Genomic DNA, 57,671 nt, shown 5'->3' with positions numbered 1-57,671 from the left:
CGGTCGTGGCGCACAGTCCCTGCCTATGCCGGTAGTAGGCGAAGGAATCCAGGAAGGCGTTCGCCGCCGAGTAGCCCGCCAGGTGCTGGGAGCCCCACACCGAGGCGATCGAGGAGAAGGAGACGAACAGGTCCAGGTCCTGGTCGATCGTGGCGTTGTGCAGTGCCCAGGTGCCGTCGACCTTCGCGTGCAGGCAGCGGTCGTACGTCGCCGGGTCGCTCTCCCGCAGGAACTGCGGCTCGGACAGGCCCGCGGCGTGCACGACTCCACGCAACGGCCTTCCCGAAAGGCCCAGTTGGTCGGTCAGGGAACGAAGCGCCGTCTCGTCGGCGGCGTCCAGGGCCACCACCCGGACATCGGCCCCCTGGGCCTCGATCCGGCGGACGCCGGCGATCCTGGCGGCGGTGGTGTCGTCGTGGTGCGGGTCGTCCCACGTCGAGCGGTGCGGCAGTCCCGACCGGCCGGCCAGGACGACGGTGCCCGCGCCGTGGTCGGCGAGCCACTCGCCGAGCAGCAGGCCGAGACTGCCCAGACCGCCGGTGACGAGATAGCTGCCGAGGTCGCTCAGCCGCGGTGCCGTCCGCCCGGTGTGCTCGTCGCCCGTGGCGGCCGCCACCAGCCGGGGCACCAGGACGGTGCCGCCGCGCCGGGCCGTGAGGTCCTCGGCGCCCCGGGTCGCGAGGAGAGCGGCGATCAGTTCCGCCTCGTCCGCCTCACCCGCCGGATCGAGATCGAGAAGGCCGCCCCACAACTCCGGCTGCTCCAGCGCGGCCACCTTGCCGAGGCCCCACAGCGGGGCCGCGGGCAGGCAGATCTCCCGCTGCTCGGGGCCGGTCCACTGGGCCCCGCGGGTCACCACCCAGAGCTGGGTGGCGGCCTCCTCGACGGCCAGCCGGCGGGCGGCGGCCAGGAACACGTGCTCCGCCTCGGCCCTCGCCTGCCCGACGGACTCGGCGTCATAGCCGGCCACCGGCAGGTCCAGAGCGCTGAGCAGCACCAGATGCCCGTACGGGCGCCCCTCTTCGAGGGCTTCGAGGACGGCCTCCGGCGACGGCTCGGCCACGCTCACCAACGCCCCGCGCAACGTCAGCCGCTCGGTGACCGACCCCAGCAGACCCGTGTCCGTACCGGTCGTCGCGCCGCCCGAGCCGACCAGCAGCACCCGCTCGCCGGTCAGGCTCCGCTCTTCGAACGCCTCCGGGCCGGCGGGCCGCCAGACCTGCTCCCACACGGTCTCCTCCCGCGCGCTGCGCGGAACCTCCTGCGCGACGGGCGTCGAGGACCGCAGGTGGACGTCACGCATCATGATCAGGACACTGCCGTCGGAGCCCAGGATCTCCAGGCCGCCGCGCAGCTCGCCGTCCTCCTCGGCCGGGTCCAGCCAGCCGTGGACATAACGGCGGCTCCCCTCGGGCACCGCCCTGGGCACCGGGGTCCCGGCGGCTTCCGGAGCCTTCTCGGACTGCCGGAGCAGCCCGAGCGTCAGGTCGAGCAGAGCGCCCCGGGGCAGGTCCTCGGCGGCGCGGTTGACCTCGGCGAGCACCTCGCCGGGCCCCTGGTAGACCTTGTCGAGAACCGGCTCGGCCCAGCCGGGCACCGTGAGGTCGGCGGGATCGACGGGCAGGCACCGGGCACGTACGGCCTCCAGGTCGCCGCCCGCGTGCCGGGTCTCCGCGGGACGCCGCACCAGGACACCACGGGCGTGCAGCCGCCAGCTGCCGCTCTCGACGGAGTCCACGCCCTGCCGGGAGAAGCACAGGAACAGGGAGCGGCCCTCGTCCTCCTGCGGGAGGACGTAGACCCGTATTCGGGCCGGCCGGTGTTCGGGATCGAGGAGCAGCGGCTCGCCCACCACGAAACGGTCCACGAGCCGCGGCTGTGCGCCGGGCAGCTTCGCGGCACCCGCGAGCGCCCAGTGGCAGAAGCCGCCCGCCGACACGGACCGGCGGCCGTCCGGGCCGGTGTGCACGAACACCTCGGACAGGTCCTCCAGCCGGGGCGAGAACGTCGGTGCCCCGGACAGCAGATGGCCCTCGAAAAGCGTTCCTGGGGCGTCGTCCGCGGTGAACTCCGGGGTGCCGCCCCGGGCGTCGTCGTTGAACCAGTACCGCTCCCGCTGCCACGGGTAGCTGGGCAGGGAGGTGCGGCGCGGCCTCTCGTCGCGGTGCACGGCGTTCCAGTCGACGGGCACGCCGCGGTGGTGCAGCGCGCCCAGGGCCTGGCCCACGATGTGCGCGTCCTCGCGGTCGCGGCGCAGCGAAGGGATCCAGCCGACCCCGTCCTCGGGCAGGCAGCGGGCGCCGAGACCGAGGAGCACGGGCGCCGGGCCGATCTCCAGGAACGTCCGGCAGCCCGTCTCGTACAGCGCGGTGACGCCCGCGTGGAAGCGCACCGGTGCGAGCACGTGCTCGCACCAGTAGGCGGGTCGCAGCTGTTCGGGTCCCCACGCGCGCCCGGTGACGTTGGAGATGATCGGGTACTTCGGATGATGGAACGTCAAGGTCTCGGTGACCTTGCGGAATTCGTCGGTCATCGGGGCCATCAGCGGCGAGTGGAAGGCGTGCGAGACGACGAGCCTGCGGTGTTTGACACCGCGCCCGGCGAGGACGTCGACGACCCGGGAGATCTCGTCCTCGGGGCCCGAAAGGACCACGTCCGTCGGCCCGTTGACCGCCGCCACGGCGACCCGCGGCACCGGGCCGGCGTCGGCGATGGCCTCGCGCACGGTCTCCTCGTCGCAGACCGCGGTCTCCATCACCCCGCCCTCGGGCAGGGCCTCCATGAGCCGCGCGCGGGCCGTGACCAGTCGAGCGGCGTCGTCGAGCGAGTGCACCCCCGCGACGCACGCCGCGGTGATCTCGCCCAGGCTGTGTCCGATCAGCGCGGTGGGACGGATGCCCCAGGACTCCCACATCCTCGCCAGCGCGTACTCCACGGCGAACAGGGCGGGCTGTGTGAAGCCCGTGCGGTTGATCCGTTCGCCGTCGGACAGGACGGGGCCCAGCGGCTCGTCCAGGTGCCGGTCGAGCGCCTCCACCACCTGTGCGAGGGCGTTCGCGAAGACCGGCTCGGTGTCGGCGAGGGAGGCGGCCATCCCGGCGTACTGCGAACCCTGGCCGGTGAACAGCCAGCCCAGTCTGCGTGCCTTCGCGCCCGCCGGACCCTGCGCGGTGACCTGGTCGGCCCGCTCGCCGGCGGCGAACGCGGCCAGACCGGCCGCGAGTTGCTCAGCGTCGCCGGTCACGCTGAGCCCGTGCTTCATCCGGGCCCGGCCGATGTGCGACGAGTAGCAGACGTCCGACAGGGTGCGCGGGTCCGCCTCCCGCACCCGCCGCTCGTACGCGCTCGCCATCGCGCGCAGCGCCTCGGGGCTGTTGGCGCTGAGGGTGAGCAGTCCGACCCGGCGCGGAGCGCCCTCGCGGGGAGCGGGCTGCGGTGCCTCGGCGAGCACCGTGTGGGCGTTGGTGCCGCTGGCGCCGAAACTGCTCACCCCGGCGATGCGCGGGCCGTCCGGCCACGCGGTCTCGTCGCGGGTGACCTTCAGGTTGATGGCGTCCCAGGGAACCTGGGGGTTGGGGTTGTCCAGGTGCAGATGGCGGGGGAGCGTGTCGTGCTGGAGGGCGAGGACGACCTTCAGCAGGCCCGCCGCACCGGCGGCCGGCTCCAGGTGGCCGATGTTGGTCTTCACCGAGCCGACCAGCAGCGGCCGTTCGGCCGGACGCCCGGCGCTCGTGACCGCGTCGAGCGCCTTGAGTTCGATCGGGTCGCCCAGCTGTGTGCCGGTGCCGTGCGCCTCGACGTAGGTGAGGTCGGCGGGGGAGACCCCGGCGTCCTTGAGCGCGGAGGTGATGACGTTCTGCTGCGCCGCGGGGTTCGGCACGGTCAGACCGCTGCTGCGTCCGTCGTGCTCGGTCGCCACACCGCGCACCACCGCGAGAACCCGGTCCCCTGCGGCCTCGGCCTCGCTCAGCCGCTTCAGCACGAACAGGGCGCCGCCCTCGCCGCGGGCGTAGCCGTCCGCGGAGGCGTCGAACGTCTTGCAGCGCCCGTCGGGTGACAGTGCCCGCAACTTGCTGACCAGCACGAAACCGTACGGCGACAGCATCAGGTTCACACCGCCGACCAGGGCCGTGTCGCAGGCGCCGGACCGCAGCGACAGGACAGCCTGCTCCAGTGCCACCAGCGACGAGGAGCACGCCGTGTCGATGACCATGCTGGGGCCCTGGAACCCGAAGGTGTACGAGATGCGGCCGGCCAGGAAGCTGGGCTCCCCGATCAGCTGATAGGCGTCGACGTCGGCCATCGCCCCCTTCTGCTGCCGCATCCGGACGTAGTCACTCGTACTGGCACCGAGGAAGACACCGACGCGGCTGCCCTCCAGTTCGCTCGGCGGCAGGCAGGCGTTCTCCATGGCCTCCCAGGCCAGTTCGAGGACGAGGCGCTGTTGCGGGTCCATACCCGCCGCCTCACGCGGCGAGATACCGAAGACGGTCGGGTCGAAGGCGTCCACCGGCCCGTCGAGGAAGTTCCCCGACAGGGTGTACGCGGTGCCCGGGTGGTCAGGATCGGGGTTGTAGAAACCCGCGACGGAGTGGCGTTCCTCGGGGAACCGCGACGTGGAGTCGCGGCCGTCGGCCAGGGACTGCCAGAACTCCTCGGGCGTGCCGCCGCCCGGCAGCCGGCAGGAGAGACCGATCACCGCCAGTGGCTGTGGCCGGGAGAGCTCCTGGACCCGCGCGCGCAGGCTGCGGATGGTGCCGAGGGAGTCCTTGAGCCGGCCGCGGAGGACGTCCTGGCTCGGCTGCTCGGCGTGGCTCTTCGTCATGAGTTCTCCTCAAATCCCAGCGTCTGTGAGCCGGAGATCTCCGCCTCCAACTGGCGTAGCAGTTCGTCGTCGTCGAGGTCGTCCAGGCCGTCGGAGGGCTCGCTCCCGGCCTCGTCGGGTTCGGCCCGGCCCGCGGTGGCGCCCTCGGCACCGGCGGCCGGATGGCCGAGCCGCTCCAGCAGATGGGTGCCGAGTGCCAGCGCGGTCGGGTACTCGAAGGCGACCGTCGAGGACAGTTCGGTCTCCAGCTCCCGGGACAGCCGCAGCCGCAGCGTCAGCGACATCACCGAGTCCATCCCGAGCTCGAAGAAGCCCTGGTCGGACCGGAGTTCGTCCTCCGGCAGCCCGAGCACCGCGGCTACCTGCCCGCACACCCAGTCGAGCATCCGGTCCCGGCGCTGCACGGGGTCCAGACCGCGCAGCCCGGCCACGAACTCGGTCCCGCCGGTCTGCTTCGCAGCCCCGAGCACGGTGCGGAACAGCGACCGGTGCGGCGCTTCGGCGAGCGCACTGCCGAACAGCTCCCAGTCCACGTCGGCCACACACGTGTGCACCGTGTGGTCCCGGGCGAGCAGGTCGAGCGCGGTGACCAGGTCCCGCTCCCGCAGCGGAGTGACCCCGCTCGACTTCAGCAGTAAAGTCGTTCGTTCGTCGAGGAGTTGACTGCCCTTGAGCGGCATCAGCTCCACGTGCGTGACCGGCAGACCGCTCGCCTTGCGCCGTGCGGCCAGCGCCCGCAGCGACCAGTCGGACGGCGCCGCGGCGCCCGTGACCGCGCCGCCCCAGGTGCCCGGCACCGAACCCAGCAGGACGAAGAGGCGCACCGGGTCCTTGGCGGTCAGCCGGTGCAGCAACTCGGCCGTCCCGGCACGGTTCCACTCGGCACGCAGCGCGCTCTCGGTGGTCTCCTCCAGCGGCGTGGCCAGCTCCGGAGCCGCCGCGCACACCACCCCGGCGATCCCGGTGTCCGCACGCAACCGCTCGACCAGGGTGGTCAGTTCTTCCCGGGAACCCTCGGTGCGTACGATCCTGATCTCGGCGCCCGCGGCACGCCACCGGGCGATCCTGTCCTCGACGGGCAGTCGTTCGGCCCGAGCCGCTTCCGTGTCGGCGAGGACGATCCGCCGGGCACCCGCGCCGACGAGCCAGTCCACCACGGGCGGCGCCAGGGCTCCGCCCGCGCCGGTCACCAGGTGCCAGCGTTCGGCGGACATCGGCTGTCGAGCGGACCGTTCCGGCACCTCGGCCCGCACCAGCGAACCGACCTGGACCGAGGAGTGCTCCACACGAATGTGCTCGTCGCCCGGCGGGCACAGCAGCCGGGTCACCAGGGCGCGCAGCTCCTCCGCGCTGCCCCGGCCGAGGTCGACGTGGCCGCCCCAGGCCTCGGGACGGGTCATGGCCAGGGTGCGGCCGAGCCCGGCGTGGGCCCCCTGGTTGCCGTCGGGGAACCCCTCGTGGCCGGCGGGCAGCAGCGCGTACCGGGTGACCAGCCACAACCGGGGCGGGGTACCGCCCGCATCGGCCAGCGCGGCGGTCAGCGCTGTGGTGACCCGCCACCCCGCGGGCCGCGAGTCCAGATCCTCCAGGGGCCACAGGTCGCAGATCCCGGTGGTCGCCTCGTTGGCGTGCACCGCCAGCAGCGTCTCCCACGCGGCCCGGTCGGCCGGGTCGAGGACAAGTCCTTCCGCGCCCGGTACGTCCGTCGAGCGCACCCGGCGCACCTCGCAGCCCGCCGCACGCAGCCCCGCGGCCACGGTGCCCGCCAGATGCTCGGTGTCACCGCACACCAGCCAGCGCGTCGCGGGCGCTGCCTGCGCGCCGTCCCGGCCGGCCGGCGGCCGGGACGCGGGATGCCAGACCATCCGGTAGAGCAGACCCGCGAGCCGGTCCCGGTCCTCGTCGGCCGCGGCCGGACCGGGGTCCGCGGCGAGCCGCAGCCCGGTCAGCTCCAGCACGGGCCGCCCGGCCGCGTCGAGTACGGTCACGTCCGCCTCCGGCCGGCCGTCCGCCGCCGTGCGCACCGGACCGCGCAGCACCCGCACGGTGCCTTCCAGCGCGGCCCTGACCCGGATCGAAGCGATGACCGAGGGGAGCGGTTCGGTGTCCGCCGTCCTGTCCCCGGCGCCCGCGCCGTCCGCTACCAAGCGCAGTGCGAGGCGCAGCAGTTCGGCGGGCATCCGGTTGCGCGAGGTCCCGTCGGGCAGCTCCACGGTGACGTCGGCGGCGCCTGGGCCGCTGCCGGCCGAGCGCACCCCGAGTCCTGGGAGGCGGTCGGCCAGTGTGGCCCGGAGGGGCTCGTCGTCTGCCAGGGGGACGGGGCAGGCCGCGTCACAGGCGGGCCGCGGCGCGGCGTCGGTCGACGCGCTCAGCGCGGCCTGGGCGCCGTCCCCGGCGAGCGGGCGCAGCACGATCGTGCCCTGCCGGGTGTCCACCACGGCCTGGAGTTCCGCCCGCCCCTCGCCGTCGGCGTGGGGCGCGATGCCGAACCGCACGTCGTCGAGGGAGGGTGTGGGCGAGCCGGTCGCCGCCGCCCCGGCGAGGGCGGCCTCCAGGAGCGCGGACGCCGACACCGTCGTACGGGAACCGGAGCCGCTGACCTGCCAGGGGCTGCGGGTGCCGTCGACCGTCACCGGGAACAGCGCCGTCCACGCGGCCGTCGTCGGCCGCACCGGGGCACCGACGAGGACGCCCGAATCGGCGGCCCGGTCCACAGGAGTGTCCGGCAGCCAGTGCTCCTTGCGCTGCCACGGATAGCCGGGCAGGTCCACCACGCGTCGGCCCCGGCCGGCGAACGCCGCCCAGTCGACCGGGACACCCTGCGCGTGCAGGGTGCCGAGCCCGGTGAGCAGGCTGCTCACCTCGTCCTCGTCACGGATCAGTGAGGGCAGCACCAGCGGACGCCGCACCCCGGCGGCCCGCAGGGACTCCTCGATCCCCGAGACCAGCACCGGGTGCGGGGACACCTCGACGAACACCCGGTCCTGCGGGTCCTCGACCGCGCTCACCGCGTCCTGGAAGAGCACCGTGTCGCGCAGGTTGCGGCCCCAGTACTCGGCGGTCAGCGCGGAGCCCGCGATCTCGCCGCCCTCCACGGAGGAGTAGAGCGGGATCCGCGCCTCGACGGGCACCAGGTGCCCGAGGCCGGACACCAACCGCTCGCGCAGCGGTTCCATCAGCGGAGAGTGCGGTGCGACCGGCACCTTGACCCGGCGGACAAAGACGTTCGCCTCGGTCAGCTCCTGGGTCAGCTCCTCCAGGGCGGCCACGTCACCGGCGACGACCGTGCTGCGCGGCCCGTTGATCGTCGCGATGCCCAGCGTGTCCTCGTACAGCACCAGATACGGCGCGAGTTCCTCGCGCGGCAGCCCGACGACGATCGAACCGCCGGTACCGACCAGGGTGTCCAGCAGCCGCGAACGCAGGCACAGGATCTCCGCGGCCTGCGCGAGGGTCAGCGCCCCGGCGGCCCAGGCGGCGGTGACCTCGCCCATGCTGTGCCCGACCACGGCCTGCGGCACCACACCCCAGCTGCGCCACAGTTCGACCAGCCCGACCTGCACGGTGAAGATCAGCTCCTGCGGGATGCCGTCGTCGAACGGCCGGCTGTCCGGATCACCGCGCAGCGAGGCCAGCGGGGACCAGCCGATCCATTTGCGCATCTCCTTCTCGCAGGCCAGTACGGCGTCCCGGAACACCGTTTCGCTCTGCAGGAGTTCACGCCCCATCCCCGCCCACTGGGAGCCGAAGCCGGAGAAGACGAACACGCAGGAGCGGTCCTGTTCGGCGGTCCCGGTGACGACGTGCGGGCTCTCCTCGCCTCTGGCCAGGGCACGCAGGGCGGAGCGGACGCCGACGACGTCCCGGCCCACGACGACGGCCCGGTGATCGAGGTGGCTGCGGCGCGCGGACGCCGTGTACGCCAGGTCGGCGAGGCTGTTCGCGTCGCCCTGCTCCAGCAGTGCCAGGTACTGCCGGGCGGCGGCGGGCAGTGCCGGTTCCTGGGCGGCGGACAGGGGGAGCGCGAACCGCGCCGGGGGTTCCCCGCCCGTCCCTCCGGGGGCAGGGGCCTCGGCCACCAGGATGTGCGCGTTGGTGCCGGTGAAGCCGAAGGAGCTGACGCCCGCGATCCGCCGCCGCCCGTCCTCGGGCCACCGCTCGGCGCCCACGGCGAGCGCCAGCCCCAGCCCTTCCCAGTCGACGTGGCGGGTGGGTGCGGTGGTCACCCCGATGTGCGGGGCGATCCGGCCGTGGTGCACCGACAGAACCGCCTTGATGAGGCCGGCCATCCCGGACGAGGCCTCCAGATGCCCGATGTTGGGCTTGGCGGAGCCGACCAGGAGCGGCGCCCCTTCGGCGCCCCGGGGGCGCAGCGCCTGGGCCAGGGCGCGCAGCTCGATGGGGTCACCGAGCGGGGTGCCGGTGCCGTGCGCCTCGGCGTACCCGACCTCACGGCCGCTCAATCCGGCGCGTTCCAGGGCCTGTTCGATCAGGGCGCGCTGCGCGGTGCCGTTGGGCACGGTCAGCCCGCTGCTCGCGCCGTCCTGGTTCACGGCGCTGCCCGGCAGCACCGCGTAGATCCGGTCGCCGTCGGCGAGCGCGGTCGAGAGCCGCTTGAGGACGACGGCACCGGAGCCCTCGCCCCGCAGATAGCCGTCGGCCGTGTCGTCGAACGTACGGCAGTGGCCGCTGGGGGAGAGGGCACCGCCGGCCGAGACCGCCACCGGGATCACCGGACTGAGGATCACGTTGACGCCGCCGGCCACCGCGAGGTCGCTCTCGCCCTGGCGCAGGCTCTGCATGGCCAGGTGCACGGCGGTCAGCGAGGACGAGCAGGCGGTGTCCACGGCCATGCTGGGCCCGGAGAGGCCGAGGAAGTAGGAGAGCCGTCCGGCGGCTCCGGCGAAGGAGTTTCCGGTGCCGTAGTAGAGGTCCACGTCCTGGAGGCGGCTGCCGACGTGCTGGGCGTGGTCCGAGCTGTTCATGCCGACGAACACGCCGGTCGCCGAGCCGCGCAGCCGGTCCCTGGTCGCGCCGGCGTCCTCCAGCGCCTCGTAGGCCACTTCGAGGAAGAGCCGGTGCTGCGGGTCGAGACTGCGTGCTTCGCGCGGCGAGACGCGGAAGAAGGCGGCGTCGAAGCCGCGGACGTCGTCGAGATAGCCGCCGCGCAGCGAGGTGATGGTGCCGGGCGTCCACGGGCCGTCGGACAGGAAGGCCTGGCCGTCCCAGCGGTCGGAGGGCACGTCGCGGATGACCTCGCGGCCGTCGAGGAGCAGCCGCCAGTAGTCGGGCACCGTGGGACTGCCGGGGAATCGGCAGCTCATGCCGACCACGACGATCGGGTCGTCGGCGGGGGCGGGGCCGCTCCTGGCCTCCGGCGCCGGCGGGGCGGCGGAATCCGCGGCCGGTGCCGGCGGTGCCTTCTTCGCGAGCGTCCGCGGCAGCAGGTGGTCGACCAGCTCGTCCAGGCAGGGGCGCTCGAAGGGAGTGGACAGGGGGATGTCGAGGCCGAGCCGCAGACCGAGCCGGTCCACGAACTCCACGATGCTCAGCGAGTCGAGGCCGAGGTCGGCGAAGCCGCGCCGGGGCGGGATGCGCCGGCCCGGATCCTGGCCGAGGATCTCCGCCAGCACTTCCGAGGTCAGCCGTATCAGGGACCTGCGCTCGCGATCGGCGCCCGTGGCCGTGTCGCCTCCGGTGGCGGACGGGCCCGGTGCGCTCCCGGGCTCCGGGCGTGCCGCGGGGGCTCCGGTCTCGTCCGCCACCGCACCCGCCGGGGGATGGAGCGGTGCGGTGACGGACGAGGCGGCTTCCCGGCCGGCTCCCAGGGGGGTGGGGAGCGCGCCGGGGGCTGGACCGCCGGAGCCGAGCGGCTGCGGCGGAGTCGTGGGGGCGGTGCCCGTGGGAGTGCCGGTCAGTTCGAGCTGCCGGGCCGGACCGAGCGGGTTGCCCGACGGGTCGAGCAACTGCACTGCGAGCCGGGCCGGCGCCTCCGGCGCACCGGGCACCGCCCCGGCGGTGTACTGGGTGCCGGGCGTCACCTCGGGCAGCCAGAACGACTCGTGCTGCCAGGGGTGCCGGGGCAGCGGCGTGAGCCGGCCCGGCACCAGGGCCTCCCAGCGGACGTCGGCGCCCGCGCAGTGCAGTGCGGCGAGCGAGGTCAGCAGTGTCGCGGGCCCGTCGGTGTCCCGGCGCAGTGAGCCGACCGCCACGCCCTGACGGCGCAGTGTCGTGAGGGCGTCGGTCATCGGACGCACGAGGGTGGGGTGCGGACCGATCTCGATGAAGTCGGCGCCCCGGTCCTGGAGCAGATTGCGCACGGCGGGCCAGAAGCGAACCGGCCGCAGTACGTTGGCCGCCCAGTACTCCGCGTCCAGAGTGACCGGAGGATCGTCGGGCCAGACAGTGGAGACGAACGCCTCGGGCCGCTCCACGGCCTCCAGGTCGCGCAATTCCGACCGGAGTTCATCGGCGAAGGGCGCCATCGCGGGACTGTGGAAGGCGTAGTCACCCGGCACGAAGCGGGCGGTGACCGATCGCTCGCGCAGCAGGGAGGCGATCGCGGTCAGATCGTCCTCGGAGCCGGCGAGGACCGTGGCGTTGGGTCCGTTGACGGTGGCGACGGTGACGGCCCGGCCGGTCCCGGCGGTGACCTGGACGGCCTCCTCCTCGGGAAGCGCCACCGCGAGCATCCGCCCGGTGCCCGCGGCGCCGGCCATGACGCGCCCGCGCCGCACTGCCAGATCGAGCGCCGTGGGCAGGTCGAGGGCGCCGGTGAAGCAGGCGGCCGAGATCTCGCCGAGGCTGTGCCCGATCACCCGGGAGGGCTCCACGCCTCGCGACCGCCACATTTCGGCGACCGCCAACTGCAGTGCCACCAAGGCTGGTTGGGCCAGTTCGGTGGCGGCGAGATCACAGTCGCCGAGCAGCTCCCGCAGGCCGGGCAGGCCGGCCGTGCGCAGCACCTCGTCACTGCGCTCCAGGCTCGCGGCCGCGATCGGCTCGCGGTCCCACAGGTCCAGGCCCATGCCGCGCCACTGGGAACCCTGCCCGGAGAAGACGAAGACGGTGTGGTGGCGCCGCCGGGGCTCGGCAACGCCGGTGACGGTGCGCTCGTCGGGGCTGCCCGCGGCCAGTTCGAGCAGTGAGGCGCGTAACTCCCGCGCGTCGGTGCCGATCACCGTGGCCCGGGCCTCGTGGTGGGTGCGCCGTACCGCGGCCGTGTACAGCACGTCGGCCAACGGCCGCTCCCCGTCCAGGGTTTCGGTCAGATCCCGGGCCCGTTCCTGGAGGGCCCTCTCCGTGGACCCGGACAGCAGCAGCACCCGGGGGGTGGCGCCCTGTCCGGACGAGTCCGGCCCGGCCGCGGACAGGTCGGGCACGGACGGGGCGGGCGCGCTGAGCAGCAGATGCGCGTTCGTGCCGCTGAGCCCGAACGCGCTCACGCCGAAGAGGGTGTCCTCGGTGGCGTCCAGCGGCCTGGCCCCGGCCGAGATGCTCAGCGGACCGTCGGCCCAGGGGATGGCGGGGTTGGGCGTGCGCAGATGCAACTGCGGCGGCACCAGCCGGTGCCGGGCCGTCAGTACGGTCTTGATGAGCGCGGCGACACCGGCCGCCGCGTCGGTGTGCCCGAAGTTGGCCTTGTGCGAGCCGATGTGGAGCTTGCGGCCCGGATCGCGGCCGGGTCCGAAGACCTCGGACAGCGCGAAGGCCTCGATGGGGTCGCCCAGCGGCGTACCCGTGCCGTGCGTCTCGACGAACGCGACCTCGTTCGCCGTGGCGTCGGCGCGGCGCAGCGCCTCGCGCAGCAGGGCCTCCTGGGCGGAGGCGTTGGGAACGGTCAGGCCGGCGCTGCGGCCGTCGTGGTTGAAGGCGCTGCCGCGGATGACCGCGAGCACCTGGTCGCCGTCGGCGAGCGCGTCGTCGAGCCGCTTCAGGACGACGACACCGCAGCCTTCGCCGCGCACGATGCCGTCCGCCTCGGCGGCGAAGGGCTTGCACCTCCCGGTGGGCGACAGGGCCTGCACCTTGCTCATGAAGATGGACAGTTCGGGGGAGGCGAGGACGTTGACGCCACCCGCGAGCGCCGCGTCCGCCTCGCCGCTCGCCAGCGCCCGGCACGCCAGGTGCACGGCGACCAGGGAGGAGGAGCACGCCGTGTTCACGGCGAGCGCCGGACCGTGCAGCCCCAGGGTGTACGCCACCCGGCCGGGCGCGAAGCTGAACTCCTTGCCGCTCGCGTAGTACGGGTCGATGCCCTTCACGCCCCGCGTCTTGGAGTGCAGCAGCGTGTAGTCCGCGCCGAGCATTCCGAAGAACACCCCGGTGCGGGAGCCCGCGAGCTGGGGCTTGGTGAGCCCGGCGTGCTCCAGGGCCTCCCAGGAGACCTCCAGCAGGAGCCGCTGCTGCGGGTCCATCTCGCGTGCCTCGCGGAACGAGATGCCGAAGAAGTCGGCGTCGAACCGGTCGAGGCCCGGCAGTACGCCCGCGTAGCGGCAGTAACCGGTGCCGGGTGCGGCTCCGTCCGCGCTGATGTACTCGGGGCCCCACCGCTCCGGGGGGATCTCCCCGATCACGTCGACGCCGTCCCGCAGCACGCGCCAGAAGGATTCGGGGCCGGTCACTCCGCCCGGATAACGGCACCCGATGCCGACAAGGGCTATGGCCGGATCGGTGGTGATTCCGTTGCGGGCGGGCATGGATCCCCCTCCAGGAGTGCGACAGACGGATGGTGCGGACGGACGTCCGGATTTCGGGTCGGAGCCGAGCCGGAGCCGGGTCCGGGTGGCGGGAAGGGCGTCCACGCCACCCGGCGGTCGTGCCCGGCAGCGGTCGGCTGTCTCGCGGCGCCTAGAACTTGGCTGCCGCGGAGGGTGCCTTGAGCGTCCCCAGATACTTGTGCCAGAGGTGGTCCGGGTCGGCCTCGACGGCCTCGACGATCTCCCGCATGGCGGAGAGGGCCTTGGGCTCACCGTCGTACACGTCGCCCTGGAGCATCTTCAGCACGTCCAGGCGGTAGCGCGGGTCCTGGACGAACGCCGTGAAGAGGATGTTGAGGCGGTAGTAGATCGAGATGAACTCGTACCAGTTGTTGACCGCCCCGCGGAGGGTGTTGACGTAGCCGTCGAACCGATCCTTGCGGAAGTCGCCGGCCTTGTGCGCGGCGATGATGTCGGCGGCGGCCAGGCGGGCGCTGTTCAGCGCGACGCTCACACCACTGGAGAAGATCGGGTCCACGAACCGGGCCGCGTCACCGATCATGACCAGCGAGTCGTCGGCGACCTTGGTGAGCGCGTAGCTGTAGTCGCCCTCGGCCTTGAACTCCTTGACCCGCTTGGCGTTCTTCAGGGCGTCCTGGAGGGCCGGACGGCTGCCGATGGTGTCCCAGAAGAAGGTCTCCAGGTCGTTCTTGGCCTCCTTGAAGCGGGCCTTCTGCGTCACGACACCTATGGAGGTGATGGTGTCGGTGATCGGGATCTGCCAGACCCAGGTGTCCTCCAGCGGGAGGAAGTGGATGAAGATGTAGTCCGCCTGGTCCTTGTTGACCGCGAGGGCCTTGCGGTCGAAGTCGTCGAACCAGGTGTGCACCGCGTACTGGTTGAAGACCGGGTCCGGTTCCTTGACCTTGAGCTGGCTGCCCATCATGGTGCGGCGGCCGCTCGCGTCGATGACCATGCGGACGGGGACGCCGACCGACTGGCTGCCGACCTTCGCCTGGATGACCGGGCGGTCGCGGTCGGTGAAGTCGACGCGGTTGACGCGGACTCCGTGGTAGACCTTCGCACCCAGGCTCTCGGCGTGCTGGAGCAGGATCTGGTCGAACTTGCCGCGGTCCACGTGGAAGGTGTGGTCCCGGTCGACGCCGGCCTGGTCGCGCTCGCTGAAGAGGACCTCGGCGGCGCGGAAGTCGTGGTCCAGACCCTGGAAGCCCATGTGGTCGATGTCGCGGTCCTCCGCGGAGGTCCAGGCGGCCCCGTACTTCTTCGGGAAGCCCGCTGCCTCGACCTTCTCCATGGCGCCGGTCTCGATGAGCACGGGCGTCGTGGCCGGGACCAGTGACTCGCCGACGTGCTCGCGCGGAAAGGTCTCCGATTCGAAGACCACCACGGACAGCCCCTCCTTGGCGAGGTAGGAGGCGGCGGTGGCGCCGGCCGGACCGCCGCCGATGATGCCGATGTCGTAGTCGTAGTTCGCCGATGTCTCGGACAACGTGATCTCCTGTCGCGAATTCGGGTGGGTGACGCGGTGCCGTGGACGGCTTGGCCGGTCCGGCGGGCGGGCCCCGGTCAGTGAGCGGGCGCGCGCAGGGACAGCAGCAGGTCGGTGATGCTGTCCAGGTTCTGGAAGTTGGTGCCGGTCAGCTCGGTCGGCGGGATGCTCGTTCCCAGCTCGTCGCGGATGAAGGTCAGCAGCTGAGCGGTGTTGATCGAGGTGAGGATGCCCCACTCCAGCAACGGGGTGTCCGGTTTGATGCCCTGGGCGTCGGGTTCCGCGAGCAGCCGTTCCTGGATGAACTCGGTGAGCTGGTCGATCAGTTCGTCGCGGTTACTGGCCACGTCGTACCTCCTGGGATTGCGTCGGGGGGCGGGTGGTCCCGCCGTGGTCCAGCGGGGCCAACGGGAGGTCCAACGGAGTTCAACGTCCGTTGATTTCAACATCTGATGATGTCATTTGCTGATGAACTCTACTAGTGTTGAGTTCATCGTCAAGAGGCCAACCGACAGTGATGACCGAGTGGTTGGAGAGAGCGATGAACCGAGTGACCCAGGCATCGGTGGGCGCCTCCCGGCCCGGCCCGCCGACCGGGGAAGTCCATGTGTGGGCCGTGCGGGAGCCGGGCCCCGGGCAGGAAGCGGCGCTGGGGGACTGCCTGGCCCTCCTCTCACCGGAAGAGCTGCGGCGCTGGCGGCACATGGTGCCCTCGCAGCGCGCGCTGTACGCCTCGGCGCACGCCGCGCTGCGGACCGTGACCGCCGCGTACACGGAACTGGCGCCCCATCAGGTCCGCTTCCTGAAAGGCAGGTTCGGCAAGCCTTACGTGTCCGGCTGCCCCGGCCTGCGGATCAGCCTCGCCCATACCGAGGGGATGTCCCTGGTGGCGGTCGGCAGGGACGGCCCCACCGGCGTCGACGTCGAACGGATCAGGCCGCTCAGGGACCCGGCGGGCCTGCGCCGCCAGGTGCTCCGCGACGACGAGGCGGCCCGGTGGCCCGCCGACCGCGAAGGCCCGCTGAACAGCGGCCTGTTCACCCACTGGGTCTGCAAGGAAGCCGTCCTCAAGGCCCTCGGCAGCGGCCTCGCCGGGGACCTCGCCGCGGTGCGGGTCCATCCCGGAGCGCGCCGCTCAGGGCCGGTCAGGGTACTGGCTGCACCCGGCTCGGCCGCCCGCTCCTGGGACCTTCGACTCATCGACCTGGGAAGCGAGTTCAGGGCGGCCGTCGCGGTCGCCGGGGGCGCTGCCGCCGTCCGCGTCTTCCCCCTCGCCCCGGGCGAACGGCCCCGACTCCCCGGCGCCGAGGAACCGTCGGCACGGGTGCTGCCCTCCAGGGGCCGGAGGCCGGATCGGGCCCCGGCCGCCCCGGGCCCTTCGGCGCCCGCACGTGTCCCGGCGCGTGCGGGGGCCCGGACGGCGGGGGCCGAATCCAGGGGTCCGGGGTCGGCGGCTCCCTTCGGGCCGGTTGACGCTTCCCGGAACGCGGGCGCGGCGGCTCCCTCCATACCGGGGGACGACCGCGGGGACGCGGCGGCGGCGTCCTCCTTGCCGGGGGCTGCCGGCGTGCCCCCGGCACCCGTGGCCCCCGCTTCGGAGCCCCTCACGCCGCCGCCGCGCACGTCCGCGCCCCCGCATCCGCCCGTACGCCCGATCCCGCCCGCCGCTCCGGGCCGCGCCACGTCTTCGTCCGGACGTTCCCGTGCACGCCTCATCAAGGAGAGCCCGCCATGCAGCAGTTGAGCACTTCCGGACCGGCCGCCTCGAACGGCGCCGCACCCTCCGCAGCCACCCGCCAGGACCGCCCCACGCTGCTGTGTCTGCCGCATGCGGGCGGCGCGGCGCGGGCCTTCGCGAGTCTGGAGGCGGCGTTGCCGACAGCCGCGCGAACTGCGCTCCTGGAACTGCCGGGACACGGCACCAGGATGGCCGAGCCGCCGCGCGACGACTTCCGCACCGTCCTGGAGGACCTGATCGGCGGTTCCGCCCCGCACACGACGGGTCAGTACGTCCTGCTCGGCCACAGCATGGGCGCCGCTTTCGCGTACGAGCTGGGCCGCCACTGGAGCGCCCTCGGACGACCCCCGGCCGGTGTGGTCGTCGTCGGCCGGAACGGCCCCACCGCCCGTCGCACGCTGCCCGATCTGCACACGTTGTCGGCCACGGCGTTCCTGGAGTCCGTCCGGCGTTTGGGCGGCACCCCGCCACAGCTCTTCGAGCACCCCGAGCTGGTCAAGCTGTTCACCCCGCTGCTCCGTGCCGACTTCACCATCTCGGAGACGTACACGCCGCTGTCCGGGCCGCCGTTGGCCTGTCCGCTGTGGGTGTGCGCGGGCGTGGACGACCCGATGGTGGACGACGCCGGACTGCGCGACTGGGAGAACCACGGAACCGCCGAGGTCGCCGTCGAATGGCTCCCCGGCGGCCACTTCCTCCTCGACGATCCCGCCTTCCACGCGTACGTGGCGGGTGTGCTGCGCGCGCTGCCCGACACCGGGGCGCGGATCTGAACCCCGACGGCGGCCCGACCGCTCGCACGCCGCCGGCCCTCGCCCTGACGAGCAGGGGGAGGGCCGGCGGCACGCGCGGACGTCTCAGCCGGCGGGGTGGGCCCGCACCTCGGAGAACTGGGCCCGCCAGTAGGCGAGCGGAGTGTGAGCGGTCGAGACGTCGCCGTGCACCAGGCGACCGATCAATACCTGGTGGTCGCCCGCCAGATGACTGCTCGTCAGGATGCACTCCGCGTAGGCGACGGTGGTGTCCAGCAGGGGCGCGCCGGTGCGCTTCCCCGCGGTCCAGGGGACGTCCGCGAACCGCTCGGGCACCGGCGACGCGAACGTGCGGGCGGTCTCGGTCATTCCGGCCGAGAGGAAGTTCACCGCGAAGACCGAGCTCTGGTGAATCGCTTCGAGGGTGGCGCTCGGCTGCTTGACGCAGACCAGCAGCAGTGGTGGGGAGGCCGACACACTGCACACCGCGCTGCAGGTGAGACCGCGTGGCTCACCATCGCCGGTGATGCTGGTGACGACACTCACCCCGGTCGGCAGGGAACCCATCACGGAACGGAAGGTGTGCAGGTCCACCTGGTCCAACAGGCTCTCGGGGGTGGTGAATCGTTCGGACATGGGCAGGTCCTCGTCTCTGATGCCGAGGCGGGTCAGGGCCGCGGAGTTCATCGGGGTTCACCGGATGTATGTCATCGGATACATGGGCCGTCCGTCGCCCCGGCTCACGGACCGTCGACGGAGGCGATCTGCTTCAGCAGCGCCTGACGGTCCGTCTTGCCATTGTCGGTCAGGGGCAGTTCGGGTACCGAGTGGACCACGTCGACCACCATGTAGAGCGGCAGCCGGTCGGCGCAGTCCCGCTTGAGTTCGAGCAGCCCCGGGCCCTGGGGTCCATCCGGAACGACGACGGCGTGGATCTTCGCGTCGAGACCCTCGCCCACCACGACACAGGCCGCCGAGGTCACCTTGGGGTTGGCCGCGACCACCGCCTCGATGTCACCCAGCTCGATGCGATGCCCGCGCACCTTGACCATGTGGTCGCGCCGGCCCACGTACTCCACCATGCCGTCGGGCCCCATCCGGCCGATGTCACCGGTGAAGTACGCGCCCTTCTGCGGCTCCTGGCCCCAGTAGCCGAGCATCACCGTCGGACCGCTCACCACGATCTCGCCCTCCCGCTCGCGCGGCGGGTGGATCCGGATCCGGTCGCCGCTGACGGCGGTGCCGATCGGCAGTGGACGGGTGCTGCCCAGATCGCGGTCGGTGACCTCGTAACTGGTGCACACATTGGTCTCGGTCGGCCCGTACCAGTTGAGCAGCCGTACGTCCGGCCATGCCTTGCGCAGCTCGTGGACCTGCTGGATCGGGAACGGCTCACCGGCGAAGACGCACACCCGTAGATCGGCCGGCGGCTCCCCGGCCAGCAGCTCGCCGCGCTGCATCATGAGCACCAGCGCCGACGGCACGGAGTACCAGACGGTGATCCGCTCCCGGCGCATCAACGTGCCCAGCTGGGAGGGGTCGTAGGCGAGCCCCTCGGGAATCAGGACGACCGAGGCGCCGGCCAGGAAGGTGGCGTACAGGTCGAAGACGGAGAGGTCGAAGTTGAACGGCGCGTGGTTGGACAGCCGGTCCTTCGCGGTGACGGCCAACTCGTCGGCGGCCCATCGGATGAAGGACAGGGCGTTGCGGTGGCTGATGCAGACGCCCTTCGGCTCCCCGGTCGACCCCGAGGTGTAGAGGATGTACGCCGGCTCGTCGGGCTCGTTGGCGTACGGTGCCGGGGCGTCCGCGGCCGGTGCCTCCTCGCGCACCTCGGCGAAGGAGACCAGCGGAAAGCTGTCGTCCCAGCCTGCCTCCGTGGCGCGGCGGATCCCGTCGCTGTCCGCCACCACCAGGGCGGGTGTGCAGCCGGCGGCGATACGACGGACGCGGGCGGCCGGGTTGTTGGCGCTGACCGGTGCGTAGATCGCGCCGACGCGCAGGGCGCCCTGCATGAGGGCGACGGCGTCCACCGTCTTGTGCGTCCACATCACGACCCGGTCGCCGGGGCGGACCCCGCGGCGGTGCAGCGCGGCCGCGTACCGGTCGGCGAGGTCGTCCAGCTCCCGGTAGCTGACCACCCCCTGGGACGAGCGCACGGCTGGGGAGTCAGGGGCTCGCCGGGCGGAGTCGATGACGAGCTGGTGGAGCCTCACAGGCCCATCTCCTTCACTATCAACTGACGCTGGATGTCCGAGGTTCCCGAGAAGATCGTGCTCGGCACGGCGTCGCGGAGCGCGGCCTCGATGCCGTCCTCGCGCAGATAGCCGCGGCCCCCGAAGATCCGGACCGCGTCGGCGGCGGAGGCCAGCACACCCTCGGACACCGCCAGCTTCGACAGGGCGATCGCGAGCACGGAGGGGTCGCCCCGGTCCATCGACCAGCAGGCCCGGTACAGCAGCAGCCGGGCGCTCTCCAGGCGCAGCTTCATGTCGGCGATCCGGTTGGACACCGACTGGAACTCGCCGATCCTGTGGCCGAACTGGCGGCGCTCCCGGGCGTGCGTCACGCACTGCTCCAGGAGCCGGTCGAGGAGACCGGTGTAGAGGGCGAAGAGGCAGGCGCGCTCCCAGCCCATGGAGTGCTGGAAGATGGCCGCGCCCGCACCGGCGCCGCCGAGGACCCGCTCCTCGGGAACGAAGCAGTCCTCGAACGTGACCGGGCCCGCCGGACAGGAGTGCAGGCCCATCTTCTCGTAGGGCCTGCCCACGACGACCCCGGGCGTGTTCCGGTCGACGACCAGGCCGGTGACTCCGAGGAAGCCCGCCTTCGGATCGACGGTCGCGTACGTGACGTAGACGTCGGCCACCGGTCCGTTGGAGACGAAGCTCTTGGTGCCGTTGAGGACGTACCCTCCGTCGGTGGGTGTGGCGACGGTGCCGAGCCGGGAGGAGTCCGAGCCCGCCTCCGGCTCGGTCATCGCGTTGCCCGCGATCAGCCGCCCCGAGGCGAGTTCGGGCAGCAGCCGGCGGCGTACGGACGCGGTGCCGAAGCGGTCGATCGGCACGGCGCAGGCGAAGGTGTGCGCCGCCGCGCCGAACACCAGACCCGTGTCGGCGCAGCCACGACCCACTGCCTCCACCATCCGTGCGGTGTCGAGCGCGCCGAGGTCCTGGCCGCCGAATTCCGCGGGCAGGCAGGACCCGAGCATGCCGATCTCGCCGAGCCGCAGCCAGTCCTTGCGGGAGTAGAAGCCGTGCCCCGCCCCGGGCGGGGTGGGAAAAGCGGCCCTGGTCGCGTCGAACACCTTGTCGTAGCGGGCCTGTTGACCCTCGTTCCAGCCGAACTCCACATCTGCTCCTGGGGTACGGGGAAGGGGGCGCCCTCCCACAACGGATCGCTGGTCAGCTCTGCTCGGGGGAGTGGTGCAGGTTGCGCGGTCCGACGTAGCGCAGCCGGGGATGGATGCGTCCTTGCCGGGCGCGCTGCTCCTCGACGTGGGCCAGCCAGCCCGGCACCCGGGCCGCCGCGAACATGGGGACGAACAGGTCGGAGGGCATGCCGAGCAGGTGGTAGATCGCGGCCGCGTAGCAGTCCACGGTCAGGTAGGGGCGTGGGCCCTTCGACGGGTGGGCCGCGGCCCGCACGGCGTCCAGGACCTGGAAGATGCGGTCGCCTCCGGGGACCGCGTTGAACCGGCGGGCCGCCTCGCGCAGGGGTCGCACTCTGGGGTCCTCCTCGGCGTGCGGGACGGGGCGCGTCCGGGCGGCGGAGGCCTGGTCGGCGCGGCCGCGCAGATAGGCGGCCGTGGCGTCCGGGCTGCCGCCCTGGCGGGCCAGGTCGATGACCTGGTGGGCGGCGCCGCCGTGCAGCGGTCCGGTGAAGGTGGCGAGTGCGACGGTGATGGCGGCGAAGGTGTCGGCGCCGGTGCCCGCGGCGACCCGGGCGGCGAACGCCGAGGCGTTGCAGCCGTGTTCGGCCTGGAGGATCAGGCACAGGTCGACGAGGCGTACGCGCTCGGGATCGCGGGGCAGCCCCAGCATGTGGAGGATGTTCTCGGCGTGCGACAGCTCGGGCGCGGGGCCCGGCATGCGCCGTCCGGCGCGCGCCGCCTGCTGGGTCGCGAAGATCGTGGGGATCCGTGCGACCAGGCGCTCGCGCAGGTCGATGTGGGCGGCCGGGTCGGCGTTCGCCTCCGCGGCGACGCCGAGTGCGGGAACCGCGGTGCGCAGCACGGACGACGTGGTGGAGTTGGCGTTCAGGACGAGGTTCGTCGCGACCATGGGCGGCAGGTCACGGGCGACGGCGAGCCGGGCCTTGAAGGCGCTCAGCTCCTCCGTGTCCGGCAGCCAGCCGCGGATCAGCAGATGGACGACCTCCTCGAAGGTCACCCGGCCGATCAACTCCTCGATGGGGTAACCCCGGTAGGCGAGCCGGCCGCGGGCCGGATCCACCTCGGAGATCGCCGTGTCGCCCACGATCACGTCGGAGATGTCGGTCAGCCGCTGTTCGCCGGACGGCGACAGCGGGCCCGGCAGCGCGGGGGCGATGGCCGAGGCGTCCGCCGGAGCCTTGAAGCGGCCGAGTTCGGCGAGCCGTTCGTCGTAGAAGGCGCGCAACTGGCCTACGGAGTCGATGTGTTCGATCAGATGGTCGTCAAGGGTGGTGCCCAGCTCGTGCTCCAGGTGGACCTGGAGCTCCACGGCGGTGAGGTCGTCCCAGCTGGCCACGGCGCGTAATCGCATCTCGTTGCCGATGAACTCCGACGGCATGTCGAAGACGCGGGAAAGAGTGCTGATGACGGGGTGCACCAGGGCCATCTCCTTGTCTGGGCGTCGCTTCGACCGCGGTTGCCGAGCGACGAAGGGGGGTGTGGTGCCGCGGCGCGGGCGCGGCAGGCCGCGTGTGCGGCCTCTTCCCGGCTATCCGGCGAGGTCCGAGGACTGCTCGCCCGCGGGTTCGGGGATACGGAGGAGGGCGGAGGCCTTCGCCCGGCCCGCGACGAGATCCATCCGGGAGCGGGGGAAGAGAAGGGGGAGGAGGGGGCCGGTCATGGCCGTGGTGATCAGCGCCATCAGGACCATCTCGGTGAACAGGGTCTGGTCGAGCACCCCCAGACTGAGTCCGACGCCGAGGATGATCAGCTCGGTCAGGCCCCGGGTGTTCATCAGTACGCCGACCCCCGTCGACTCCTTCCAGCCGAGGCCGAAGGACTTGGCCGGCAGCCCGGCGCCGAGCAGCTTGCCGACGATGGCCGCGGCGAGGATCAGGCACAGCTCGCCCCAGGCGGCCGGCGACATGGCCGCGACGTCGACCGAGAGCCCGGTGACGATGAAGTAGACGGGCAGCATCAGTTCACCGGCGTGCTGCAGGGGGCGCAGCATCCTCTCCTCCAGCAGTGCCTCCGGCTTGCGGGGCATGACCAGACCGAAGGCGAAGGCGCCGAAGATGGGATGGATACCGATCTTCGAGGTGGTGTACGCGGAGAGCAGCAGGCCCGCCGTGACCAGCGTCGCCAGATGGGCACCCGTGCCGCGCCTCGATATCGAGGCGACACCCCGGGCGAGCAGCGGGCGGACGACCACGACCATCGTGGCCCCGTAACCGGCGGACATCCAGAGGGTGTCGGTGAACCCGGAGGGCCCGGACGCGGTGACGACGGCGACCACTCCGGCCAGCAGGCACCAGGCCAGTACGTCACCGAAGGCCGCGCTGGTGAGCGCGAGCGCGCCGATCTTCGTGCGGCTGAGGTTGTTGTCCTTGAGGATGCGGGCGAGCACCGGGAACGCGGTGATCGACATGCTGACGCCGAGATAGAGACCGAACGAACTGAAGGGCACCTTCTCGCTGTTGACGTGCGAGTGGTTGTGGTAGATGAGAGCGGCGACTCCGATGCCGAGCACCATCGGGGCCAGGATGCTCCCCGCCGTGACTCCGGCGACGGAACTCTTCTGGCGTTGCATGGTCGTCCAGTCGAGTTCCCATCCCACGGTGAACATGAAGAGCAGGAGCCCGAGTTGGGCGACCATCGAGAGTAAGGGGCGCACCTCGTCGGGAAACAGGCGCTGCGTCGGGTTCCCCGGCAGCAGCCCCAGCAGACTTGGGCCCAACAGGATTCCAGCCGTGATCTCGCCGATGACGGCGGGCTGGCGTACGCGTCGGGCGAGGTGGGCGAGGGCCGTACCCGCGATCAGGATTCCGGCGATCCCGGCGATCGCGGTGGCCTGCAGTGCTTCGGCTGCGTGCGGATGCGTCACGGCATCTCCTCCGGCATCGAAACTCGTCGGACATTGAACTTAATTCACTCACTGTTGAACTCAACCGATGATGAGTTTTGCATGCGGGGCGGCGCTCACACAAGGGGCGTCGACCGGATGTCCACCCCGAAGTCAAGGGGTGCGCGGGGGGTGTCCCGGAGGGGTCGGGGGTGACGCGCGAAGGTCTCCGCGTGGAGGGCGGAACGACCCGTCGGGTCCGCCTCGCTCTGGAGTGGAGTCCTTGTGTGGCTCGGGATTCGGCTGGAGCGGGCCCTTGTGGTGTTCGGGGCCCGGCCGAAGTGGAGCGCTTGTGGTGTTCGGGGTCTGGCCGAAGTGGAGCCCTTGTGGCGCTTGGGTCCGGCCGGCGCGGGGTCCTTGCGCTGCTCGGGGTTCGGGGCTTGTCCGGGTCGCCGCTTCATGCAAAACTCCCTCCTTGTTGAGTTCACTATGTGTTGAGTTTTTTTGTCGAGTGTGAACCGCGGAAGGTGGTGCCTGACCATGCGCGAACTGGTGGAGGTGATCGAGTCCCCGGACTCGACGCCGGCCGATGTGACGGCCCTGGGGGTTCCCGAGTCCTTCCGGGCCGCCGTCCTCCACAAGGAGGAGGTGGGCATGTTCGAGGGCGTCGAGCTGCGCGACCGGCGCCCCGCGGACTCCCTCCACGTCCAGGAGGTGCCGACGCCCGAACCGGGCCCGGGCGAGGTGCTGGTGGCCGTCATGGCCAGCGCCGTGAACTACAACACCGTCTGGAGCGCCCTGTTCTCGCCGGTGCCCACCTTCGCGGCACTGCGCCGCTACGCGCGCCTCGGCGGTCTCGCCGCCCGGCATGATCAGCCGTATCACGTCATCGGCTCCGACCTGTCCGGCGTGGTTCTCAAGTGCGGTGCCGGCGTGCGACGTTGGGGGGTCGGCGAACGCGTCGTGGCGCACTGCGTCTCGGTCGAACTGGAGCACGCCGAGGGCCATGGCGATCCGATGCTCGACCCCGAGCAGCGCATCTGGGGCTACGAGACCAACTACGGAGGACTCGCCCAGCTCGCCCTGGTCAAGTCGACGCAACTGCTCCCGAAGGCCGAACACCTCACCTGGGAGGAGGCCGCCTCGCCCGGACTGGTCAACTCCACCGCGTACCGCCAGCTCGTCACCCGCAACGGCGCGGGCATGAAGCAGGGCGACAACGTCCTCGTCTGGGGCGCTGTCGGCGGACTCGGCTCGTACGCCACACAGCTCGCCCTGGCCGGCGGCGCCAACCCCATCTGTGTCGTCTCCTCGCCCGAGAAGGCCGCGCTCGCCCGCGAACTGGGAGCGGAACTGATCATCGACCGCAAGGAGGAGGGCTACCGCTTCTGGCAGGACCCGCACACCCAGGACCCCAAGGAGTGGCGCCGATTCGGTTCCCGCATACGCGAGTTGACCGGCGGCGAGGACGTGGACATCGTCTTCGAGCACCCGGGCCGGGAGACCTTCGGCGCGTCCGTCTACGTCACCCGCAAGGGCGGCACCATCGTCACGTGTGCCTCCACGGCCGGCTACACCCACGAGTACGACAACCGCTACCTCTGGATGAGCCTGAAGCGGATCGTCGGCTCGCACTGCGCCAACTACCGCGAGGCCTGGGAGGCCAACCGTCTGATCGTCAAGGGCAGGATCCATCCGACCCTGTCACGGACGTACGCCCTCGACGAGGTGGCCAGGGCCGTCGAGTCGATCCACCGCAACGAACACCACGGCAAGGTCGGCGTCCGCTGCCTGGCGCCGGCCGAGGGACTCGGTGTCACGGCCCCCGAGTTCCGCGCCCGCCACGAGAGTGCCATCAACCGCTTCCGCACACCCCGGACCGAGAAGAGCGCGCCCTCACTGAACGGGATCGCCGCATGAGCGCCCCGCGCGACACGGTGGGCGTGGTCGGCCTCGGGGCCATCGGCGCCGCGTTCGCCATCCGGGCCGCGGCAGCCGGACACCCGGTTCTCGCCCTCGACCCCGGTGAGCGGGCCGAGGAGCGGCTGCGGCAGCTCCTCGACCTGACCCCCGAGGCGCGCGGGCGCGTCCGTCTCGTCACCGGCTGGGAGGAACTCGCCCCGGCCGCAACCGTGCTGGAGGCGGTGCCCGAGCGACGCGACACGAAGGCCGAGGTGCTGAGCGCCCTCGACGCGGCGTGCCCGGCCGGGACCGTTCTGGCCTGCAGCGCGGCAGCCCTCTCGCTCACCGGCCTCGCGGCCGCCTCTGGGCGGCCCGACCGGCTCGTCGGCCTCCATCTCGCCCTGCCCACCGCGGGCCTCGCGGAGATCGGCCGGACCGTGATGACCGACGACGCCGCCCTCCGCCAGGTCCGAGGGCTCGTCGAAGGCATCGGTCTGGCCCAGGTCACCGTAGGCGACCGGGCCGGACTGATCTCCGCCGCGCTGCTCTTCGGCTTCCTCAACCAGGCCGTCACGATGTACGACCAGCGGCTCGCCGGACGCGACGACATCGACGCCGCGATGCGCTACGGCTGCGGACTCCCGCTCGGGCCGCTCGAACTGCTCGACCTGATCGGCACGGACACCGCCTGCGACATCCTCGACGTCCTCGCCGCCCGCTCGGGCGAGTCCGCGTTCCAACCCGCCCGCAGGCTGAGGCACATGTCGCTCGCGGGACTCCTCGGCCGCAAGTCGGGACGCGGCTTCTACGACTACCGGGGAGCCGACGGAAGGACGCCCGCACCCGAGCCGGCCTCGCCCGCCGCGACGACGGACCGCGCCGTCCGCAGCGTCGGCATCGTCGGGACCGGCACCATGGCCACCGGCATCGCGGAGGTCTTCGCCAAGGGCGGCATCACCACCGTGCTGGTCGGCCGCACGGACGAACGCGCCAAGTCCGCCTGGGAGGCGGTCGCCACGTCGACGGCCCGCGCCGTACGACGAGGCAAGCTGACCGAGGCCGATCGTGAGGCCGCCCTGGAGCGGCTGGCCCCGACCGGAGATCTGGACCAGCTGGCCGACTGCGACCTGGTGATCGAGGCCATCGCCGAAGACCTGGACGTGAAGAAGCGGCTCTTTCGCACACTGGGCGGACTCTGCCGTCCCGGTGCCCTGCTCGCCACCACCACCTCCAGCCTGCCCGTGATCGAATGCGGTCTGGCCTCCGGGCGCCCCGAGGACGTGATCGGGCTGCACTTCTTCAACCCGGCACCCCTCATGCGGCTCGTCGAGGTGATCCCCTCGCTGGCGACGTCGCCCCAACACGCGGACACCGCCAAGGAGCTGTGCCGCTCGTTGGGCAAGCACCCGGTGCGGTGCATGGACCGCCCCGGCTTCATCGTCAACGCGCTGCTCTTCCCGTACCTCAACAGCGCGGTCCGTCTGACGGAGAGTCACTACGCGGACACCGACGAGATCGACGACGTGATGAAGCGGGGCTGCGGCTACCCGCTCGGCCCCTTCGAGCTGCTCGACATCATCGGCCTCGACATCTCGCTGAGCATCCAGCACGTCCTGCACGACGCGGACCGTCATCCCCGTACCGTCCCCGCGCCCCTGCTCGGGCACCTGGTCGCCGCCGGCCGCGCGGGACGCAAGTCCGGCGCCGGATTCCGGGTCTACGGCTGATGGCCCGCACCCGGGCGGCGGACGGCCGGCGGCCCGACCGAAGGAGGAAGCAGATGATGACAGACCCCGACCGGACCTCGGCCGCCGACAACCTCGGCTGGGCCATGCTGGCGGAACTGACCGGCTGCGCCGAGGTGTTCCGGGCCCTCAGCCCGGCGCCGTCCGAAGGACCGGAGTCCACCCCACCGGACGGAGCCGACCGATGACCGGGCCCGCACGGGCCACCCTGCCCGGCTCCCCGCCCGAAGCCCCGCCCGGCTCCCCACCTGCCGCCGATCCGTGCACCCGACCCGCCGCTACGCCCGGCGGCTCCCCGCCCGCCGGTACGGCCCACCCCACCGAGCCCCGAGCCGGCACGGCCGGTCCCGCGACTCCTGGCAGCCGAACGGCCGACGTCACCGCGGCACCGGTGAGCGCGGCCTGCCGAACGGCAGCCGCCGTGAGTGATTTCGCGTCCATCGCGGACGCGTCCACCGTCCGGGAGGCGGCGCTGGCGGCTCGTGCCGCCGCCACCCGGCTGTCCACGACGACCGGCGCCGAGCGGAACACCGCGCTCATGGCCGTCGCCCGCCATCTGGCGGCGAGTTCGTGGCGGATCCTCGCGGCGAACCGGCAGGACGTGGACGCCGCCAGCGCGGCCGGACGGTCCACGACCGTGCTGGACCGGCTCGCCGTCTCGGCGGATCAGCTCGCGGCGCTGGCGCGGACGGTAGGGTCCCTGGCCGACGAGCCCGATCCGGTCGGCGAGGTCGCGAACGGATCCGTCATGCCCAACGGCCTTGAGGTGCGCCGGATCCGGGTGCCCCTGGGCGTCGTCGGCATGATCTACGAGGGCCGTCCGAACGTCACCGTCGACGCCGCGGCGCTCTGTCTCAAGAGCGGCAACGCGGCCCTGCTTCGGGGCTCTTCGACCGCCCGGCACACCAACGGGGTCCTCGTCCAGGTGATCCGCGAGGCCCTCGCGGACACCGACGTGCCCGTCGACGCCGTCCAGCTCGTGCCCGGCGTCACCCATGCCTCCGTGCGCGAACTCATGTCCCTGCGGGGCCTGGTGGACGTTCTCGTCCCGCGCGGCGGCCACGACCTCATCCAGGCCACCGTGCGCGACTCGGCGGTCCCGGTCATCGAGACGGGCGTCGGCAACTGCCATGTCTACGTCGACCAACACGCCGACCTGGACAAGGCGTTGGCGATCCTGCTGAACGCCAAGACGCAGCGTCCGTCGGTCTGCAACGCAGCCGAGTCGCTGCTCGTCCACGAGGCCGTCGCGCACGCCTTCCTGCCCCGCGCCCTGTCCGCGCTGACCGCTCACGGGGTGACCGTGCACGGTGACGCGGGGGTGCGGTCCTTCCACCCCGCCGTGGTGCCCGCCACCGACGAGGACTGGGCATGCGAGTACCTCTCCCTGGATCTCGCGGCCGCCGTGGTCGACTCGCTGGACACAGCCGTCGACCACATCCGCGCGTACGGCACGGGACACACCGAGGCGATCGTCACCGACTCACAGAGCGCCGCCCGCCGCTTCGTCGCGGCCCTGGACACAGCGGTGGTCGCGGTGAACGCCTCCACCCGGTTCGCCGACGGCGGGGAGATCGGTCTCGGCACCGAACTCGGCATCTCCACCCAGAAACTGCACGCGCGCGGCCCGATGGGGCTCACCGCGCTGACCACCACCAAGTACGTCCTCGTGGGCGACGGGCACATCCGGGGCGGAGCCGCCGCCCCGCTCGCCTAGATCAGGAGGTCCGGTCATGTACGTACGCATCATCACGGCGACGGAGCCGTCCGGTCGGCTGCTGTACGAGGAGGAGCCGCCGCGGGAACGGTCGGCCGTGGCCGTGGGGCGCCCCTGGCTGGGACTGGCCGGGGTCGACGACGATCCGGCCGAGTTCCACATCGTCCGCGGCATCGACTAGGTCCCTGTAAGGGGTTAGGCCGCGCCCGGCCGGGTGCTCCCTCCCCGGCCGGGCGACCTCGCACCTCTCAGGGGCCGCACGGGGACGGCGTCCGGGGCACCGTGGTGCCCCGGACGCCGCCTGCCCGGGAGCGGTCCGCCAACCGGACCGGCACCCGAGCGATCCGGTCACCGCCCGCCAGGGATGGGTTCGGCCACGCCCCGCCACGGGAGGGGGCCAGCCACCGCAGCGATCGGGCCACCGCCCGCCAGGCGAAGGGTCCGGTCACCGCCCGCCAGGGATGGGTTCGGCCATCGCCTCGCCACGGGAGGGGTCCGGCATCGCAGCGATAGGGCCACGGCCCCCAGGCGAAGGGCCCGGACACGCCCGCCAGGCGAAGGGTCCGGTCACCGCCCCGCCACGGGAAGGGTCCGGCCACCGCACCTGCACCAGCCCCGTCGGCGGCAGCCGCCCCGCCCCGGCCCGCCCCGGCCTTCGGAGCTCTCACGGGCAGGCCCGTTCACCGGGTCGGCCGGTCGTCGCCGGTGCCCGCTCGCGCGTACTCCTCCGCTGTGCGGATCCTGATGCTGACACGGGCTGTGGCTGGCGGGGTGGCCGTTGCAGCCGGTGCGGGTGGGACCGGGGCGCCGGCCGGGGCGTCGGCGGGGACGATCAGCCGTACCAGGTCGTCCTGGTGCACCACCTCGCGCGTCGAGTGGCCCTGCAACCGGGGGAGTTCACGCGCGTCGAGGCCGGCCAGGCCGCGTGCGACCACCCGGCCCGTCTCGTCCGTCAGCTCAACCGGATCGCCGGCGACGAAGTCCCCGTCGACGCGGATGACCCCGGCCGCGAGCAGCGGCCCCCGGCGCTGGGCGATGATCCGTACGGCGTGCGGGGTGAGCCGTACCGCGCCGCGCGGGCTGCTCGCGTGCTCCAGCCAGAGCAGATGGTCGGCGGACCGCTCTCCGGTGCGGTGGAAGAACGTCCCGGTCTCGCGGCCCGCGAGGGCGTCGGTGGCGTGCCGGGCCGCCGTGAGGACGACGGGGATTCCGGCGTCGGTGGCGATACGGGCGGCCTCCACCTTGGTCACCATGCCCCCGGTGCCGACCCCCGAGCTTCCGGTGCTGCCGATCTCCACGCCCGCCAGATCCTGTCGGCCGCGCACCTCACGCAGCCGCCGCGATTCGGGCCGGCCGGGGTCGCCGTCGTAGAGGCCGTCGACGTCCGAGAGGAGGACCAGCAGATCGGCCCGGACGAGATGGGCGACCAGCGCGGCGAGCCGGTCGTTGTCACCGAACCTGATCTCCGCCGTCGCGACCGTGTCGTTCTCGTTGACCACGGGCACGGCGCCCATCGCGAGAACCTGGGCGAGCGCGCGGTAGGCGTTGCGGTAGTGGGCGCGGCGGCTGATGTCGTCCGCGGTGAGCAGGACCTGGCCGACCCGCAGCCCGTAGCGGGCGAAGGAGGCGGTGTAGCGGGCGACGAGCAGGCCCTGGCCGACGCAGGCCGCGGCCTGCTGTCTGGCGAGGTCGCGCGGGCGCTCGTCGAGACCCAGCGGTGCGAGTCCCGCGGCGATCGCGCCCGAGGAGACGAGGACGACCTCGGTCCCGGCCGAACGCGCTCGCGCGAGAACGTCCACGAGGGCGTCCACCCGGTCCGAATCGAGCCCGCCCGCGGCGGTGGTGAGTGAGGAGGAGCCCACCTTGACGACGACTCGTCGGGCCGTCAGGACATCCGCGCGCAGAGGCGGTTCACCGGTCGGTCCGGTGGGCGCGGGCCGGTTCACAGCGCGGCCGGGGCGGCGAGGGCGAACCCGCCGGTCCGGCGCCGTGGCATCTCGCGCAGGAGCGTGTGCACGGTCTCCACGACGAGTACGGGCCGTTCGTAGGGCAGGTCGTGACCTTGGCCGGGAACCGTCTGCAGTACGGCCCCGGGGATGTCGTCGGCGAGTCGGCGCGCCTGCGCGGGCGGGGTGACGCAGTCCAGGGCGCCGACCAGGATCCGGGTGGGCACCTGGGCGAGCGCGCCGAGGCGGCCCGCGCAGTCGTGGGTGGTCAGCGCGGCGTAGAACTCGGCGATGGCCATCGCGGGAATGTCCCGGAAGGCGCGGGCGCCCTCGCGGACCGACTCGGTGTGAGGGCCCGCCCCGAACACCGCGCGCCACAGAGGCGCGGTGTGGGGATGGGACAGCGGACCGGTGAGCAGCCGGTGCACGGTCCTGGCCGAGCGCGGTGAGCGCAGCAGCCCGTCGGCGAGGTGCCGACGGGCCTGGGACAGCCGCCGTACGGCCGCGCCCGGCCGGTCGGCGGGGACGGTCAGTCCTTCGGCCACCTCGCTCAGACAGGTCGAGATCAGGCCGACGCCTCGCACCCGGTCCCCGAACAGGGCGGGCCGGTGGGCCGCGAGCTGCTGGATGGCCATGCCCCCCATGGAGTGGCCCAGGACCACCACCGGGACGTCGTCCCGGGTGGCCTCGGCCAGCACCCGGCCCAGGTCCCGGCCGAGCAGCGCCATGTCGAGCGTCCCGGCGCCGCGCGTCGAACGCCCGTGCCCGCGCTGGTCGTAGCTGATCGCGCGGACCGCGGGGAATCCCTGACGGGGGCGGGTCAGCGCGTCGATGTGCGGCCGCCAGTCCTGGGCGGACATCGTCCAGCCGTGACACAGCAGTACGGTCACCGGCGCATCGGGATCACCGTGCTCGTAGACGGCGATCTCGGCACCGTCGTCGGTGGTCACCGGCCGCGCCGGGCAGCGGGGTCCGGCGAGGGCGAGGGCGGTCATGAGGCCGGGCCGCGGTCGGCGGCGAGCGCTCCGGACCGGCGCCTGCGGGTTCTGTGCGTAGGGGCCCCGAGCGGGTGCGACTCGTGAATGCGGGCGTAGGGCGAGGCCGACTCGGCTGTCCGCCAGGCCTGTTGCACCTGCCCGTGGGTCAATCCCAGCGTTCGGCAGATCCGTTGGGGACTCCAGCCGTGGTGTCGCAGGAACCAGACGTACGCCGGGCGCTGCCGTGCCTCCGGACTGATCCGTCGTCCGCCGTCGGCCAGGAACGCGGCCAGCTCGGGGCTGATCGCGCCGAGGGTGCCGGCGACCCGGAGCAGCTCCCGGCGTTCGCGGACGTCGAGGCCGCCCCAGATGCCGGTGCTCTCGCCGTTCAGGAGCGCCTCGTCCAGGCACTGCCGGGACACGGGGCAGCCGGCGCACAGCCGCTTCGCCACCGCGTCCCGTTCGTCGTCCGTTCCTCCGGCGGGCGGAAAGAAGGTCTCGGGGTCGGCGTCACGGCAGGCCGCGCGCTCCACCCAGGGGTCGGTGTCCGCACGGTGCTGCGCCGGTGGGTGCATGGCGTTCGGGCCTTCCTCGGTGTGGGCGTGGACAGTTCACACAGACCGACAATAAACTCAACGGTCGATGATTTCAATGCTTGTTGATATGAGGTCTCCGGAGGCGCGGGACGGAGTCGTGGGCGCGAGGAAAAGTTGAAGGTGGGACGGTCTTCCTGTGGATTCCACGCTTGTTGAAATAGGGGCTTGCTGGCATCAACTCGGCTGGCGTACGGTCGCGTTGGTTTTACCCGCCGGGGCCGCTCCTGGGCCCCCTGGGAAGCGCCGACAGACGTGTCCCGGACCATGCCCGGCACCCCACCGTTCGCAGCGCGCTCTCAAGACGGGCGACCCCGCACCACGCTTCAGATCGTCATGTGCCATCGAGCTCGACGTTCTTCATCCGCGTTGTACAGAGCCCCCGACGGGGGAGCACGGGGCAGGCGCCTGGTGGGTGTCTCGCGTGCGCAGACTTCCATGGCGCGAGCTGTCGAACGTACCGGCGGCCGTCATCGGGCTCGGGCAAGGGGCGGCATCGCGCCCCTCGGAACGGGCTCGTTCTCGGTTCGGCAACTGTCCAAGCCTCTGGAGGTCCCATGCCCGTCGTCAGCGCCCCCGTCGTGTCCCTGCCTCGCCATCAGGTGACCACCGACGAACTGCTCGACCGCATCACGGAGTTGTACCCGGGAGACCCCGGCCTCGCCGCGGCCCGGCGCGTCATCAGGTCCACCACCGTGCGCACGCGCTGGTACTCCAGGCCGCTCCGGCAGCAGTTCGACCCCGACCTCCCGCTCGCGGAACGGACCCGCCTGCATCTGCTGGACAGCCTGGAACTGGCGGAGAAGGCCGCACGCGGAGCGCTCTTCGAAACGGGGCTCACCGCGGACGACATCGACGGCCTGATCGTCCTCAGCGCCACGGGGCACACGATGCCGGGGCTCGACGTCTTCCTGATGGAGAGGCTCGACCTGCCTCCCGCGGTCCGCCGCATACCGATAGCGCAAGTTGGGTGTGCGGGCGGGGTGTTCGGCCTCGTCCGCGCGATGGAACTGGTGACCGCCCGGCCGGGGTCAACGATCCTGGTGGTCTGCTCCGACGTGTTCAGCCACTACCTGCACCGGGGTGATTCCGCCCTGGACGGCATGATTCTGAAGGGGCTGTTCGGCGACGCGGCGGGTGCCTGTGTGGTGCGTACCGAGGCCGAGGGTCCCCACATGGAACTCACCGACTCCTGGGAGTACCTGCATCCCGGGAGTCACGGCCTCGTGGGCAGCCGGGTGGCCGGCGACGGACTGCACGCCTTCAACTCGCCCCAGCTGCGGCATGTGATCGAAGGCGCGATGCCGCCGCTCCTTGACTGGCTGGCGCGGACCGCACCGCCCGGAACGGATCCCGCGCCGAGGTTCCTCGTCTCGCACACCGGGGGCCCCAGGATTCTGGACGCCATCGTCAGCGGCCTGGGCTGCGAGCCCGCGATGATCGACCTCGCTCGCGACTCGATGCAGGAACTGGGCAATCTGGGGTCGGTATCGGTGCTCGACGTACTGGAGCGCACCTTCGCCAAGTTGCCGGCCGAAGGTGCCCACGGCCTGCTGTTCGCCGCCGGCCCCGGGGTCTCCCTGTTCGGCATAAGAGCCGTCTGGCACCCCTGGGGGTGAAGCGAGCGCGATGCGGTGCCTTCTGCCCCGGCCCTCCGGGGCGATGGCCTCGGGGCGAGCCGGTGACTCCGGCCCGAAGTCACCGGCTCCCGCCCGTGCGGGCGAGAGCGATCCGAAGGTGCCGAGCTTCCCGAACGCCCGCACCGGCTCCCGCCCGCACCGGCTCCCGCCCGCACCGGCTCCCGCCCGCACCGGCTCCCGCCCGCACCGGCTCCCGCCCGCACCGGCTCCCGCCCGTGCGGGCGAGAGCCCGCCGGGCGAGGGTCAGGCCTGTGTCCCCGCCCTGCGGGGCTCCAGCTCGGCGGACAGGCGAAGCTCAAGGGCCGGGACGACCCAGGCGAGGAATTCCTCGAAGTCCATGGAGGCCAGCGGTTGGATCTTGAGCACGTAGCGCATGAGGGCGAGGCCGACCAGGTGGCCCGACGCCAGGGCGGCGCGGGTCTCGGCGTCCGGCCGGTCCTTGTACCCGGAGGTCGCCGCCCACTTCATGGTGGACTCCTCCACCCTGGCGCGGAGCGTCTCCGACGTGGCGCTGTCGGCGAGGCCGGCCCGGTAGATGGCGGTCATGCCGTACCGGGTCTCGTCGCTCTCCCAGAAGGACAGATAGGTCCGGGCCAGCCAAGGTGCCTCCGAGGTGACGTCGCCCTCCAGGGACGGCGGCAGTTCGTCGAAGATGGAGGCGACGCTCAGCGGTGAGTTGACCGCGGCGTCGAACACTCCTTCCTTGTTGTCGAAGAAGTGGTGCACCAGCGCCGGATCCACCTGGGCGTCCTCCGCGATCGCGCGGATGGTCGTGCGGGCGTATCCGCGGTCGGCGAAGAGCTGGAGAGCGGACTCCAGGATCTGCTCACGGGTGCCGCTGTCCCCGGGCCGGCGTCCGCTGCGCGCGCGCACCGGGCGTGGCTTCTTCGCTGCCGGGGAGGGGGCCCGTCGAGGGGGAGCGGGCTTACGGGCGGGGGTGGACGAACCGTCTGCGCGACTGGGTGTCATGGGATCACTGCACTTCGGGGGTTCTGTGAGCGAGTAATTCACTGGGTAGTGAAAACTATCCTAGCAGGCGGTCCCCCAGGAATTCCATCCACGGGCAGCCTCGATCAACGACAGCTCCGTCAACGGCGGGAAGATGTCCGCCTGTTGGCGGGACTGCCGGCTCTCGGCCGTGCGCTGTCCACCGCCGGGTTCGCGGTCACTGCTCGCCGTCGCTCCCGAGCAGGGTCCGCCGCAGTCCCGGCGAGATCGTCCGGATCACCGTGTCCAGATCCGCCGCGGCGACGGCGTCCACCCTCATGAGGTGCCGCACGAAGGCTACTCCGCCGAGCTGCGCCCCGAAGAGCGCCGTGCGCAATCCGGCTTCCCCGCCCGCCAGTTCATGGTCGACCTGTCCGTTGAGGGCCTTGGTGAAGCGTTCGCGCATGATGTGGGAGGCCTCCCGGTCGGAGAGCGCGACCCGGTACAGCTCGATCAGCGGGGAGTCCTCCTCGTTGGGCTCCCACAGTGCCAGGTAGGTGCGGGCGAGCCGCGCGGGCAGATCGTCGTCGAGGCCCTCGCTCACCGCCGGGCGCAGGATTCCGGCCACCCGGGCGGTCCGCTCGATCAGGGCGCCGAAGACCGCCGCCTTGTCCGGGAGGAGCTCGCGGGCGAACGCCTCGGGCAGGCCGGCCTTCTCCGCCAGCCGAGGGAAGTCGGTCTGCCGGTAGCCGAACTCCGTGAAGAGGGAACGGCCCGCGGAGATCAGGGCCTCGGTCGCCTCGGCCAGGGTCTCGGCCGCGGTCTCTGCGCTGCTGGCGGTCATGACGGCAACTCCCCATGTCGTACGACGTGTCGGCCGGTTCGGGGCGGGTCCGTCGCGAGGGTCGGACTGCCAGCCGGCCATTAATTCATGCTCAAGTGAACTCTTTCGGTGTTGAATTTGTCAAGGCGCTCTGCGATGATTTCAACGCCCGGTGAGTTAACTCGTGGCTCGCCGCCGCCCGAGGAGGAATCGTGCAGTCCATCGGCATCATCGGAGTGGGCTCGTACCTGCCCGAGGCCATCATCAGCAACGCGGAGATCGGGCACGGTGCCGGTGTGACCGACGAGTGGATCGTCCGCAAGACCGGAATCCGCGAGCGGCGCCGCGCCGCTCCGCACGAGGCCACCTCGGACCTGGCCGCCGCGGCGGCCGTGCGCGCCCTGCGGAGCGCGGGCCTGACGGCCGACCGGCTGGCCTACGTCGTCGTCGCCACCTCCACGCCCGACCATCCGCAACCGGCCACCGCAGCCCTCGTCCAGCACCGCATCGGCGCCGTCCACGCAGCCGCCTTCGACGTCAACGCGGTGTGCAGCGGATTCGTGTACGCCCTCAAGGCCGTGCAGAAGCTGCTGGCCGGAGCCGCCGACGGCGCACCCCGTCACGGACTGGTCATCGGCGCCGACGTCTACTCCCGCATCCTCGACTACACCGACCGCCGTACGGCCGCACTCTTCGGGGACGGCGCCGGCGCGACGGTCCTCGGCCCCGTCGCGCCCGGCCTCGGCCTGCGGGAGATCTCCCTCGTCTCCCGAGGCGACGCCCACCGGCTCATCGAGGTCACCGCGGGCGGCAGCCGCCGCCCCTCCTCGCCGCGGACACTGACCGACGGCGACCACTACTTCCGCATGGACGGCCGGGGCGTACGCGACTTCGTCACCCGTACGCTCCCGTACGAGACGGACCGGCTGCTGCGCCACGCCGCCGTCCCCGCCGACGCCGTACGGCACTTCGTCCCGCACCAGGCCAACGGCATCATGCTCGCCGAACTCTGGCCCGGCCTCGGCCTGCGCCGCGCGGCCCTCCACCTCACGCTGGAGCGCTACGCCAACACCGGTGCCGCGTCCGTGCCCGTCACCCTCGCCGAGATGCACCGCGGGGGAGCGGCGGAGCCCGGCGACCTGGTCGTACTCGCCGCGTTCGGCGGCGGCATGAGTCTCGGCATCGCCCTGCTGAACTGGTCGATGGACGCCCGCGAGGGTGCCCCCGCGCTCGGCACGCACCCCTCGGTCCCGCATCTCCTCACGGCCGGCGATCCCGTCGCGCCGCTCGCGCCGTGAGCGCCGACGAGGCCGCCGCCCCGGACATCAGGGGACGGGTCGCCCAACTCCGCGCGCTGCGCGAACAGATCCGGCAGGGCCCCGGCGAGAAGGCGACGGCCGCCCAGCACGCCAAGGGCAAACTCACGGCCCGCGAACGCATCGGACTCCTCCTGGACGACGGCACGTTCAACGAGGTCGAGCCGCTGCGCCGGCACCGGGCGACCGGATTCGGCCTGGAGGACCGCAGGCCCCACACCGACGGAGTCGTCACCGGGTGGGGCACGGTCCACGGACGTACGGTCTTCGTGTACGCCCATGACTTCCGCATCTTCGGCGGCGCCCTCGGCGAGGCCCACGCCGAGAAGATCCACCGCATCATGGACCGCGCCCTCGCCGCCGGCGCCCCGCTCGTCTCCCTCAACGACGGCGCGGGCGCCCGTATCCAGGAAGGCGTCACCGCGCTCTCCGGCTACGGCGGCATCTTCCGCCGCAACGCACGCGCCTCCGGGGTGATCCCGCAGATCAGCGTGATGCTCGGGCCCTGCGCCGGCGGCGCCGCGTACTCCCCGGCCCTCACCGACTTCGTCTTCATGGTCCGTGAGACCTCACAGATGTTCATCACGGGACCCGACGTGGTCCAGACGGTCACCGGCGAGAAGGTCACCCTGGGCGGCCTCGGCGGCGCGGACGTGCACGCCGAGGTGTCGGGAGTCGCGCACTTCGCCTACGACGACGAGGAGACCTGCCTGGAGGAGGTCCGCTTCCTCCTCTCCCTGCTTCCGCAGAACAACCGGGAGACCGCCCCCGCCGGCCTCCCCGAGGATCCCCCGGACCGCTCCTGCGACTCCCTCCTCGACCTCGTCCCCGCCGGCGGGCACCGCCCGTACGACATGCGGCGGGTCATCGAGGAGATCGTCGACGACGGCGAGTACCTGGAGGTCCACGAACGCTGGGCGGCCAACGTGATCGTCGCCCTCGCCCGCCTGGGCGGCCAGGTCGTGGGGATCGTCGCCAACCAGCCCCTGGTCCTCGCCGGAGTCCTCGACATCGACGCCAGCGAAAAGGCTGCCCGCTTCGTCCAGATGTGCGACGCCTTCAACATTCCATTGGTCACCCTGGTCGATGTACCCGGCTTCCTTCCCGGCGTGGACCAGGAGCACAACGGGATCATCCGGCGTGGCGCCAAGCTCCTCTACGCCTACTGCAACGCCACCGTCCCGCGGATCTCACTGATCCTCCGCAAGGCGTACGGCGGCGCCTACATCGTCATGGACTCCCGCTCGGTCGGCGCCGACCTCTCCTACGCCTGGCCGTCCAACGAGATCGCGGTGATGGGCGCGGAGGGTGCCGCCAACGTCGTCTTCCGGCGCCGTATCCAGTCGGCCGACGACCCCGAGGCCACCCGCCGCCAGCTCGTCAAGGAGTACAAGGCCGAGCTGATGCATCCGTACCACGCCGCCGAACGCGGCCTCCTCGACGACGTCATCGACCCCGCCGGGACCCGCCACGTGCTCATCGAGTCCCTCCGCGTGCTGCGCACCAAGCACGCCGACCTGGCCGTCCGCAAACACGGCAACCCGCCCCAGTGACAAGGAGCGTCATGACCACCGCCACCGAAGCAGCCTCGCCCCTCGTCCGCGTCGTCAAAGGCGGCGACGTCCTCCCCGAGGAACTGGCCGCCCTGACCGCCGTCCTCCTGGCCCGGGCGACGACGGCCGGCGGCGAGCCGCGCACCACCACGTCCGTCGTCCCGCTCTGGGACCGCCCGGCGTCCTACCGTTCCCCGGTGAGCTGGCGCAACTGACCGACGCACGGCGCCCGTCGCCCCCGAGGGCAACAGGCGCCGCGCGTCGTACGCGGGTCCCTCGGAGGCCCGTCGGCGTGGCCTGCTCGGGGGGAGTGGCCGATGGGCGTGGCCCGCTCGGGGGGAGTGGCCGATCGGCGTGGCCCGCTCGGAGGGGGCGACCGATCGGCCGAGTCGGGCACCGGCAGCTCGGCGATCGGCCGCAACCGTGGCAGGCGGCGGGGTGGACACAACCTCCAGAAGCCGAGCGGCGACCGGCGCACGGCTTGCCCACCCGGCCCCGGACACCCGTCAGAGTGCTCGCGAGGTGCTCGCGTGCCGCTCGTGCGGCGCCCTCCGCCCCGGCCCCGATCCGTTCCCGCCCCGGCCCCGATCCGTTCCGGCCCCGGCCCCGATCCGGCCCCGCACCCCGCACCGCGGGGCCGAGGTGCTCGCGCCAGTGGGCCGCGTCGAAGGGGACCGAGCCCACCGGGCCGACCAAGCCCCATCCCTCAGGCCTGCTCCGCCGCCGCAGTAGGCTCCGGCTCCGCCGGGGCAGCCGCCACGTCCTCTTCCTCCACCACGACCGGCGCCCCACCGGGCACCCGCGCCACCGGTCCCTCCTCCCCGCACCACCGCCGCAGAGCGCCCCGCACCCGGGCCCGACGCCCCTCCGGATCCCCCACACCGTCCACCCATGCCGCGTACCCGTCCGGCCGCACCAACACCACTCCCACACCGGGAAGTTCAGGCACCGCACCCCCCACTCGCACGGGACTCACCCGCGACCCCCACGCCTCCGTGAGCGCCGCGCACCCCCCGTCCTCGCCGAGGTCGAGCAACACGAACCGACCATCGCGCATCAGCGCGTACAACCGCACCGCCGCGCCGCCGACTTGAGGCACCGTCAGGTCCGGCACCCGCTGCCCGGCCCGCACCGCCAGTCCCTTGCGGCCGCCGGGACCCCCTGCGGTCCCCGCGCCCCGGAAGCCTCCGGCGGCCCGCTCCGTGTACCCGTTCCGCAGCCCGGAGATCGCCTCCCCGGCCACCCTGCGGACCCGCCGGGACGACAGTGCCTTCGCCATCACCATCCGCCGCACCGCGGTGACCGTCGCGGACGGCGAGGTCGCCAGCCACGTGGCCCGGTCCGTCGCCCGCAGAATCCGTTCGGCCTGCGGTCGCCGCTCCGCCTCGTAGGTGTCCAGCAGCCCCGCCGGCGCCCACCCCTGAACCTCCGCGCCGAGCTTCCACCCCAGGTTCACGGCGTCCTGGATCCCGAGGTTGAGCCCCTGCCCACCGAGCGGCGAGTGCAGATGCGCCGCGTCCCCGGCGAGCAGCACCCGCCCGGTCCGGTACTGGTCCGCGATCCGCTGGTGGATCTTGAACCGGGCCAGCCACTCCGGCTCGTGCGGCCCGGGATCGAAGCCGAGCGCGTCGGTGAGCGTCTCGCGCAGTTCGTCCAGCGTCACCGGCTCCCGCGTCCAGGGCCGGTCCCGCCGCGCCACCGCGATCCTGTACAGGCCCTCGCCGTAGGGCACCGAGACCGTGACACCGCCCCCGCCGGACATGATCAGTACGTCGTCGGGCGGCGGCTGACGAAGCCGCACATCGGCGAGGATCGGCGCGATCGGATACGTACGGCCCCGGAAGGCGATGCCGGCGAGTTCGCGTACGGCGCTGTGGGCGCCGTCGCAGCCCACGACGAAGTCGGCGCTCTCCTCCCATTCGCCGCCGCCCGCCCGTACCTGGAGCGTGACGCCCGAGCCGTCCTGCGCCAGCCCGAACACCTCGGCGCCGCGCTCGACGGTGACCCCGAGGCCGAGGGCGCGCCGCTGAAGCACCTCTTCGGTGCGGTTCTGCGGGATGACGTTGAGATAGGGGAACCGGGTGTCGAGTCCGGCGAAGTCGATGCGGGCGCCGCGCACGGGCACCATCCGGCCGACCGGCCGGCCGAGGGCGGCCAGCGTGTCGGCGTGGCCGCGCAGGTCGAGCACCTCCATGGTCCTGCTGTACAGACCCATGGCGCGGGACTGGGCGGACGGCGCGAGCCGGCGTTCGAGGACCGTGCAGGACACGCCCGCGGCGGCCAGTTCACAGGCCAGAGCGAGACCGGTGGGACCGGCCCCGACGACGATGACGGACTGTTCAGGAGCGATGGCCACGGATTCCTCCTTGGACGGTGGACACAGGCGACGGCAGGGCGGGCACGGAGAGCGACCGCCCGAACCGGCCCGCCCAGGCGCCCGCCCCCAGCACGAGCAGGGCGAGCAACAGCCAGCCCACCGCCCCCCGTTGGACCACGAGGAACGTGATGACCAGCGGCCCGTAGGTGTTCCGCGCGGCGTTTCCCAGACTGAAGAAGGCCAGGTAGACCTGGCGGCGGTCCTCGGGCGCCAGGTCGTAGGAGATAGCCCAGGCCCCGGCCTGCTGAGACATCTCGGCGAACGCCTGGAAGGCGACAGCGCCGAGGATCAGCGCCACGGCAGCCACCGCGGGGACCGCCCCCGTGACCGCGAGCACGCAGCAGCCCACCGCGAGCAGCAGTCCGCTGCGCCGCAGCGCCCGCCCGCCGTCGCCCGCGCCTTCGACGCCCCGGGTGGCCCGGACCTGGAAGAGCACCACGACGACCGTGTTCAGCACGAGGGTCCAGGCGATCGCCGCCCGTGGGATCCGGTCGTGGGCGAGCACCCACAGCGGAACACCGGCGGTGAGTACGGTGACATGCAGGCTCACCACCGAGTTCAGTCCGGTGAGCAGGGCGAAGCGCCGGTCCCGGAAGACACTGAGCCGCTGCCTCCACGGCAGCGGCCGTCCGCCGGCCGGCGGTCCGGACCCGGGCGTCCTCAGCCGCGCCACCAGGACCGCGGCGAGCACGAACGAGAGCGCGTCGGCGTACACGATGGCGACGTACACACGGCCGCTGTCCGGCAGCAGGACCGCACCGGCAACCAGCCCGCCGAGCGCGAGACCGAGGTTCTGCAGCGACCGCGCGCGCCCCATGGCGCGGACGCGTTCCTCCTTGCCGACCGCCGTCCCGAGCAGTCCCTGTACCAAGGGGGAGGCGGCCCGGTCGGCCACCCCGAGCAGGGCGACCACCAGGAGGAACGCGGAAAAGCGTGACACGAAGGGGTAGCAGGCGAGCAGGGCGGCCCGCGCCAGATGGGCGCCGAGGAGCATACGCCGCGGTCCGACCCGGTCGGCGAGTATCCCGATCGGCACCAGCGACACGAAGGACAGCCCGCCGGCGACCGACAGCCCGATGCCCACCTGGCCGCTGCCCAGATGCAGGTACCGGGTGAAGAAGATGACGGACACGGACATGTACAGCCCGCTGCCGAGGGCGTCGGCGAACACCGCGACGAGCAGGGCGGCCGCCGCCCCGGACACCGGTCCCCGCCGCTCCCGCTCCGCTTCCTGTGCCATATCGCCCTCACTCGGCCGGAGTTCAGTAGTAGTGGCGCATCAGGTCGTCCACCCACTCCGGCTGGACGACCTCCTCGCGCGGCCCGAACTGCCGCAGATACGGCTTGATGTCGAGCACCGGAGTGCCGTCGACGGCGTCCAGCCCGACCACGTGCAGATCGAGGCCGTCCGTCCTGACCAGCCGGCAGCGGGACACCCCGATGCGGTTGGGCCGGTTCTTGCCGCGCTGGGCGAAGATGCCGGCCAGCGGCCATTCCGGGTTGTTGCGCGGATGACGTGCGCCCTCCTGCACCTTGCCGGGCGGCACGCGGTGGAAGTGGAAGACGACTTCGAGGTGGGAGAAGGAGTCGAGGGAGAGCAGCGCGTCCGTGGTGAACCGTCCGGCGTCCAGCCGGATGACGGAGGACACCTCGCCCCAGTCGTCGTCGATGAGTTCGCGCCGCTCGTTGTGCACCTGGGCGATCGGCACCAGGTCCGTGATCGCTTCTCCGGTCATGTCCGTCCTTCCGTCTTCGTCTGCCGAGGCGGTTCCCGCGGCGTTCCCCTTCAGGGACCACACTTCGTCCCGTACGAGCAACTCCCCGTCCCCGGCGCGCTGTACGGCCAGGTAGATCTCTTCGCGCGCCACGCCCAGGAGGTCGGCGAGCCGGTCCCGGAGCAGCCGCAGCAGTTGACGGACCTGCGTCCCGCTGTAGCTCTCCTTGCACACGACGAAGCCGACCGGGGCCGGGGCTCCCGCCCCCTGGTGCCACTCCGGCCGGTGGAAGGTGTCCGCCTCCAGCCGCTGCCACCACAGCCAGCAGTGGCCGCGTTCCAGGCCGAGCAGCGTGGTCACCGCGTCGGCGAGTTCCCCGAGCACGGCCGTTCCCGGGCTGGGCGCGGGGGAGAAGAGTCTGATCACCGGCATGTCAGCGCACCCCGGCGAGCGGTTTGACGCCGATCACCATGCAGGTGCGGACGGGGATGAAGAACTCGTCGCCGTCGGCGCGGATACCGAGGGCATCGCGGTACGACGCGGGAGCCCCGGCGAGCCGCGCCCGGATCGCCCGCTCGGCCTCGGCGCCGGACGAGGCGATCTCGCACCAGCGTCCGACGGGCACCCCGGTACGGCTCTCGGACTGCTCGCCCCGGGCGACGGGAACGTTGAGACCGGCGTCCTGGAGGAAGCCGATCCACTCGGTGAGGGTGTAGCTGCGCCGGTGGGTCGGATCGTGCAGCATCTCCAGCTCGTGGTTGAGCGCGTCGACGCCGGGATCCTCGTGCCCTTCCAGGTCGATGACGGCGAGCCGCCCGCCGGGGCGCAGCAGCCGCGCCATCTCCCCCACCGCCTTCGGCAGGTCACGGAAGTGGTGCGGGGCCAGGCGGGACACAACGAGGTCGAAGGAGCCGTCCTCGAAAGGGAGTTCCTCAGCGAACGCCTCGGCCGTCTCGACGGTTGCGGCGCGCTCCGCGGCCAGTCGACGGACGGAGGCCAGCATGTTGGGTGCGGGATCCACGGCGACGAGACGGGCCGGGCGGTCATCGGCGAACGACAGCGCCAAGTGACCCGCGCCGCAGGCGACATCGCAGATCGCGCTGCCCGTCTGCGGCCCGAGCGTCTCGTGCAGGGCCTCCATCGTGGGGCTGGACCGGTGGACCTCGCTGTTCGCGAAGTTCTCGGCGATCTTGTCGAATCGCTGGCTGGAGAGCATGTCGCGCGCCGCCTTTCCTCGTCTGCCGGCCTGTCGCTGACCGAACGTCACTTTGCTTGTCCCACCAAGGAGGTGAGTTCCGAGACCGCGTCACGGAAGGGGCCGGGGCCGCACGGCTGGAGGGTGTGTCCGAGTCCTTCCAGCAGATGCACACGAACCTCGAAGGAGCGCTGCCCGACCAGTCGGCCGGCCGACCACTGGCCGTACATGTCGGGGGCGAACACGGTCGGCTTCTGGGCCTCGTCGGCCACGTAGCCGATCAGGTCGAAGCTGCCGTACACCAGGTCGAGCGAGGTGACGCGTGAGGTCAGGAACGTGTCCTCCTCGATCACCGTGCCCACCAGCACCACCCCGTCGGCGTCGCGCGGCGCACCTGAACGCAGCAGCTCCAGCAGTGCGAGCCCGCCGAGGGAGAAGCCCACCAGGACGACGGGCCGCACCAGTTGGTGCGCGTGCGCGTCGAACAGCTGGGCCAGGCGCCCTGCGCGCGCGAGCAGGTCGGCCTCGGTGGCGGGTTCCGCGGGGTCGCGGACGGGCAGGTCGCAGGTGAGTACCTGCGCACCGGAGCCGGCCAGCCGTTCGCTCAGTTCCTCCTGCAGCAGGTCGTCGCGGCCCTGCCCGTCCAGTACGGACACACTGCCGGGTCCCGCGAGGAGCACGGTGGCGTTCGCCGGGCGGGCGGGAAAGGTCCGCCGGATGCGATACAGGGATCGGTCCGGGGCCCTGCGCCATTGGGTCCGCCGGTGCACGGTCATCGGGTCACCTGTGGCAGACGGCCCCGGCGAACCCGCCGACGCGCTGGTGGAAGTAGACGCTGATGATCTCCTCGTGGAGCGCCTCGCCGTCCAGAGTGGGGACGACGCTCTCCCGGGTGCCGGGCACCGGCTCGACGAGGCCGCGCTCCATGAGTTCGGTGAATACGGGCGCGAACGGCTCGTCGTGGAACAACTCGACGCCGAACCGCTGCCGGAACCGGCCCGCGTCGATGGGCTGGTTCGCCTTGAAGGCGAAGCCCAGCACCATCCCGGCGGCCTGGTGTCCGGCGAGCCGGCGCCCGGAGGCGAGCGGCAGACCCGGCCCCTCCCTCAGCCGGCGGGCGTACCCGGAGATGTCGGCGATGTTGTGGGTCTGCGTCACGGTGTCGCCGTCGCCGGTCAGCCAGCCGTACGCGCCGGGGCCGTAGGCGATCATGGAGTCGTGGCGCTGCCACTTGTTGCGGGAGACACGGGGGATGTTGCCGTCGGGGTAGACGCCGGGACGGTTCCACCATCCGCACGGGCTCGGGTGGTAGCCGCCGTCGAGCAGTAACTCCACTATGGCCTCCCGCATGGCGTAGGTCGCGCCGAGCGAGGGGAACAGGTGCTGTTCGCGCAGCCGGTTCTTGACGCTCTCGACGTTCCACAGCGCCCGGTTGCCGATGCCCATCTTGGCCCGGTCCGCGTTGCGCAGCCGGTAGATGGTGATGGTGGGGACGTCGAGGTCGATCAGGCTGCGGATGTCGTCGGCGACCTTCGCGGGCGTCTGGTGCGGCAGCCCGAACATCATGTCGACGTTGAAAGGTTTTCCGGTGGCGCGCAGTTTCGCGATGGCCCGCAGCGACATGGCGGCGTCGTGGCCGCGGCCCGCGAACGCGTTGACCTCGCTCTGCAGGGACTGGACGCCGACGCTGAAGCGGTTGAAGCCGATGGCGCAGGCCTCGGCGAGTTCGTCCCGCTGGAAGTTGTCGGGGTTGCCTTCGAGGGATATCTCGCAGTCGTCGGTGAGGGTGTGGCGGGCGCGTACGTGGTCGAGCAGGCGCGCCAGTTGCTCGGTGCCGAGCAGGGACGCGGTGCCGCCGCCGAGGTAGACGGACTCGATCGGGGAGTGCGCGAGCCAGGGGGAGTGGGCGAGGCGCCGGCTCGACTCCTCCAGCAGCAGATCCGTCCAGATCCGCGGAGCCGCCTCGCCCTCGGGGCCGTCGGCGACCTTGCGCTTGACGTAGTTGCAGAAGTGGCAGATGTACGCGCACAGCGGCACGTGGAAGTAGAGATGGACGGGCCGGCCGCTTCCCGGGTGGTCACGCAGCGCGTCGGAGACCTCCGAAACCGACAGCCGGTCACCGTAGTTGGCCGTGACGTTGATGTTGTAGTCGTCCTGGCCCATCCGCAGTGCGGGGTTCTCCCTGAGCAGCCGCGCGAGTCCTGTTCCGGGGCGCGGCGCGGGTCCCGTACCGGGGTGCAGTGCGGTTCCCGTACCGGGGTGCAGTGCGGTTCCCGTACCGGGGTGCAGTGCTGTGGGGCCGGCCGAAGCAGCCGTCTTGCTCATCGCGACCTCGTCTCCTCGACAGGAAAGAACGGATGCCGGGCGGGCCTTTGCCGTCGGCGGGCCTTCCCGGCCCGCCCCTCGACGGGCCGGGAGTGGTCCACCGCTTCGTCACCTACCGGCAAAGGCCTGGTGTCAGATCTCGACCTCGATGACGGTGGCCTCCGTGATGTTGGTGGCCTCCACCAGCGTCTCGGCGGGAGCGGTGGCCGAGGCGGCTCCGACCGCGCTCAGGGTCACGCCCTCCTCTCCCGGCTCCAGGTGGATGCGGATGACCTTCTTCTCTTCGGGCATGGGTGTCTTCCCTTCGGTGGAGGCGGCAGCGGTCGCGCCGCCGTGGGACAGGGCCCGCTCACTTCGTCGGGAGCGGGAGTCGGTCGGGGCTGTCCGGGCCGCCCGGCGTCACCTGACGTGGCGTCAGAGTCAGGCGTACGTTGCGCTGTTTGCGCGCCCTCCAGTAGCGGCCGGAGCGCAGCGTGAACTCCTGGAGATACTCGGTGGCGCCACAGCCCCTGGGGTCACCGGTGATGTTCTTGGCCAGCGGTGGGCAGCGGAACTGGCACCAGATGTCCTCGGCGGCCACCGGGCACGAGGCGCACACCGTGTGGTCCTCGAAGCGGATGTCGCGGAACGCGTCGAAGCCGTGCTCCCAGATCTCGGCGAACGGCGTCCGGGCCGTGTTGCCGGCCTTGTGGAGCTGGCCGGCCATGCAGTTGCTGCACGGGTAGACGTCGCCGCGGCTGTTGACGTAGACGACCGAGCGGCCGCACTTCTCCTGGCCCACGGCGCGCTCCAGGCGCTGGCAGAACTGGATGGTGTCCACCCCGCGGATCTCGTCGGCGGCGCGCCGGGCCGGACCGGTGGGCGTCTCGGCGGGCTCTTCGTCGGGTTCGGTGGAGTAGAGGTCCATGCACCGCTGGTAGACGGCGAAGACCTCGTCGATGTCCTCGGGGCGCAGCAGCATGCCCGGATGCAGCAGGGCCCGGCCGACCGGGTGCGTCTCCAGCCACTGGGGCCGGGGGTACCCGCGGTCCGCGCACCACTCGAAGATCTCCTCCGCGTCCTGGATGTTGTTGCGGTGGACGGAGATCGCGGTGCGGAACACATGCCCGTGCTTGCGCATCAACTCGAACGCGTGCTGGAGCTTGGGGAAGTCCATCCTGCCGCGCACGGTGCGTTCGGGGTCGGCGGTGTCGAAGCTGATGAAGAAGGACTGGCCGGGCGCTATCCGGGCGAGCTTCTCCTCGGTGACCAGGAGTCCGTTGGTGAAGATCTGGGTGCTGAAGGGTTTGCTCCGCGCGTGCTGGATGATCTCGACCGCGTCCCGGTGCGAGAAGATCTCACCACCGGTCAGGAACACCTGAAGGACGCCCATCTCCGCGAACTCGTCGAGGAGTTGCTTGATGCGCGGGGTGGATATCTCATCGGGGCGCCTGAACGCGGAGTCCGCGTAGCAGTGGCGGCAGCGCAGGTTGCAGAGGTTCGTGGTCTCCACGAAGGCGATGGCCGGCGCGGGCAGATGGAACCGGTCCGGTGTGACCAGCGGATCGGTGAGCGCGTGGGTCATCAGTTCCGCCGCCGCGACCGCCGTCCCCGCGTTGTGTCGATCGATCAACTCCCGCGCGGAGGCGGCGAGAAACTCTACGTGCCCGTTCGGCAGCAGGGCGACGATCCCGCCCTCGTTCACCTGGAAGGGGATCTTCTGCACGGGCCCTGCCTCTCCTGACGCCGGGGTGAGGAACATGAAAGTCAACATCCACTGAAATCATGTCGCGTTGAACTCTACGGATGATGAATATCCTTGGCAAGGGTGCGCCCCGCCCCGTCGGGGAATGAGTGTGGTGAGCCCCGGGAGCAGTCCGAAGGGCGTCACGATTCGCCTGATCCGGTGGTCAGCTGCCGCAAGCTACATTGTGCTCACATGTCGGGAATGCGTAGCTTTGACGATCGCACCCCACGGAGAGGCCGGTCATGAACATCCCCTTCTTGGACAAGTGGCTCAAGCGGCACCCGGCGCGGCGGGACCGGGGCCTCGCCGCCGCCTTCGAGGACGATCCGGCGGGCGTCGCCGAGTTGCTGTCGGAGTGCGACCTGCTCCGCTCCCAGGCGGCGGCCGTCGGTCTCGAACTGGACGACACCCCGGCCTCGTTGGCGGCGCTCGACCAGCTTCTGCCGCTGTGGCGCGACGACCCCGAGGCGCTGCCCTGGCTCGGCAACGACGCCGGCCTCTACCTCGGCACGGTCGTGGTGCGCACGGTGCCGGGGGCCGCCTGGCACGTCTGGCCCGGCGGCAGCCCGGCGGTACGGCTCCCCTCGGGCCGTGAGATCCCGGTCGTCGAGGCGGGCCTCGACTGGGCCGTGCAGGGTGTCCCCGAGCTGTCCCAGATGTACGCCGAGGCCTCGGAGGCCTGAAGGTGACCGGAGCGGCATCCGGGGGATCTGCCGGAGTGTCGCGATTCGCCCGTCACCCGGCCTCGAATACGGTTGGTTGCCCTGAGTGCGTGTCGTCCCTTATCGATCGGTTTGCGTCGATAGTTCGCGGAACCTGTCCCCGGACGGATGGTCAACTGCCGCGTCAGCCGAGGGAATCAGCGTTCGGACCGGCCGACCCGTTGGTGGGCGTGCGAGCGAGCCCGCCTCACCGCCGCCGGCAAGCAGGTTCGGCCGTACGGCGATCGCGTTCCACGCGGGGGCGACGCGCCGAGCCCGGCCGCCCAGGAGCGGCCGCTTGTGCGCCTGTCGGTGGTGACGATTCTCCTGGCACCGGGGGCGAGGCAAGGGTCCGCGCGCTTCACGTACGAAGACTTCCTCGGCGCCGGGAAGCTGATCGCGTCGATCCTGGACTACGATTTGCCGTTCATCCCCGTGGTGACGGTCATCGCGCCGGCCTGCATCGGGATGTGTGTGCTGCTCTCCTGGTTCGCCCCGCGGGCGTGCGGGTGGGAGCGGCGCAGTCCCGAGACCGAGGCCGTGGACGTGGCTCCGGCCGAACCAGGGACGCTGCTGCCGGGTGGGGTACCCCCCACAGCCCCGACGCTGTAGGGGGAGCAGCAGCTCACAGGGCCAGGCCCGGCCGGCGGCAGCCGGAGATCACTGCTCGCGCAGGGGCACCGACACGTAGGACGGGTCGTGCTCCGGCGAGGAGAAGGTCAGCTGCGCGCCGGACGGGTTGTGCTCGATGTAGAGCGGGTCGACCGTGTCGACCACCAGGGCGAGACGATGCCCCGCCGGGACGTCGTAGGCGGTGGAGAACAGGTCGAGGTCCACACCGAACGGCTCGCCGGGCGTCTGCCCGTGGAAGGTGTACGGCGCGTTGCTGACCAGCTTGCCGAGGCCGAGCGGGCCCACGTCGTAGAGGTAGGCGACGAGGGTGCCGCTCTCCTTGGTCCCGGTGACCGTCGTGTGCAGTCTGACGGTGCCGCGTATGCGCTGGGTGCTCGCGTAGCGCTCCGACTGCCACACCGCGGCCCAGTAGCGCGGCAGCAGCGGGATCGCGGCCATCGGCGGAATCCGCGTGAGCTGGTCGAGGATGCTGGAAAGGAAGATGACCCCGCCGTCCGCGCCCGAGTCGACGTTCGCGTGGATCCTGGTGGTGCCCCCGAGGGCGATCCTCCGTGTGGTCGCGCCGACCGATTTCCAGTCCGGGTAACCCTCGTAGCCGCCCGTGGAACGGGACTTGAGCTGTACCGGCTGTTCGCTGTCGACGCCGTTCTCCCTGCCCGCCAGATAGTGGTCGAACCAGCGGCCGGTGTCGGTCCACACGTCGTTGGGGAGCCCGAACAGGCCGGCTATCTCCGGGGTGGCATGGTCGCCCGGGCGGAGCTCGAGCCGCTTGGGCCCGGTCAGCTCCCCGTAGAACTTCGCGTACTGGTTGGGCGAGAAGACCGTGTCGCCCCAGGCGTTGGCCATGAAGACGGCGGCGCCGTTCTTGTTGAGCTGGTCGACGTAGGTCTCGGGGGAACGTTTCTTCCCCCAGTCGATCAGATCCTGCTCCTTCGACAGGTTCGAGGCGAAGAAGTCCTTGAACACCTGCTGGGTCTCGGCGCTGGGACGGCCGACGATGTTTCCGACGCTGTCCAACAGGGCGGCCGCCTGGACGTGTTCGGTGCGGCCGGAGTAGATGGACTCGGTCAGGTCCCCCCAGCCGCTCAGCGCGGCGACCGCCTTGATGCGCTTGTCGTGCGCGGCGGCGAGCAGGCTGATCCCGGCGCCGTACGAGACTCCCGCCACGCCGACCTTCCCCGCGTCGGCTGGGGTGTTGGCGAGCGCCCAGTCGATGATCTTGGACACGTCGGCTGTGTCGCGGGGGCCCGCGACGTCGATCTCCCCGCCCGACTGCCAGAAGCCGCGGACGTTGTAACTGACCACCACATAGCCGGAGTTCGCGAGCTTCTGGGCCTGTGCGAGGTACTCGAGCTGGGGCAGGCCCCAGCTCGTGGGCAGCACGATGAGCGGGTAGTCGCGGGTGCCGTCGGCTCCCGCGGGGGTGACGACGTTGGCCTTGAGGGTCGTGCCGCCGTCACCGGAGATGTCGACGAAGCGGACGCTGTTCGCGCCAGTGGCTGCCTGGGCGGTGGGCGCGAGGCCCAGGCCCGCCGCGGCGATCAGCGTCGCGGAGACGGCGCCGACGGCGGATGTGCGCAGGGTTTTGCGACCGTGTCCCACCGGGTCACTCCTCACATGGTCAGTGCAAAGTGACCCGACGGTAACCTTGGTGGCTCACTTGAAGTAACCCGTCGGTAAGTTACGTGCGAGTAACGATTATTGAAGTGTTCATTTCTAGCGGTCGAAACCTTTTCGGCGTGTGTCCGCGCGGACGGCCGGAAAGCGTCGGTGTCCGGCCGCCAAGACGCCGGGCGGGCCGGTCCTCGGGCAGGCCGGTCGGCGGGCGCGCCGGGCGTCAGGTGCGCCGACGCGGCCGGGGCGTGGCCGGCTTCGCCGCGGACTCCTCGTCCGGCTTGGGGTCCGATGCCGGGTCCGGTGCCGGTGGCGTCGGCAGCGGGGTCTGGGCGGCGCGGGTGACGTCCGCGACGACCTCGACGACATCGGGGCCGTACGCCTGGGAGTTCACGACCTTCAGGAGCAGGACGAAGCTGCTGCCGCCGTGCTTGCGGGCGAGACGGGTGTGGTTGCGGGCGAGATAGCGGGTCGCCGCCTGGTTGGTGATCGCGCGCTGGCCGCAGAAGAGGAAGACCGGTCTCACGTCACGGCTCTGGCCCGCGGTGAGCCGGGCCAGGATCACGTACTCGGCCTTGCCCGGCTCCAGGCGGTGGCGCTCGGTGCCGATCTGGAAGGCGCCCCGGTCGGGCCCCGGTTCGGAGTCGACGTTGACATGTATGCCGGGCAGCAGGGAGTGCAGATGCGCGGCCATGCGCCGGTTCGACGCCGGCCCGCCCACGCAGAACTCCGTCCGCTCGCCGAAACCCTGCTGGGTCGCGTCGTGCGCGATGACCTGGGCGTGCGCGCCGCAGTCCTTGATCAGTGCGGACAGTTCGAGGAGCGCGAACACGTCGTGGCGCATCACCGTGAGCTCGGGGCCGCCCGCCTCGCGGTTCACCACCAGCAGCGACTCGGAGTTGTCGGGCAGCCCGAAGAACGCCTGCTTGCGGCGGAGCTTGCGTCTCCACAGGTAGGTGCGGGCGAGCCAGCCGAGCGCGGCACTGATGCCGGCCGCCAGGACGCCGAGAACGATGTTGCGCACGTCGTCAGTCATGTGCGCGCATGCTAGCGGGCTCACGGAACCGTGTTCGAGGGGGCCTGACGCGGGTACGGCGGTGAAGTTACGCTGCGCAGACGGCTGTTGACTGGAGGTACGGATGCGACGCCCTCTTGTGCGGAATCTGACGGTCTTGGCGGTTTCGGCCGCGACGGTGCTGGTCGGTGCGGCGGCGCCCCCCGGGGCACCGGCCGAGGGTGCGGCCGGGGGTACGGCCGGGGGTACGGTCGCGAGGACGCCCGTCGCGAAGGTGCCTGTCGCGGTCGGCTACGGAGGTGCCGTGGCGAGCGTCGACGCGGACGCCTCCGCCGCCGGCATCGAGGTGCTGAGGAGGGGCGGCAACGCCGTCGACGCGGCCGTCGCCACGGCGGCGGCCCTCGGCGTCACCGAGCCCTACTCGTCCGGCATCGGCGGGGGCGGCTATTTCGTCTACTACGACGCCAGGTCCCGCACGGTGCACACGATCGACGGACGTGAGACGGCGCCCCTGACCGCCGACTCCGGGCTGTTCCTGGAGAACGGCAAGCCGCTCGCCTTCGCGGACGCCGTCACCAGCGGGCTGAGCGTGGGCACACCGGGCACGCCCGCCACCTGGCAGACCGCCCTGGACACCTGGGGCAGCGAGCGCCTGGCCAGTGTCCTGAAACCGGCCGAGCGCATCGCCCGCGCCGGGTTCACGGTCGACGCGACCTTCCGCTCGCAGACCGGGCTGAACCAGGACCGCTTCAAGAACTTCCCCGACACCGCGAAGCTCTTCCTGCCCGGCGGCTCGCTGCCGGTCGTCGGGTCGACCTTCAAGAACCCCGAACTGGCTCGTACATACGAGGAGTTGGGCAGGAAGGGCATGGGCGCGGTCTACGACGGTGACCTCGGCCGGGAGATCGTCGACACCGTCGACCGGCCGCCGGTGGACCCGGCCTCCGGCTACGACGCCCGGCCCGGCGAACTGTCCTTGAAGGACCTCGCGGCGTACGGGGCGAAGCGCCAGGCGCCCACCAGGACCTCGTACCGCGGTCTGAACGTCTACTCGATCGCGCCCTCCTCCTCCGGCGGCACGACCGTCGGCGAAGCGCTCAACATCCTGGAGAAGACGGACCTTTCGAAGGCGAGCGAGGCGCAGTACCTGCACCACTACATCGAGGCGAGCCGGATCGCGTTCGCGGACCGGGGTCGCTGGGTCGGCGACCCGGCCTTCGAGGACGTGCCCACCAAGGGCCTGCTCTCGCAGAAGTACGCGGACGGTCGGGCCTGCCTCGTCAAGGACGACGCGGTGCTGACGAGCCCGCTCGCGCCGGGCGACCCGAGCCGTCCCGCCGCCTGCGCCACCGCCGGGACGGCCGCCCCCACGACGTACGAGGGTGAGAACACGACCCATCTGACGGTGGCCGACAAGTGGGGCGACGTCGTCGCCTACACACTGACGATCGAGCAGACCGGCGGCAGCGGGATCACCGTCCCGGGACGCGGCTTCCTCCTCAACAACGAGCTGACGGACTTCTCCTTCGTGCCGGCCAACCCGGCCGTGCACGACCCCAACCTGCCGGGTCCCGGCAAGCGCCCGCGCTCGTCGATCTCGCCGACGATCGTGCTCGACCGGAACAACAGGCCCGTCGTGGCGCTCGGTTCGCCGGGCGGCGCGAGCATCATCACGACGGTTCTGCAGACACTGACCGAGTTCGTCGACCGGGGTCTCCCCCTGGTCGACGCGATCACCACGCCACGCGCCAGCCAGCGCAACGCCGCCCAGACCGAACTCGAACCCGGTCTGTACGACGGTCCGTTGAGGGCGCAGCTCGAAGGCATCGGCCACTCCTTCAAACTGAACCCGGAGATCGGCGCGGCAACGGGTGTCCAGCGCCTCGCGAACGGCGAGTGGCTGGCCGCGGCGGAGAAGGTCCGGCGCGGCGGCGGATCGGCCATGGTCGTCCGGCCCACGCCTTGACGGCCGTGCCGCGGGGCGGGACCGCCCCGCCCCGCGGCAGCCGTCGTCCGAGCGGTCAGCGCGCCGTCAGGATGCGCGGGCCCGAGTCCGTGATGGCCACCGTGTGCTCCGCGTGGGCCGCTCGGGAGCCGTCGTTGGTGCGCAGCGTCCAGCCGTCGGGGGCCTCGTGATAGCCGTCCGTGCCGCCGCCGATGAGCATCGGCTCGATGGCGAGGACCATCCCGTGTCGCAGGCGCAGTCCGCGGCCGGGACGGCCCTCGTTCGGGACGGGAGGGTCCTCGTGCATCCGGCGGCCCACGCCGTGCCCGCCGAAGCCGTCCGGGATCCCGTATCCCGCCGTACGGCACACCGTGCCGATGGCGTGCGCGATGTCCCCGATGCGGTTGCCGACGACGGCCGCCTCGATACCGGCGGCCAGGGCCCGCTCGGCGGTCTCCACGAGCCGCACGTCGGCGGCGCGGGGCCTGCCGACGATGAAGCTGATCGCCGAGTCGCCCACCCAGCCGCCCAGTTCGGCGCCGAAGTCGATGGAGACCAGGTCGCCGTCGCGCAGCCGGTGGCCGGTCGGGATGCCGTGCACGATCGCCTCGTTCACGGAGGCGCAGATGACCGCGGGGAAAGGTGTGGGCGCGAAGGAGGGGCGATAGCCGAGGAAGGGTGAGCTCGCGCCCGCGTCGCGCAGGACCTGGTGCGCCACCTCGTCCAGCTCCAGGAGGGAGACGCCCACGTCGGCCGCCTCCCGCACCGCCGTGAGTGCCCTGCCCACGACCTGTCCGGCCGCGTACATCTCGTCGATCGACGTGTCCGTCTTCAGTTCCACCATGCCAATTACTATACCGGTATTAGAATGGGTTCATGGTGCGAACCCCCCTGACCCCTGAAGAGCGCGAGCGCGGCGAGCGGCTCGGCCGATTGCTGCGCGAGGCCCGCGGACGCCGCAGCATGGCGGACATCGCCGGAGTGGCCGGGATCTCCGCGGAGACACTGCGCAAGATCGAGACCGGGCGGGCGCCCACGCCGGCCTTCTTCACGGTTGCGGCGCTGGCCCGGGTCCTCGGGATCTCGATGGACGACCTCGTCGTGCGGTGCGCGTTGGTGCCGGTGGCCTGACGGCCCCGGCGTTCGTCCCGGTCTGCTGCCCCTCATGACAGGGCGTGCCGGCCGGCGCCGTCGCGGGCGCCCGTGAGGACGCACCGCGAGCCGCCGAGCTCGTGCTGCCCGGCAACTACGGCGGAGGCGCCGCCGCCCTCGTCCGGCTGGTCCGCCACGCGCGACTGCGGGGGAGGCGTGCCGCATCCGAGGCCGCCCCGACGTCCGCCACTCCGGCGCGGGTCCAGGCGGGGCCCGGTGTGCGCGGGGGTCCCCGCCGGCCGGGCGTGGGGTCGCTCCCGTCTGCACGGGGGTTCGGCCTGAACTCCCCTCGGTGCGGCGGGCGTACGAGGGCTTCGGTCGGCGCGCCCGTACGGGGACACGTCGATGTGCCCGCCGGCGAGAGCTCCGCGTCCGTGCCGAAAACTCCCCGTAGTCGATCCGTAACACGGCTGGTGTTTTCTATCGGGTCGGAGTACTCACGTCGGGCGGGGAGTTGGGTGATGGCTGTAGAACAACTCCCGGGACAGGTGCTGGAGTTCGCCAGGTACCTGAACGGGCTGGTGGACCGACTCGACCGCGGTGGCGGCTGGTGCGGAGTCTTCTGGCAACGCGACCCCGAGGGAATGCGGGCGTGCCTGGAAGGCTGGGAGGTGCCGCCCTGGGACGTCGTGGAGGCGCTCCTCCAGGACGTCGTCGCGGAGTACGGGGAGCGAGCCGCCGCTCAGGAGACCGAACGGGCCCGCGCTCTGCACGGCGCCTCGCTGGCCGCGTACGACGCCCGTCCCGGTGGCCGGGACGCCCTCGGTGACCGCCTCGACGTCATGCTTCGCGAACAGCGCTACGCCGTCGAACGCCAGGCCGAACTGAACAGGCTGCTCCCTTCGGCCGCCTCCCGGGAAGAGGCCGAGGCGATCCGCCTGGACCTCGCCTGGGCTCAGGACGATCACGAACGCGCCACCGCGCGCTGCGCCGAACTGCGCCACCGAATGGACGATGTCGAGCGCCGCGCCCTGCGCACCCGCGCACAGGGCGCGCCGGGCTTTCCGGCCCCCGCCGACGGGGACGGCGCGTGGACGAGGCAGCCGGAGAACTGGGCGGATCCGTCCGAAGTGGATCCCTCCGAAGGCGACCGGTCCGGCAGGGGAGGCGCCTGGCGCGGTCCGGAGGCGGGAACTCCAGGCGCGCACTCCGGCGCACGTACCGGAGTGCAAGCGGGCGTACATGACGCCGGGGCGAGCCCGGGTGCGCATGGCGCCGGGGCGAGCCCCACGGCCCGCCTCCAAGCCCCCGGCCCTGGACCTGGACCTGGCCCCGGACCTGGCTCCGGCCCCGGACCTGGCTCAGACTTCGGCTCAGGCTCAGGCCCGACGGTCTCTGAGCACACGGGGACCTGGTCTCCTCCGGCGGGCCACGCGCCCGGCGGCCAGGGGCGCGCCGGCTCCCCGTCGGCGGACCCCGCGCAGGGCGGTGATCGGGCCTATGGCCAAGCCCCGGTGCCCGCCCCGACGGACGACCCGACCCCGCCCGGCCCAGGCGCGTATCCGAAGCAACGCTCCAAGCGCCGTCCGCGGGGCAGCGCCCGCTTCGCCGGGATGACGGCACCGGACGCGGCGCCCGCGGCTGTACCGGAGACGGCACCGGTGCTGCCCGCCCCACCCGCGCAGGGCAGGCGTACACCCCGCGGCGCACGCTTCGCGGGTGCCGCGGAGGAGCCCGCGCGTCCGCGGACGAATTCCGGGACGCAGCCGCCGGACGAGGACGCCAGACAGCTCACCGCGGAGACCGTCGGGGCCCTCACACGGCTGCGGAGCGAGGGCCGCAGCGGCGAGGCGCACGCCCTGCTCGTGGAAGCGGCGTACTGGCCCCCGGCACGCTTCCCCCTGCTCGCCGCCGAACTCCATCGCGCCGGCCTCGACGCGGACTGGGCCACCCTGCTCTGGGAGGCGGCCTCGCTGCCCGCCGACCGGCTGGTCGCCGCGGCCGACGCGCTCACCGCCAGCGGCCGCACCGCCGACGGCCGGCGGATGCTGCGCCAGGGCGTCACCCGTCCCGCACCCGAGATCGGCGCCGCGGTACTCGGGCTGGCCGACGAGGGCCGAGGGCGCGAGATAGGGGCCTTCCTGGACGCCTACGTCCGCGTATGCCCCCCGGAGGAGGCCGCCCGTAGCGCCGAGACGGACCCGCAGCGTCTCGTGCCGCTCCTCCTGCAGGCGGCCCGGAGCGTGTCCGACGAATGTCAGTGGGACCTGGTCCATGCCCTGCGCGTCGCAGGCTTCACGGTGTGACCGCCCGCCCGGTATGACCGCCACCCCTTCCCCGCCGCCGTCCGCGTGCGGGGGCGGGGGGGGGTGCCTCTATGTCCTTCGTCAAGGCCGTGCTGGTCATGCAGGGGTGGTTTCGGGGAGGCGGGGTTCGTAGAAGGTGCCGTCTCGGA

At 72.1% G+C, this 57,671-nt stretch carries 40 protein-coding genes and 2 pseudogenes (1 of these 42 running past the window's edge); 16 read left to right on the top strand and 26 right to left on the bottom strand.

Annotation, left to right across the window (positions count from 1 at the left end; all coding sequences use genetic code 11):
* The 4 genes from ACFYW8_RS40930 to ACFYW8_RS40915 form a co-directional block, all read right to left on the bottom strand.
* Positions 1-4,825 carry the 5' portion of a beta-ketoacyl synthase N-terminal-like domain-containing protein gene (locus ACFYW8_RS40930; protein WP_389091317.1) on the bottom strand. The gene continues 599 nt to the left of window position 1, outside the view, so the window shows 4,825 of its 5,424 coding nt (coding positions 1-4,825); the start codon lies at positions 4,823-4,825; its stop codon lies off the left edge, out of view.
* Complete coding sequence (locus ACFYW8_RS40925; RefSeq protein WP_389091313.1) at positions 4,822-13,524, bottom strand: beta-ketoacyl synthase N-terminal-like domain-containing protein; 8,703 nt, start codon at positions 13,522-13,524, stop codon at positions 4,822-4,824. The genes ACFYW8_RS40930 and ACFYW8_RS40925 overlap by 4 nt, the downstream gene beginning before the upstream one ends.
* Positions 13,525-13,675: 151 nt before the next feature.
* Positions 13,676-15,034 carry an NAD(P)/FAD-dependent oxidoreductase gene (locus ACFYW8_RS40920; protein WP_389091309.1) on the bottom strand — a complete coding sequence of 453 codons (1,359 nt, stop codon included), beginning with the start codon at positions 15,032-15,034 and terminating at the stop codon, positions 13,676-13,678.
* Between the two features lie 77 nt (positions 15,035-15,111).
* Positions 15,112-15,381, bottom strand: coding sequence for an acyl carrier protein (locus ACFYW8_RS40915; protein WP_365880988.1), 270 nt, complete (start codon positions 15,379-15,381; stop codon positions 15,112-15,114).
* Between the two features lie 194 nt (positions 15,382-15,575).
* Here ACFYW8_RS40915 and ACFYW8_RS40910 point away from each other — a divergent pair, with 194 nt between their 5' ends.
* On the top strand, positions 15,576-16,778 hold the full coding sequence (locus tag ACFYW8_RS40910; RefSeq protein WP_389091303.1) for a 4'-phosphopantetheinyl transferase superfamily protein: 1,203 nt from the start codon (positions 15,576-15,578) through the stop codon (positions 16,776-16,778).
* Entirely contained in the window at positions 16,766-17,545 is a 780-nt protein-coding gene (locus ACFYW8_RS40905; RefSeq protein WP_389091299.1) for a thioesterase II family protein, read from the top strand. Before ACFYW8_RS40910 ends, ACFYW8_RS40905 begins: the two co-directional genes overlap by 13 nt.
* A gap of 84 nt (positions 17,546-17,629) precedes the next feature.
* Here the strand turns inward: ACFYW8_RS40905 and ACFYW8_RS40900 are convergent, their stop codons facing one another.
* The 5 genes from ACFYW8_RS40900 to ACFYW8_RS40880 all read right to left on the bottom strand — a co-directional run bounded on the left by ACFYW8_RS40900 (position 17,630) and on the right by ACFYW8_RS40880 (position 23,781).
* On the bottom strand, positions 17,630-18,160 hold the full coding sequence (locus ACFYW8_RS40900) for a flavin reductase family protein (RefSeq protein WP_389091295.1): 531 nt from the start codon (positions 18,158-18,160) through the stop codon (positions 17,630-17,632).
* Positions 18,161-18,264: 104 nt separating this feature from the next.
* Positions 18,265-19,740, bottom strand: coding sequence for an amino acid adenylation domain-containing protein (locus ACFYW8_RS40895; protein WP_389091291.1), 1,476 nt, complete (start codon positions 19,738-19,740; stop codon positions 18,265-18,267).
* Entirely contained in the window at positions 19,737-20,876 is a 1,140-nt protein-coding gene (locus tag ACFYW8_RS40890) for an acyl-CoA dehydrogenase family protein (protein ID WP_389091287.1), read from the bottom strand. The genes ACFYW8_RS40895 and ACFYW8_RS40890 overlap by 4 nt, the downstream gene beginning before the upstream one ends.
* Positions 20,877-20,928: 52 nt before the next feature.
* The gene (locus tag ACFYW8_RS40885; RefSeq protein WP_389091284.1) at positions 20,929-22,344 is read right to left on the bottom strand and encodes a citrate/2-methylcitrate synthase; all 1,416 of its coding nucleotides are present in this window, start codon (positions 22,342-22,344) and stop codon (positions 20,929-20,931) included.
* Positions 22,345-22,446: 102 nt separating this feature from the next.
* A complete protein-coding gene (locus tag ACFYW8_RS40880) occupies positions 22,447-23,781 on the bottom strand; it encodes a cation:proton antiporter (protein ID WP_365881002.1) in 1,335 nt (444 codons plus the stop codon).
* Positions 23,782-24,279: 498 nt separating this feature from the next.
* Here ACFYW8_RS40880 and ccrA point away from each other — a divergent pair, with 498 nt between their 5' ends.
* From ccrA to ACFYW8_RS40855, 5 genes are all read left to right on the top strand, one after another.
* Positions 24,280-25,659, top strand: a complete 1,380-nt coding sequence (gene ccrA, locus ACFYW8_RS40875) for a crotonyl-CoA carboxylase/reductase (RefSeq protein WP_389091276.1) — start codon at positions 24,280-24,282, stop codon at positions 25,657-25,659.
* Positions 25,656-27,368 carry a 3-hydroxyacyl-CoA dehydrogenase family protein gene (locus ACFYW8_RS40870; protein WP_389091273.1) on the top strand — a complete coding sequence of 571 codons (1,713 nt, stop codon included), beginning with the start codon at positions 25,656-25,658 and terminating at the stop codon, positions 27,366-27,368. The genes ccrA and ACFYW8_RS40870 overlap by 4 nt, the downstream gene beginning before the upstream one ends.
* A gap of 53 nt (positions 27,369-27,421) precedes the next feature.
* Positions 27,422-27,574, top strand: a complete 153-nt coding sequence (locus tag ACFYW8_RS40865; protein WP_389091269.1) for a hypothetical protein — start codon at positions 27,422-27,424, stop codon at positions 27,572-27,574.
* 233 nt (positions 27,575-27,807) lie between these two features.
* Positions 27,808-29,103 (top strand): glutamate-5-semialdehyde dehydrogenase, encoded by a 1,296-nt coding sequence (locus ACFYW8_RS40860; RefSeq protein WP_389091264.1) that lies wholly within the window; start codon positions 27,808-27,810, stop codon positions 29,101-29,103.
* Positions 29,104-29,119: 16 nt separating this feature from the next.
* Positions 29,120-29,284, top strand: coding sequence for a hypothetical protein (locus ACFYW8_RS40855; RefSeq protein ID WP_365881010.1), 165 nt, complete (start codon positions 29,120-29,122; stop codon positions 29,282-29,284).
* 499 nt (positions 29,285-29,783) lie between these two features.
* On the opposite strand, the gene proB is transcribed toward ACFYW8_RS40855, so the two are convergent.
* The 3 genes and pseudogenes from proB to ACFYW8_RS40840 all read right to left on the bottom strand — a co-directional run.
* Positions 29,784-31,049 carry a glutamate 5-kinase gene (proB, locus tag ACFYW8_RS40850; protein WP_389091260.1) on the bottom strand — a complete coding sequence of 422 codons (1,266 nt, stop codon included), beginning with the start codon at positions 31,047-31,049 and terminating at the stop codon, positions 29,784-29,786.
* Positions 31,046-32,044 carry an alpha/beta fold hydrolase gene (locus ACFYW8_RS40845; protein ID WP_389091256.1) on the bottom strand — a complete coding sequence of 333 codons (999 nt, stop codon included), beginning with the start codon at positions 32,042-32,044 and terminating at the stop codon, positions 31,046-31,048. The genes proB and ACFYW8_RS40845 overlap by 4 nt, the downstream gene beginning before the upstream one ends.
* A gap of 302 nt (positions 32,045-32,346) precedes the next feature.
* Positions 32,347-32,601, bottom strand: a pseudogene (locus ACFYW8_RS40840) (WhiB family transcriptional regulator); the annotation flags it as partial.
* 575 nt (positions 32,602-33,176) lie between these two features.
* On the opposite strand from ACFYW8_RS40840, the gene ACFYW8_RS40835 reads away from it, so the two are divergent.
* Positions 33,177-34,238: a PhlD gene (locus ACFYW8_RS40835; RefSeq protein ID WP_389091253.1), complete on the top strand. Its 1,062-nt coding sequence runs from the start codon at positions 33,177-33,179 to the stop codon at positions 34,236-34,238.
* Between the two features lie 264 nt (positions 34,239-34,502).
* Here the strand turns inward: ACFYW8_RS40835 and ACFYW8_RS40830 are convergent, their stop codons facing one another.
* Both ACFYW8_RS40830 and ACFYW8_RS40825 read right to left on the bottom strand, forming a co-directional pair.
* Positions 34,503-35,132 (bottom strand): TetR family transcriptional regulator, encoded by a 630-nt coding sequence (locus tag ACFYW8_RS40830; protein ID WP_389091250.1) that lies wholly within the window; start codon positions 35,130-35,132, stop codon positions 34,503-34,505.
* Between the two features lie 292 nt (positions 35,133-35,424).
* A complete protein-coding gene (locus ACFYW8_RS40825) occupies positions 35,425-36,030 on the bottom strand; it encodes a hypothetical protein (protein ID WP_389091248.1) in 606 nt (201 codons plus the stop codon).
* A 191-nt stretch (positions 36,031-36,221) separates the two neighbouring features.
* Between ACFYW8_RS40825 and ACFYW8_RS40820 the strand changes: the two genes are divergently transcribed.
* The 3 genes from ACFYW8_RS40820 to ACFYW8_RS40810 are packed head-to-tail and all read left to right on the top strand — an operon-like array spanning position 36,222 to position 39,093.
* Positions 36,222-37,307, top strand: a complete 1,086-nt coding sequence (locus ACFYW8_RS40820) for a 3-oxoacyl-ACP synthase III family protein (RefSeq protein ID WP_389091245.1) — start codon at positions 36,222-36,224, stop codon at positions 37,305-37,307.
* The gene (locus ACFYW8_RS40815; protein WP_389091241.1) at positions 37,304-38,878 is read left to right on the top strand and encodes an acyl-CoA carboxylase subunit beta; all 1,575 of its coding nucleotides are present in this window, start codon (positions 37,304-37,306) and stop codon (positions 38,876-38,878) included. The genes ACFYW8_RS40820 and ACFYW8_RS40815 overlap by 4 nt, the downstream gene beginning before the upstream one ends.
* Positions 38,879-38,889: 11 nt before the next feature.
* On the top strand, positions 38,890-39,093 hold the full coding sequence (locus tag ACFYW8_RS40810) for an acyl-CoA carboxylase epsilon subunit (RefSeq protein WP_389091237.1): 204 nt from the start codon (positions 38,890-38,892) through the stop codon (positions 39,091-39,093).
* A 491-nt stretch (positions 39,094-39,584) separates the two neighbouring features.
* Here the strand turns inward: ACFYW8_RS40810 and ACFYW8_RS40805 are convergent, their stop codons facing one another.
* From ACFYW8_RS40805 to ACFYW8_RS40770, 8 genes are all read right to left on the bottom strand, one after another.
* Entirely contained in the window at positions 39,585-41,234 is a 1,650-nt protein-coding gene (locus ACFYW8_RS40805) for an FAD-dependent oxidoreductase (protein ID WP_389091232.1), read from the bottom strand.
* Positions 41,218-42,495 carry an MFS transporter gene (locus tag ACFYW8_RS40800; RefSeq protein WP_389091228.1) on the bottom strand — a complete coding sequence of 426 codons (1,278 nt, stop codon included), beginning with the start codon at positions 42,493-42,495 and terminating at the stop codon, positions 41,218-41,220. Before ACFYW8_RS40800 ends, ACFYW8_RS40805 begins: the two co-directional genes overlap by 17 nt.
* 22 nt (positions 42,496-42,517) lie before the next feature.
* Positions 42,518-43,402 carry an SAM-dependent methyltransferase gene (locus ACFYW8_RS40795; RefSeq protein WP_389091225.1) on the bottom strand — a complete coding sequence of 295 codons (885 nt, stop codon included), beginning with the start codon at positions 43,400-43,402 and terminating at the stop codon, positions 42,518-42,520.
* 1 nt (position 43,403) lies between these two features.
* Positions 43,404-44,186, bottom strand: a complete 783-nt coding sequence (locus ACFYW8_RS40790; RefSeq protein ID WP_389091220.1) for a class I SAM-dependent methyltransferase — start codon at positions 44,184-44,186, stop codon at positions 43,404-43,406.
* Positions 44,187-44,233: 47 nt separating this feature from the next.
* Positions 44,234-44,941, bottom strand: a complete 708-nt coding sequence (locus ACFYW8_RS40785) for a hypothetical protein (protein WP_389091216.1) — start codon at positions 44,939-44,941, stop codon at positions 44,234-44,236.
* Positions 44,942-44,945: 4 nt separating this feature from the next.
* On the bottom strand, positions 44,946-46,490 hold the full coding sequence (locus ACFYW8_RS40780; protein WP_389091211.1) for a coproporphyrinogen-III oxidase family protein: 1,545 nt from the start codon (positions 46,488-46,490) through the stop codon (positions 44,946-44,948).
* Between the two features lie 132 nt (positions 46,491-46,622).
* Positions 46,623-46,781, bottom strand: coding sequence for a hypothetical protein (locus tag ACFYW8_RS40775; protein WP_365881038.1), 159 nt, complete (start codon positions 46,779-46,781; stop codon positions 46,623-46,625).
* Between the two features lie 58 nt (positions 46,782-46,839).
* Positions 46,840-48,195 carry a radical SAM/SPASM domain-containing protein gene (locus tag ACFYW8_RS40770; RefSeq protein ID WP_389091207.1) on the bottom strand — a complete coding sequence of 452 codons (1,356 nt, stop codon included), beginning with the start codon at positions 48,193-48,195 and terminating at the stop codon, positions 46,840-46,842.
* Positions 48,196-48,458: 263 nt separating this feature from the next.
* Here ACFYW8_RS40770 and ACFYW8_RS40765 point away from each other — a divergent pair, with 263 nt between their 5' ends.
* Positions 48,459-48,899, top strand: coding sequence for a DUF6278 family protein (locus tag ACFYW8_RS40765; protein WP_389091203.1), 441 nt, complete (start codon positions 48,459-48,461; stop codon positions 48,897-48,899).
* 381 nt (positions 48,900-49,280) lie between these two features.
* Positions 49,281-49,529 (top strand): annotated as a pseudogene (locus tag ACFYW8_RS40760) (amino acid ABC transporter permease); the annotation flags it as partial.
* Positions 49,530-49,577: 48 nt separating this feature from the next.
* On the opposite strand, the gene ACFYW8_RS40755 reads toward ACFYW8_RS40760, so the two are convergent.
* Both ACFYW8_RS40755 and ACFYW8_RS40750 read right to left on the bottom strand, forming a co-directional pair.
* Positions 49,578-51,152, bottom strand: a complete 1,575-nt coding sequence (locus tag ACFYW8_RS40755; protein WP_389091198.1) for an alpha/beta fold hydrolase — start codon at positions 51,150-51,152, stop codon at positions 49,578-49,580.
* Positions 51,153-51,387: 235 nt separating this feature from the next.
* Positions 51,388-52,200, bottom strand: coding sequence for a hypothetical protein (locus ACFYW8_RS40750; protein ID WP_389091194.1), 813 nt, complete (start codon positions 52,198-52,200; stop codon positions 51,388-51,390).
* A gap of 103 nt (positions 52,201-52,303) precedes the next feature.
* Between ACFYW8_RS40750 and ggt the strand changes: the two genes are divergently transcribed.
* Positions 52,304-54,145 carry a gamma-glutamyltransferase gene (gene ggt / locus ACFYW8_RS40745; protein ID WP_389091190.1) on the top strand — a complete coding sequence of 614 codons (1,842 nt, stop codon included), beginning with the start codon at positions 52,304-52,306 and terminating at the stop codon, positions 54,143-54,145.
* Between the two features lie 55 nt (positions 54,146-54,200).
* Here the strand turns inward: ggt and map are convergent, their stop codons facing one another.
* On the bottom strand, positions 54,201-54,968 hold the full coding sequence (map, locus tag ACFYW8_RS40740; protein ID WP_365880841.1) for a type I methionyl aminopeptidase: 768 nt from the start codon (positions 54,966-54,968) through the stop codon (positions 54,201-54,203).
* 32 nt (positions 54,969-55,000) lie between these two features.
* Between map and ACFYW8_RS40735 the strand changes: the two genes are divergently transcribed.
* Positions 55,001-55,255: a helix-turn-helix transcriptional regulator gene (locus tag ACFYW8_RS40735; RefSeq protein WP_365880843.1), complete on the top strand. Its 255-nt coding sequence runs from the start codon at positions 55,001-55,003 to the stop codon at positions 55,253-55,255.
* A 32-nt stretch (positions 55,256-55,287) separates the two neighbouring features.
* Here the strand turns inward: ACFYW8_RS40735 and ACFYW8_RS40730 are convergent, their stop codons facing one another.
* Positions 55,288-55,413, bottom strand: a complete 126-nt coding sequence (locus ACFYW8_RS40730) for a hypothetical protein (protein ID WP_389091181.1) — start codon at positions 55,411-55,413, stop codon at positions 55,288-55,290.
* 324 nt (positions 55,414-55,737) lie between these two features.
* On the opposite strand from ACFYW8_RS40730, the gene ACFYW8_RS40725 reads away from it, so the two are divergent.
* On the top strand, positions 55,738-57,522 hold the full coding sequence (locus ACFYW8_RS40725) for a hypothetical protein (protein WP_389091177.1): 1,785 nt from the start codon (positions 55,738-55,740) through the stop codon (positions 57,520-57,522).
* Positions 57,523-57,671: the final 149 nt, after the last annotated feature.

Source organism: Streptomyces sp. NPDC002742 (genome assembly GCF_042888885.1).
In the GTDB taxonomy this organism is placed as follows: domain Bacteria; phylum Actinomycetota; class Actinomycetes; order Streptomycetales; family Streptomycetaceae; genus Streptomyces.
This window is presented reverse-complemented; position numbering and strand designations above follow the sequence as displayed.

Coding starts and splice junctions, on each gene's coding strand:
- map (WP_365880841.1), bottom strand. CDS start 54,968: ATGGTGGAACTGAAGACGGACACGTCGATCGACGAGATGTACGCGGCC.
- ACFYW8_RS40855 (WP_365881010.1), top strand. CDS start 29,120: ATGTACGTACGCATCATCACGGCGACGGAGCCGTCCGGTCGGCTGCTG.
- ACFYW8_RS40870 (WP_389091273.1), top strand. CDS start 25,656: ATGAGCGCCCCGCGCGACACGGTGGGCGTGGTCGGCCTCGGGGCCATC.
- ACFYW8_RS40825 (WP_389091248.1), bottom strand. CDS start 36,030: ATGACCGCCAGCAGCGCAGAGACCGCGGCCGAGACCCTGGCCGAGGCG.
- ACFYW8_RS40795 (WP_389091225.1), bottom strand. CDS start 43,402: ATGCCGGTGATCAGACTCTTCTCCCCCGCGCCCAGCCCGGGAACGGCC.
- ACFYW8_RS40800 (WP_389091228.1), bottom strand. CDS start 42,495: ATGGCACAGGAAGCGGAGCGGGAGCGGCGGGGACCGGTGTCCGGGGCG.
- ACFYW8_RS40900 (WP_389091295.1), bottom strand. CDS start 18,160: ATGTCCGAACGATTCACCACCCCCGAGAGCCTGTTGGACCAGGTGGAC.
- ACFYW8_RS40925 (WP_389091313.1), bottom strand. CDS start 13,524: ATGCCCGCCCGCAACGGAATCACCACCGATCCGGCCATAGCCCTTGTC.
- ACFYW8_RS40750 (WP_389091194.1), bottom strand. CDS start 52,200: ATGACTGACGACGTGCGCAACATCGTTCTCGGCGTCCTGGCGGCCGGC.
- ggt (WP_389091190.1), top strand. CDS start 52,304: ATGCGACGCCCTCTTGTGCGGAATCTGACGGTCTTGGCGGTTTCGGCC.
- ACFYW8_RS40765 (WP_389091203.1), top strand. CDS start 48,459: ATGAACATCCCCTTCTTGGACAAGTGGCTCAAGCGGCACCCGGCGCGG.
- ACFYW8_RS40725 (WP_389091177.1), top strand. CDS start 55,738: ATGGCTGTAGAACAACTCCCGGGACAGGTGCTGGAGTTCGCCAGGTAC.
- ACFYW8_RS40785 (WP_389091216.1), bottom strand. CDS start 44,941: ATGACCGTGCACCGGCGGACCCAATGGCGCAGGGCCCCGGACCGATCC.
- ACFYW8_RS40845 (WP_389091256.1), bottom strand. CDS start 32,044: ATGACCGCCCTCGCCCTCGCCGGACCCCGCTGCCCGGCGCGGCCGGTG.
- ACFYW8_RS40810 (WP_389091237.1), top strand. CDS start 38,890: ATGACCACCGCCACCGAAGCAGCCTCGCCCCTCGTCCGCGTCGTCAAA.
- ACFYW8_RS40905 (WP_389091299.1), top strand. CDS start 16,766: ATGCAGCAGTTGAGCACTTCCGGACCGGCCGCCTCGAACGGCGCCGCA.
- ACFYW8_RS40835 (WP_389091253.1), top strand. CDS start 33,177: ATGCCCGTCGTCAGCGCCCCCGTCGTGTCCCTGCCTCGCCATCAGGTG.
- ACFYW8_RS40775 (WP_365881038.1), bottom strand. CDS start 46,781: ATGCCCGAAGAGAAGAAGGTCATCCGCATCCACCTGGAGCCGGGAGAG.
- ACFYW8_RS40910 (WP_389091303.1), top strand. CDS start 15,576: ATGAACCGAGTGACCCAGGCATCGGTGGGCGCCTCCCGGCCCGGCCCG.
- ACFYW8_RS40885 (WP_389091284.1), bottom strand. CDS start 22,344: ATGGCCCTGGTGCACCCCGTCATCAGCACTCTTTCCCGCGTCTTCGAC.
- ACFYW8_RS40790 (WP_389091220.1), bottom strand. CDS start 44,186: ATGCTCTCCAGCCAGCGATTCGACAAGATCGCCGAGAACTTCGCGAAC.
- ACFYW8_RS40735 (WP_365880843.1), top strand. CDS start 55,001: ATGGTGCGAACCCCCCTGACCCCTGAAGAGCGCGAGCGCGGCGAGCGG.
- ACFYW8_RS40865 (WP_389091269.1), top strand. CDS start 27,422: ATGATGACAGACCCCGACCGGACCTCGGCCGCCGACAACCTCGGCTGG.
- ACFYW8_RS40780 (WP_389091211.1), bottom strand. CDS start 46,490: ATGAGCAAGACGGCTGCTTCGGCCGGCCCCACAGCACTGCACCCCGGT.
- ccrA (WP_389091276.1), top strand. CDS start 24,280: ATGCGCGAACTGGTGGAGGTGATCGAGTCCCCGGACTCGACGCCGGCC.